The sequence below is a fragment of the Pseudoalteromonas porphyrae genome (assembly GCF_001298125.1).
Lineage (GTDB): Bacteria > Pseudomonadota > Gammaproteobacteria > Enterobacterales > Alteromonadaceae > Pseudoalteromonas > Pseudoalteromonas neustonica.
On record NZ_LHPH01000002.1, the window covers coordinates 1 to 57671 of the forward strand.

The following is a 57671-nucleotide window of genomic DNA, read 5'->3' on the forward strand; positions in this document are numbered from 1 at the left end:
ACACCGTCTTTATAAAGCGCAGGCTGCGTCTGCGTGATGGTATAACCACTGGCGTTTGAAGCAAATAAATTAGCGAACGTGTATTCACCCTGCGCATTCGTTTGCGTCGTTAACGAGATTCTTGAACCGAAGATATTTTTACCCGTTAAGGTAATATCGACATTCGCTAATAACGTGTCGTTACCTGCAATCGTGCCATCTTGGTTTTCATCAAAATACACACGCCCTGAAATAGTCGCTGTATCTGGGTTTTGCTCTGTGAAGTCAACAAGCTGATTGCTTGTAGAAAGCATAACAATAACCGTATCTGTTAAATCAGAGCCTGCTATAGCACCCGAGCTGTTACGCTCTACACCGTCTTTATAAAGCGCAGGTTGCGTCTGCGTTACTGTGTAACCATTGGTATCTGAGGCAAATAAATCAGCGAACGTGTATTCACCTTGCGCATTCGTTTGCGTTGTCAGATTAATGTCTGTCCCGAAGATATTTTTACCCGTTAAGGTAATATCGACATTCGCTAATAACGTGTCGTTATCTGTAATGGTGCCGTCTTGATTTTCATCGAAGTACACACGGCCTGACACGCTTGCTGTATCTGGGTTTTGCTCTGTGAAGTCAACAAACTCGTTGTTGGTGGTCAGCACAACAGTCACTATATCTGTTAGATCAGAGCCTGTAATAGCACCCGAGCTATTACGCTCGACACCGTCTTTATAAAGCGCAGGCTGCGTCTGCGTGATGGTATAACCACTGGCGTTTGAAGCAAATAAATTAGCGAACGTGTATTCACCCTGCGCATTCGTTTGCGTTGTCAGGTTAATGTCTGTCCCGAAGATATTTTTACCCGTTAAGGTAATATCGACATTCGCTAATAACGTGTCGTTATCTGCAAGTGTGCCGTCTTGGTTTGCATCAAAATACACACGCCCTGAAATAGTCGCTGTGTCTGGATTTTGCTCTGTGAAGTCAACAAGCTGGTTGTTTGTAGAAAGCGCAACGGTAACCGTATCTGTTACATCAGAGCCTGCAATCATGCCTGCACTATTACGCTCAACACCGTCTTTATAAAGCGCAGGTTGCGTCTGCGTTACTGTGTATCCATTGGCATCTGAGGCAAATAAATCAGCGAACGTGTATTCACCTTGCGCATTCGTTTGCGTCGTTAACGAGATTGTTGAACCGAAGATATCCTTACCCGTTAAGGTAATGTCTACATTGGCTAGTAACTTGTCATTATCTGTAATGGTGCCGTCTTGGTTTGCATCAAAATACACACGCCCAGACACGCTTGCTGTGTCTGGGTTTTGCTCTGTAAAATCATACGTTTTTGTAGTGCTATCTGTGATAATGATTTTGCTGATCTCATCCGTTGTATCAGAATCTTTGATCGCACCGTCACTATTTCTCTCTACACCATCTTTATACAAAGCAGGATGTACTTGCGTTAATGTGTAACCTGTTACGTCTGATGTAAGTACATTTTCAAAACGATAGTTACCTTGCGCATCTGTGGTGGTGGTTAGGGAAACACTCGCCCCTCTTGCATCTTTACCTGTGAGGTTGATAGCAACGTTTTTCAGCAATTTATCATTGGTATCGACTACACCATTTTGTTCAATATCAAGGTAAACCATTCCTTGAATAATCGCAGAAAGCAGCGTCGGAACCTCAGCAAAGTTTCTTTGTAAAAAACGTTGATTATTATTCAAACGCCCTAGAGTAATCATGTCTGTTGTGCGGCTATTTTCAAGTACCGCACCATCTTCACTTTCTAAGCCATCACTAAAATCAACGGGTTGAACTGGTTGCCTTAACGTGTAGATACCAGCACGTAAGCCATTAAATGAATAAAGACCTTGCTTATTACTTAGCGTGTTTAAAGAAACGTCTAAACCGGCTTCATCTGTACCAACTAATTCAAATTCAACACCTTCAAGACCTACTACCTCTGTAACCTCTTGCACGCCATTGTCATTTAAATCAGACCAAACAAGGCCAGCAACTTCACTCGAACCGATCTCAGCAAATAAGTGATTATCTGAGTTTCCTTGGCCTGAAATAGTAATACCTGCGATAATATCTGACTGCTCACTGTTAACAATCAACACACCTGCACGACTATCTTTACCATCTTTAAAGTTGATCAGTTCGCTTTGATCTACTTGCGATAACTGATAAACACCCGGTTCAAGATCAATGAAAGTAAACTCACCGCTGGCTGTCGTTTTTACTGTTTGAGTACCTATAATAGAGTTATCACTACGTACACCTGAAAGCGCAATAGTAATACCGCTAAGCCCTGCATCAGTTGCAGCTTGTTGAACACCATCGTTATTTAAGTCAAAAAACACTTTACCTGATAACGCTGAATCAACGGCTCTAACTGTCTCTGTATCTTCGTTATTAGTTTTATCAATATCAAAACCTTTTGTCTCAACCCAAGCATGGTTAGTTATTAGCTTAGAAGTCGGAATTTCAACTACTTTCACAGGGATTGTAACTCGCACAGAGTCACCCAAAGCAATTTCGTCAACTAGGCATATTACGCGTTGTTTAGATACTGATTCGCCGCTTTTTACAGCGTTATCAACCAAGCACAGACCATTTTCGACTGTTGGTGTACCGTTAACTTCTACCTCTGTTGGTAAAAAGTCATAAATAACATTTTCAGCACTGTCACCAGGACCCGCATTAAATACATCAATATAAAAATCAAATTCACTACCAAGCGCTACACTCGCTTGAGAAGCCGTTTTTGTTAACGCTAAATCAACGGCTACGCGAATTGATGTTTGCTCTCTCTCCTCGTTATTACCCAAGACAGGATCGCGCTCATTTGAATAAATAACTGCGTTTGTTGCACTTACTTCACCTGCTGTACTTGGACGAGATAAGACTTTAAAAAACAAATAACGGGTATATATGTTTTCTGTACTACCATTGGGGTTTTCTTTTAACTCAAGCGGCTCAAGATTATTATTTTCATTTTCTGGGCCATCACATTTTATTGTGTACTTTTGAGTAATAACCGCATTAATACTGTCACAACGTGCTGTTTGCGCCGTACATGATTTATCATTATCGCTATCACATAAAAATTGGATACGTCTATTCGCACCGGATGGAGTCATGTTAAAGTCATAACGCACACCGCTGGCTACTGACAAATCACCTTTATTATCAAATAAATACTCTAGATCAACCTTATAAACTACAACATTATCAAGTGATACGGGGAAATCACGAGGAGATGGCACCCATGCAATTGGATCTAGCACATCATTATTTTCTATTTTTAAATTTGCATCTCGTGCTTCAACAAGTAGTTCTGCTGTTTGGGTATTGTTAGATGAGTTAAGATCTTGCGCCATATTATCTGCATAAATGGTGCTAATACTTGGTAATCTCCAATCCTGTCCGCTAATATCACTTTTTGGTATAAAACGTAAAGTCACTGTTTGTACTTCATTACTTGCAAGTACACCTATTTCGCATCGTAACTGTAAGGTAACGCCATTAAAGACACACACATTACGCTGACCCAGGCGCGAAAAATTACTGCTTAAAAACTGTATTTTACGGCTAATATTTGGTTTAAATTGATGTTCTAAGATAACCCCATTGGCTTCACTCGACGCGGGATTATGGATCTCAATAGTCAATAATGATTCGTCACCTGTTAAAACTGGATTAGCAGCATAAGTTACTGCGTTAACCGCCACATCAAACCTAGGCTGTAAGGTCGTTGTTACCGCTGATTGGTTATTACTAGGATCTGTATCTGCAAACGAAGACGAGCTTACATTTACCCTGTTTGTAAGCTGATTATTAACCGTTGTAAATGGACGACTTGCTGTTATATCAAGCTCAACAAAATCACCTACTTGAAAAATTTCACCCGATGCCAATACGCATTTAATAGTGGATACCGTTTGCTCATATAAGCCACTATCGCTTCGTGAACAAGTAAATTGACTATTGCGATTACTAGTGATTGTAGTAGGGAAATCTATCGTGGTGGCAATTACACCTTTTCTCGCGATAAAAGTACCCGCAAAAGTATCAGTGATCACTAATGTATTAGCGCCATCGCCAATAATTGTGCTACCAGATAGATGTTCTGCTTTTATTGTATATGTAATTAAACGTTGATCGGCACTGAGTTGAGCTGCTTTTGTTACTTTTAAATCAGCACTTAACACTGAATTAATTGTCGCTGATGCCCGTGCAATACCAGGGAACCCACCCTCATCAATCAATGTTGCATTATTAGTTAACCCCCCTAAACCTACGGCACGAGTCGTTATAACCAACAAAGGTGCAACGCCAGATAGCCCCTCTACTGGATTGGGGGTATATAAACAACTTACCTTACCTCCAGTACCGTCACTCAACGCTTCAGAGAGTGAGCATTGCCAATCTGTACCATATTGATTATTAGCAATAAATAGCTCACCTTGAGGTAACACATCATCAACCCTGATAGTACCTCCCGTTGCTCTTTCGCCATTATTTGCAACGGTGAATTCATTCAATATTTCAGCATTTTGTGTCACTAACTGAGTATTATCTGTTAAGCGAGACTTTTTAACTTTCGTTAAACTTAATCTAACAGGATTACTAGGTTGAAACCCCCATCCTTCATATGTAAATGAATTTGCGTTAGTCAAACCATCATATGTGACTGATGCGGTATTCCTTGGCATTGCTTCACTGAATGGCGTTTTCGCTGGGATTATTACACTTATCGCATCCCTACTTGCCATGCTAGCGCTTTCACAAACAACTTGGGTATTCCCACTTACAGTACAGGACCAGTCTGAGGCGCTCGCACTCCCTCGGTTTACAGTAACAGGTCCAGCAATGGTGTAACCGTTTATTAATGTGTCAGAAATAACTACATTATTAGCCGCACCTAAACCTACATTACTTACGCTAATAATAAAGTTAAAGACTTTGCCCATCTCATTTTTATTATTCCAAGCTAAGTCTGACGTTTTTGTAATTCGAACATCGGCCTCAGAAGATAAAATTGTAAAACTAGCTGAATTAGATATTGGTGAACCTGTATCAAGGGTAAGTGTAGCGGTATTCGTATAAGGACCAGCCTGCTTTGCCTTTGTTTTTAGGGTGATTTTAACTTCTTGATCTTTCTTAAAAGATCCATTTACTGGTAAACACGTTACCGTTGGCGACTTAAAAGTACAGTTGAAGTCACTAGATACAGCACTGACAAAATCAAGGCCTGTTGGTAAGTCATCAGAGATTCGAGTAATTTGTACTTCATCACCATTGTTAATCGCGCTCAGATTAAAAGTGATCTCATCACCGATTTTAAATTGTGTAGCTCTTCCCTCTAGCGTTTTTGAAAAACTAACAAGATTAGTTTGATTACCTTGTTGCGCAGTAAACGTATGTGTAATCGTATTATTATTGGTATTTCTATCTATCGTAGATGATTCAACACTCAAAGTAGACTGATAAGCAGCAGCAATCGATGGAGTCGTTGCTGAAATAGTAAATGGAACGCTCGCATTACTCGCCAACTCACTTGTTGAACTACATCTCATTTCATTTTGGTTATTAAATGCAGAACAATTCCAATTAGGGATTTGTACAGCGGCAATATCTGTCACGCCAGCCGGTAGCCTAATAGTAAATGCAGGGTTAACCGCCTTATTTGGGCCATTATTAACAACGTTTACTCTGTAACTAAAACTATCACTGACAGTTAACCATCGCGATTCGTATCCGTCTTTATGGAATGACACAATTGACCCAGTCAAATCTGCATGCTCACTGACACTGGTATTGACTGCTCGCTGGTTATTTTCAGGCTTGATTTCTGCGGTCAAACTCTTAACGCTTGATGTAGCAGTTACCGTCCCGCTACCTACTCCTGAAAGTCGAGCATGAATTTCAAGATTTTGGCGTTCATTAGGCTCAAGCTCATCTTTTAAACAGCGAATCGTTTGCGTGCCAGAACACACCCAACCTTTTTGGGCATTAACAGACTGATTAACCCAACGTGCTGTACTAGGTAAAACATGGGTAAACTCAACCCCTTTAGCTATATCCGGGCCATTATTCTGTATCGTGATTTGGTATTTGTAGTTCTCATCCACATACACAGTGGTAGGTAACGAAACTAAATTTGTTATGGCAACATCTACACCTGCAACAATAGATGTATTTTGCGTTTCGCTGTTATTTAAGAGTTTGCCAGCATCTTCATTACTAGCTTCGATACGAACTTGAGAATCAACGATATTACCGGTCTGCGCTGATGTCTTTATCGTCAAAAGCAAGCTTTTACGTTTATCTGTAATCGATGTGCCATCAATAGTCGCCCAATTACAGATAACTTCTCTAGTCGTCAAAGTATAAGAACATGCAGTAACGTCATTTACACTAACAAATGTGGTGCTATTGGGTAGAGGGAATATTAATTTAACGTTAGTTGCAACGGTTTGCTCTGCATTTTCAAAGTCAACCTGATACCGTATATCAGCCCCCCTTGGGACTGTGGTATCAATATCTTTAAAAGTAGATATTTGTAAATCCGCAGAATATGCAAACATTGAATTAGCAAATATAAGAAATGCCAACGCCGAGTATATTATTTTTTGTAACGCTATTTTTAATAACACTAAAGCAACCTGTACCCTAAACAACCACAAAGGAAAGGTCGAAGATTGTACACATTAACGGAACTCAAATCCAGTTTAATACAACTTTATACGTAGTTTTCTAATAACGAACTTAGTTTTACTTTGTTTAGATTGATACAAATGAAATTACATAGTCGATTGTGATTACTTAGTGGACTAGTCTAAGGCTGGCAAATATTAATTTAACTATACTAAGAATCGAAAGGAGGGGTATATTTAGTATTTAACCTGAACTCTGGTTAAGATATTTATACCCAAATTACTTCAAGATGCAGAATTCAATATCTATAAAAAACAGTCTGAAACACCTCTAATGGAATAATCCAAAAACAGCCTTACGGTTGGATTTAGATGTAAATTTTATGGAACAAAAAAGCTTTGTAAATAACGTTATAACCAGCCTTTTTGTTTGGCTATACGCGCTGCATCTACTCGGTTTATGGCATTTAATTTAGCAATAGCGTCCGATAGGTAATTACGTACCGTGCCTTCACTTAAATATAATTTTTCGGCGATGTCACTTGTTTTCAACCCGTCTCCAGCAAGTTTTAATGCTTTTCGCTCCTTATCAGATAACGGATCACTGTCTTCAAGTGCATTTAAAGCAAGCTCAGAATCAATTACTTTTTGCCCTGCCATCACTTTTTTTAATGTGGCAATTAAGCTATCACTGGGTGCTTCTTTTAGTACAAATCCTTTAACACCAGCGGCCATAGAGCGGCGAATATACCCAGCGCGAGAAAACGTGGTCATAATCACCACTTTTATTTCAGGGCATTTATCACGTAACTGTTCAGCAAGTTCAATACCTGTCATTATTGGCATTTCAATATCACTGAGTACAATATCTGGTTTCAACTGAGGGATTTCTTGCATTGCAATTTGCCCATTCGCGGCTTGACCTATGACCTCAATGCTTATATCTAAGCTAAGTAATGCAGCGACAGCACCAAGAACCAGCCCTTGATCTTCAACTAAATAAACTTTAATCATAACGTCACCTCATACTCTCTAACCAAAGGTAGAATAATATTCAAACTAAAACATTCCCCAGTTTCTATATTAATTAAACCTCCAAGCTGTGATGCTCGCTCCTTAATACCATTGAGGCCATTGCCCTTGTTTACTTTTTCACACAGGTCATAATTTACAATATTAATTTCTAACTGCTCCTCGCTTTGCTTTATGTATATAGCACAACGTTTATTTTTACTATGGCGTAGGAGGTTGGTCACCGCTTCTTTGATTATCAAACTAGCAATACCCTCAACTTTAACTGGTAACTTATTTATATCTATATGTAAATCAACATCAAAACCTTGCTCATTTAAACGCTCCATCAATGTAGCTACCTGATTGCTTATATTTAGCTGCTTTAAATCACTCACCGCACTTCTTACATCACTTAATAATTGCCTTGCAAGCTCAGCAACTTGTTCAATTTCGCTATTTGCTTGGGGATACCGCTGAGCTTGATTGAGCTTACTGGCAAGTTCAGCTTTTAGCGCGATAGAAGATAGTGAATGACCTAAAATATCATGTAAATCTCGGGCAATTCGTTCTCGCTCAGCAATAGCGGCTAGCTGCTCTAACTGCTTCGCGCTTTCTTGTTCTCGCTGCTTGTAAGTACGCTCTTTTTGCCCTGCAAAACCAAAGGTAAATAACGCGACACTTAAAATAATTGCAACGCCTAGAAAATATTCAGGGCCATGTGAATCAATTACATAGGCACTGCATATAACACCAACAATGACAGATAAACCCGCAGCTAAGCGAGACGTTTTTGTAAAACAAAACCCGGCAATATAAGCTGTAAATCCAAAAAGTGTAGATGTGCCAGATGTAAAAAAACTGGCTCCGACACATACCGTAAGCATAGCGATAAACAAGGCAGTGACGTTAGTGTTCGCACAATTAATTGCCTTAATATACAAAACTATAAATGCGCAATAAAAAAGCAATGTTGCCGTAATATTCAATACACTTAATTGCTCAAAATTAAAAAATGTGGGTAATAGATAAAAACCTGTAAATAATAGTGGCCCCCAATTCCAAAACTGTTTGATTCTACTTTGCAAAGCCAAGCTTGTATGTGTACTCATAAATGTCCTTTATAATCCCTAAAACCGCACCACATAATATTACTTAACCTGAACTCGGGTTAAGATATTTACTAACGTATTGATTTAATATTATAAAAACTTACTCAACTCTCCAGCCGGAGATTTTCAGGGATAACAAGGCGAATTTACGCGTCAATAGCTGGTCTATTGCAAGTAAATTCAACGTAGTTAGCGTTGAAAATAGTCACTGGAGATAGATTTATTATCCCGAGTTTAGGTTACTTACAGGTTTTATACGGTGTGAATTTTTAACCCAATAATACCTATCAATATTAGCCCTATACATCCTAACTGAATCAACGATATTGACTCCTTTAGCCACAACACACTAACAATACTTACACCCACAGCACCTATTCCAACCCACATTGTATAACTTATGCCTAAGGGCAGTGACTTTAAAGCAAAGGACAAAAACGCAAAGCTTGCCCACATCGCTGCAAATGTAATAATACTGGGCCATAATTTGGTAAAACCGTTTGATTGTTTCATGGCTAAAGCCCAAACAACTTCGAAAAGACCAGCAATAAATAAACTAAACCATGCTGCATTATTCATAGACCCCCCTTGTATACATTACAAAAATCTGACGCTTTAACTATCGCTATTAATACACAGCGAATATAGTGTAAATTGTCATGAAATAACCTGACATTTGTCACTAAAACAAAAAAGGAGTTATATGCAGCCCCAACAACAAAGCTTGATCTATTTACATATTGCGGTTCTATTGTTTGGAGGCACTGCACTCTTTGCTCAACTTATCAACCTTAACGCATTAGACATTACGGTTTACCGCGCTGCGATTGCTGGCGTTGCCATTTTGTTATTATTGCTGTGGCAAAAAAAAGCCATCAAACTAAATGCAACTAAAGATTATGCTATTGCCCTTTTTTTAGGTGTTGCCGTCGGGCTACATTGGGTTACCTATTTTGCAGGAATGCAAATGGCAGGTATCGCGATAGGTATGATTGCATTTTTCACTTACCCAGTGATTACCGTCTTTATTGAACCTTTTTTCAATCAATGCAAACCAAAATTAACCGACCTACTCAGCGCCTGCGTAGTTATTTTTGGTATTTATTTACTTATTCCTGATGCTGATATGGGGGGGGATATAACACAAGGAGTCTTAACAGGTGTTGTATCTGCGTTTTTCTTTGCAATTAGAAATATCATACATAAGCGTTATTTTAGTCAATATGGCGGGCCACAAACCATGTTTTACCAAACATGTGTAGCGAGCATTTTATTGTGTGCTTTTATAGAAGTGCCAGTGATAGAAATACCATCTTATGATTTAGGGTTATTATTAGTAGCTGGGGTAATCTTTACAGCGACCCCACATTCATTATTTGCAGCCAGCCTGCAATACTTATCAGCTTCAACAGCAGGGCTGATCTCGTGCTTGCAGCCTTTATATGGCACATTTTTAGCTTTTCTATTATTACATGAACAACCTTCATTGCTGACCTTGCTCGGCGGAGCTTTAGTGATCAGCGCGGCGTTTTACGAAACATGGTCTGTTACACGGAAACACACATTATGATAAAAGTTTTTGCCCACCGTGGCGCCAGCGGGAGCTACCCTGAAAATACCAAAAGTGCTATTCAAGCAGCTGTTGAAATAGACGTCGATGGCATTGAAATTGATGTACAAAGTTGTCTTGATGACTATTTGATTATTCACGATACCTGGCTCGATCGAACCACTGACGGCAATGGTAAAGTAAATAAATTAACTCGCGAACAAATACAAAAATTTGATGCCGGTAACGGTCAACAGGTACCTACATTACAACAGGTAATTGATTGGGTTAACAATAAAACGCTACTCAATTTTGAGTTAAAACACACCTTTTCTCTCGATAAATTTGTTGATCTTATTGAAGGTAATATTGCCGCAAATAAACTGTCTCAAGACAATATATTAGTCTCTTCGTTTGATCATCATCAACTCATGTGGCTTAAACAAAAATTGCCTTGGATAAAAATAGGCGCTCTAACAGCCTCAATCCCTATTAATTACGCTGAATTTGCTCAGCGTTTGGGTGCATCAAGTATTCATATTGATAAAAATTTTATTAATCATACCTTTGTTGCAGATGCCAAGCAGCGAGGGCTGCTTGTTTACGCATATACTGTTGATAAGCAAGAAGATATAGAGCTTATGCTCGAATATGGCGTTGATGGCGTTTTTACTAACTACCCATGTAACACTAAAATGATTTTAAATTCCCTCTAAATTAGAGGTATTATGGACTGCTATTCGTCCTATATTCTTGAATTATAGCCGATTTGAACGATACTGAGTAAAACTCCATGCAACAGCCAAACGGACCATTGATGAGTGGGTATATGCGCATTTATAACTTTCTAGAACAAACTTTCTTTTTTACCTTAACACGTAAGATCATTGGTAACCTTAGTTTTGTCTTTGCTTTCCAAGCTATTACATTACTTTGGCTGTATAAAAGTCTTACTACGCAAGACGCAGATCAAGGAGCATTCTGGCTGCTTACCTGCGTTATTGTTGCCGGATTTACATTCACTATCTTTTATATGCGTTTTTTAATTGTTCGCCCTGTTACGGCCATGCGTGATACGTTAAAGCAAATAAACCGTCAAGATGCCAACTTAACTGAGCAGTTGCCACATTTTACATACGATGAATTTCGCGAAGTCAGTGAGCAATATAATATGTTTACGGCACACTTAAGTGAATTACTCGCAACCACCTACGAAAGCTCACAAGCGAGCGCGCAAAGTAACACGCAAGTAACTAAATCAATGCAACATACCGTACAGTTAAGCGAACAACAGATAGACTTTAGCCAAACAATTACCGCGGCAAGCAATCAGATAACAGATAGCTTACAAAGCATAGTGACAAACACTGACAGTGTTCATCAAGTAAATGCCGAACACTTGAATTTCGTTACCCACTCAGCTCAAGAACTCACTGAGCTTGTTACCCAAGTCAAAGCAATTAGCCATGTATTGGGCAGCTTTTCTAAAACCATTTCAGGATTAAAACAAAACAGCGATAATATTCGTAGTATATTAAAAATGGTCGAAGAGTTTTCAGATCAAACCAATTTACTGGCACTAAATGCCGCTATTGAAGCCGCTCGCGCAGGCGAAGCTGGCCGTGGTTTTGCAGTAGTAGCCGATGAAGTGAGAACTTTGTCTGTTAAAGTCAGTGATGCTACCCGTCAAATCAGCGATTTTATTAATCAAATGGATGCTTTAGTAGGCAAAACAAATAAAGAATCTGAGCAATTGGTTGGTTACTCTCATCATGCTGAAACAACAATAAGTAAAACGTCTCATGGATTTACTGACCGACTCGTTGAATTTGAACACAACCAGCAACAATTGCAGCAAATTGTCAGCGCCGTGCACTCACTGGAGCAAACACAAAACGAAACACACCAGTCAGTTGAGCAAATTGTTGAATTAGGCTCTCAAGCTAAAGCGCAAATTGATGTAGCTTTAGGTGATTGCAAATTATCACAACAACTGAGCGAACAAACTCAACACCAGCTAAAGCGCTTTGTTTAATCTGTCGTGATGTTCTCACACAAATGTGCTAAATTACGCGGCCATTTTACAACCATGACTATACTCACGTGACGAGCCAATCTCCAGATTACAATGAACTTGCACAGCAGATTAAGCTTTGGGGCCAAGAACTTGGTTTTAGCGAGGTCGGCATTACCGATGTAGACCTAAGCAAGCATGAGGCACAACTGCAACGCTGGCTTGACTTGGGTTATCACGGCGATATGGAGTATATGGCTGCCCATGGCATGAAGCGCGCGCGTCCTGCCGAGCTTGTTCCTGGTACACAGCGAGTCATTTCAGTAAAAATGAATTATTTACCTCCCGATGCCAGTTTTGCAAAAAACCTTAAAAATACCGATAAAGCATATATTAGCCGCTATGCACTTGGCCGTGATTATCATAAGTTAATGCGCAACCGCATTAAAAAATTGGGTCAAAAAATAGAGCAGCATATTGGTCAATTTGGTTACCGCCCTTTTGTTGATTCAGCCCCAGTATTGGAGCGCCAACTAGCTGAAAAAGCAGGGTTAGGTTGGCAAGGAAAGCACAGTTTGTTGATCAACAAGGAAGCTGGTTCGTGGTTTTTTTTAGGGGAGCTATTTGTTGATATTCCTTTACCCATAGACAAACCGAATGAGATCGAAGGCTGCGGAAAATGCGTGGCATGTATCACATTATGCCCAACAGGCGCCATTGTAGAGCCGTATGTTGTTGATGCACGTAAATGCATATCGTATTTAACAATTGAGCTACAAGGGCCTATCCCTGAGCAATATCGTCCACTGTTAGGTAATCGTATCTATGGGTGTGATGACTGTCAGCTGGTGTGTCCATGGAATCGCTATGGCCAAATTACCGATGAGGCCGACTTTCATCCTCGCACACAACTTAAAGACCAAGACTTAGTTAGCCTATTTAGCTGGGACGAAGTAACTTTTCTAAAAAACACAGAAGGCAGCCCAATTCGTCGTATTGGGCATGAACGTTGGCGTCGTAATATTGCCGTAGGGTTAGGTAATGCACAGTTTAACCAAGCGATAATCGACATACTCTTAATAACTCGCGAAACGTCCAGTGACTTGGTCAAAGAGCATATTGATTGGGCGCTTACACAACAAAAATCAAAACAAGATAAGCTATTAAGAAAAACAGCACGCCTTATACGTATTGTAGAAAAAGGCCTACCAAGAGATGCCTAGGCCAATATCAAAAAAGCAACGTGACACTCATAAATTAGCCACATTAGATTTAAGTTCTGTTTGTATTATCGAGTAACTGTGCTAAATCCTGCTCTATTTCTTGAAATGCAGCTTTAACATTTTTTACTGAGTCTTCTCGTGCAACTGAGTTCTGAATCGTGCGATCTACTTTTTGATAAATAAAGATCTCTTGATCCTCATCCAACCCCATTGTCGGGATACGCTCTTCAAGCTCTTCTTGCAAGCGTTTAAATACCGCTTCATTACTTAAGCGGTTTTCGTTCAGTAAATCCATTAAACCATGAAATTTACTATGTACCATATCCACAACTTCATTTAGTTTGGTTTCTTGTCGCTCTAATTTCTTACGTGTAAGAATCGCTTTTAGTTGTTGCTCAGTAACACTTACTAAAAAGCAAACATGATCTCGAATACGCCCATGCTTATCTTGATCATGATCCGGCATGTTTAATATTAATAAGCTTATAAACTCGTAATTAACTAATATCCTGTGGGAGAACTCATGTAAGCGCCCTTTACTTTTAAGCATATCGAATAGTTCAATAACAATAGGGGAGCAAACACCTCTTAAAGCAAAGTGCTGAGGGTCATCATTTATAAATCTAAATTCAATATTACTCTGTAAGTCAAATGAGCTTAAGCAACTAACCAAAGCCTGGGCGAGTATATCAACCTCATTGATCAGCGCAATATTCTCGATATAGTTAACTATCTGGCCCATTTCACTGCTATTAGCCATGGCATTAAAAGCTGTTGAAGTGGCCTCTTCGACTTGTTGTTCTAAGTTTTCTTTATCAATAATTATTTGGTTTAGATTTTTTAACTTTAACCGCAGTTCCTCATGCCCAAAAGGCTTAACTATATAATCTTCAGCCCCGACAGAGTAACCTTCCATTCGCTCCTCTACGGTGCCTCTAGCCGAGACAAACATGACAATTATATGTGCAGTATTCGGATTCTCCTTTAGCTTAGTACATACTTCATAGCCATTCATTTTTGGCATGCTAACATCGAGTAAGATCACTTGAGGGTCATAATCTTCGACCACACTCAAGCACTCTGGGCCGCTGCTTGCCATCTTTAAATCAAAGTCATTTTCCAACAACTCCTCAATAATCTCTAGATTAAATGGCTCATCATCAACAGCCAAAATTCTTGTTAATGGCATAGTGTGTCATCCTTCTCAAAACTGATATTAATAGTTTAGTCGCAAAAAAAGCACTTACCAGTAAGTAAAAGTAATTTATTTATTCTGCATCTCAGGAATACTAATATTTAAAGGCAGCGCGATTCGAATTGTTGTTCCATCCTGCTTATTTGAATGAGCAGATATAGTACCTTGATGCAACGACACAAACTCACGGCACAAAGCAAGTCCCAGCCCTGTTCCTCCAGCGCCATGATTCGTCTTACTACTTTGTACAAATTTTGCAAAAACATGCTCCAATTCATCTTCAGGTATGCCTATACCGCTATCCACAACATTAATAATAGCCTGATCATCTTGATTAATTAATGTTACTTCAATACTACTTTGAGGCTCACTAAACTTTAATGCATTGCCTAATATATTTCGCAATAGCTGATTTATTTGTTCTTCGTCACACTGTGCAATTACAGGTGTTTTTTGCGGGTAAAATAAGATTTCAATATCTTTTTCTAAGGCTGTACCTGAGACATCATCGATACTGGTTTTAATAATATTACTCAAATTATGAGGTCGGGGATTAAAGGGAAATTTACCAACATCTAATTTCGATAAATCGAGTAAATTATTTAGTAATGACAACAGCCTTTCACCACTGCGCTCTATGCGCGATAAATATTTTTGCAGCTTCTCTTTAGCGAAATCCCCTGAGGTGAGTTTATCTAGTCCAAAGCGCGAAAAACTTAAAATAGAATGCATCGGAGTACGTAATTCATGCGACATATTAGCAAGAAACTCTGATTTACTATGATTGGCTGCTTCTGCGACATTTTTTGCATGTTCTAATTGTGAGGTTCGTGCTCGCACTTCTTGCTCTAGCGTATCTTTAGCTTCAAGTAATAAGTCTTCTTTCTCTTTAAGGTGAGTAACATTTTTAAAGATCACAGCAAGCGCGATTTCACCATGATGATCAATTTCATTGAACGAACCTACTAAAGGAATTTTTCCTCCTTCTTTTTGCGGCAAACTCAAGTCACAACTAAACTGACGATTTTGATTTAAGGTAGCTATTTTAGTTTTAATACTTTTACTTGATGACTCGCCAAGCATTTCAAATAACGAACGGCCTTGAAAGTCTTTTAACTGCATTTTAAATAACTTAGAGCATGCATCGTTCGCTTCAATCACGCTCCCATCACGCTCAAACAACATAATCGCGTCAGGAGTGTGTTTATAAATCACTCGTAATAAACTATCTTTTTCGATCAATGCATCAACAGTGTCCTGCAAACGCTCAACTAATTCATTGTTATGGCGCTTTAATAGCTCTGTTTGCCATAATTTATGCAGTGATTGAAGTAACACATTTTCATTTATTGGTTTTACAAGTACATCTTCCACCCCACCTCGAATTGCTTCAATCATCGATACTTGATTGGGTTTTGAAGTAAATAATAAACAACGGCATTGAGGTTGAATTAATTTTAAATTAGAGAACACCTCTAGACCGGTTCCATCAAGCAAGCTGAAATCACTTAATAAAATATCAACTTCCTGCTGTTTAATTTTTAAAGCGGCACTGTGTAAACTATCCGCAGTGATCGTTGTAATATGAGCACCAATAAGACTTTTTTCAATTTTAGCTAACCGTTCAGGGTCATGATCAACTAATAAAACAGTGGGCAATAGCAATATGTTGTCGGAACCGAGATCTAAAACACTTTCAAGTAAAGTGCTGATCTCTTTGTTTGCAAAAAAAGGATAAATTACGATCGCATTTGGTACTAAATTATTGAGCTCGCTAAAAGCATTAAGTTGTTCCCCATACTCCGCTTTGGGCGCTAATAATACAACTTTATCTTGATGGAACTCTTTAACCAATGATTGAGCCGTTGCTATAGGTACCCCATGGGCTATCGTGACCAAATCATATTGATTGTAAGCGACCTCTTCACTTAACATCGAGAAATGAATTAATTCTATTTCACAACCTATGAGCTCCAACAATACTTTTACGCGCATTGCTAGCACACTACTACTATCTACGATTAATATTTTGCGCACTGTGCCTAGCACTCCCTTAAAAACGTTAGCGTTTTAAAAGAGTAGTTCAAATTTTTAGCATTAGTAACAAGCTAAAGAACTTTCCTCAAACTTAAATAGTATTAACCTAAATGCTTACCTAAAATGGTCAAGCTATAGTACTTGCTGTCCATGACCGCTACGTTTGGTAATTCTCCCCATTTTTGATAACCAAATTTATTAAATAGCTTTATGCTTGGTATGTTATGGCTAAAAATAAAAGCGAGTAATACTTCAATGTTTAAAAATTTTGCTTGCTGCTGTGCAAAGTGCAATAATTTTTTACCCAACCCCTGCCCTTGCGATAACGACGTTATATAAATGCTAATTTCAACAGTTCCATCATAAGCGGGGCGGCCATAAAACGATTTATAGCTCAGCCAAGCAAGTACTTTTCCGGCTTGCTCATATACATAAAGTGGTCGCTGCTGCGTATGACTTTCAAACCAAGTACGCTTTTGTTCAACACTGACGGTCTCGGTATCCGCGGTGACCATTCTGCTCGCTATGGTTTCATTATAAATTGCGACAATGGCTGGTAAATCATCAATGTTTGCTAAACGTGTCGTCATAATATTTTTAACTGTTGTTGATCAATTAATAGCATAGTAACGTATGAGCTAAGGAAATCACCAGAGAGGAAATCTAGGTATGTTAAAAAAAATTATGTTATGTGCGATGATATTCAGTAGCAACGTATATGCACAAGTTAAAGCTCCAGCAGCTGTTAATGCGCTAGTAACACAAGATTGTGATGACTTCACAAACGTAAGCTTACGAAAGCTTCGCTCTAAAGACAGCATCAATTTATGTCAATTTAAAAACAAACCTATGCTCATCGTTAATACAGCCAGTAATTGCGGGTTTACTTCACAATTTGAAGGCCTTGAAGCGCTAAACCAAAAGTATAAAGATCAAGGCTTAGTTATTATTGGATTCCCTTCAGATGATTTCTTTCAAGAAGAAGATGACGAAAAAGAAACAGCCAAAGTATGCTTTATAAATTATGGCGTAACTTTTACCATGCTTGCCACCAGCGAAGTACGCGGAAGTGACGCAAACCCAATTTTTAAACATTTAAATGCACAAACAAGCTCACCAAACTGGAACTTTTATAAATACCTTGTTTCTGCAGATCGTAAGCATGTAGAGCGTTTTAACAGTAAAACCAAGCCTAATTCTGACAAGCTAATTAAAGCAGTAGAAAAAGCAATTTCAGATATTTAAATTTATGCTGGTATAATCCGTTGGTAGTAGGCTAGAATACTATCAAAATTGATTAAAAAAACACCAACTTTAAACGGGAGATTTTATGGCAGTGGCAAGTGCACGACACATATTAGTAGATAGCGAAGCTCAGTGCTTAGATTTAAAAAGCAAAATTGAGCAAGGTGAAGATTTTGCAGAATTAGCTAAAGCACATTCAAACTGTCCATCAGGTCAAGATGGCGGTGCATTGGGTGAGTTTGGTCCTGGTATGATGGTACCTGAGTTTGATAAGGTGGTTTTTTCTGCACCTATTAATCAAGTACAAGGCCCTGTACAGACTCAATTTGGTTACCACCTTCTTGAAGTTACTAGCCGTACGGAATAAAGTAACCTGCAAAGTTAACAATAAATAAAGCCGCTTTTGCGGCTTTATTTATTTTTATGGAAGATTATCATGAAGCTAATCGGTTCGACCACCTCTCCATTTGCTCGACGTATTCGCATTTGGGCACTTAAAAATAATGCCGATATCCAGTTTGAAAACTTAGATATTTTTTCTCCAGCAGACCGACAAGTTATGATTAATAATAACCCGGCTCGTAAAATTCCTATTTTGGTTGATAACCAACACACAATCACTGACTCCAACACGATTATTCGGTACTTGCTTAATAAAAATAAATTGCCGAGCCTAAGCTGGCAGCATGAAAACTTGCTCACCACCATCAACGCATGTAATGATTCTCTCGTAGAGGTTTTGCTATGCCAGCGCTCAGGTTTTGATACTCATTCTGATAAATTATTTTTTAATCTGCAAAATGAACGCATTGTTGAAACATTAAGCTATTTAAATAACCATTTAACTGATAATGAATTTAATAGCTGTGAATACCTCAGCATCAGTTTATACTGCTTACTTGATTGGATTTACTTTCGCGAACTGATTGACCTAACTCCTTTTAATAAGTTAATTGAGTTTCATCAGGCATATAACCTGCAAGAAGTAGCAAAGCAAACCGATCCACGAATTTAACATTAAGGGTAAACACATGAGTGATATCGAGATTGAATCGGAACTAATCAGTTTTGTAGAGAAAGTACGCCAAAGTGAGCAATTATGGGCGCTAGGCGCTGACGACGGTGGTTTTGTTGTTTGTGATTCAAACCAATTTGAAAACGCCGATGTATTACTCCTGTGGGAAAGTGAAGCTGCAGCAAAAGCCCAATGTAAAGAAGAGTGGGCAGACTATAGCCCTGTTGAAATCAACCTTGATGAATTTTTAGACGAATGGGTTGAAGATCTAAAAAGCGATGATGCACTAGTTGGCCTAAACTGGAATGATGACCAAGTTTGCGTTGAAATAGAGCCAGTAGGTCTTGCCCGCGCATTAAGCGAATAAGCATTATTTAGCATTGCGTTACTGTGCTGGTTTATTTCCTAAACACTTGGGTATAAACTAGCGCAAGTCTTTACTTTCAAGGTACTTACGTTGAAATCCCATCTTGGTCGCCGCCCCTTTTCCACTATGGAGTTACACACCCTTTCCCATGGCTATATTTATGGGGATATTCGCTTACCTCGAGAGCAAGCTAAGCATTGGCACTTTTGGTTACCTTTGATTGCATATTACAGCGGCGCCTATAGCGATGAAATTGGCCATTTGCAGCTAAGTGATATTATTGTTCATCAGCATATTCTATGTTTTCATTTCCACACTCATGGAAAAATAAAAGCCCGTATTGTTCCCGTACACCAAGCACTATTTGATGCCGGTTTAGACGACTATATCACCTTGGTTAAACAGCAGGGGCATACTCGCTTACTATTTGACTTACCAGCAAAGTCAGGCCGATATAGCGAAAAAGTACGTATCTGGTTCTCTGGTGAAGGAGATCGCGCTGGCTACTTACAAAAGTGTGATATTCCCAGTATCGACCAACTCGGTATGAAAACAGCAATTAGTAGCCTACGCCTCAATTTTGAGCAGCAAATTCGCATTTACGCTATCCAAGCTGATAACAAAGCTGCATTTAATTATCTGCTCGGCTTTAATGAATATGAGCCTACTGATTTTGCAGATGTAGCAACCCTTAGTAATATCATCCAACAAATACGCGTAATCAACCCCCAAGCTCACTGGCAACGGTTCTTGCAGCGTCACACTATTTGATAAACCTTGTTACCAACTACTTCATTACTCACCGAGAAAAAGCTGTTAGGATGATTTGTACGCTACTAAAATTCTTTTTCTATATTTTTAGTACATAACTTCTAACAAGAAAAATCAGGATCCCCTTATGTTTATTAAAAGCCTACTGACGCTCAGTGTCGCTATTGCAGTGAGCTCAGCTCACGCTAATGAATATGTTATTGAAAAGCTGGCAAAACCAAGCTCTCAACACGTATCTTTAACCCTTGATCCAGCTCAAGATACTTTCAGTGGTATGACTGAAATTAGTCTTGAAGTTCTTAAGCCAACAAAATATATTGAGCTTAATGGAGTTGATTATGCAACTCAAATGGTCAAGCTGCTCGGCACAAAAAACTGTGATTTAAGCACTGAAATGCTAAAAACAGGTAAAGTTAAATTTAGCTGTGACGAGCAAATTCAACCTGGTAAATACACCTTAAAAATAGACTTTACTGCCCCTTATAATCGTCAAAGTGTCGGCTTATATAAAACATTAGATCAAGGGGTACCTTATCTATTTACACAATTTGAAATGAGCGATGCTCGCCGCGCCTTCCCTGTTTTTGATGAGCCAAGTTATAAGATCCCATTTCAATTAACGATTACAGCCCCGAGCTCACAAAAAGTCTATGCCAATACACCTGAGTTAAAAACCACTGTAAATGGTGATATGACGACCCACTTCTTTGATAAAACACCACCAATCCCTTCCTATTTAGTGGCAATGGCTGTTGGACCATTTGAAGAGCGTGAAGTCAAAGACATGCCAATACCTGGGCGTATTATTACTCCTCAAGGTAAAATTCATTTAGGTGAATATGCAGCACAAGCGATGCCTAAAGTGCTAGCGGCTCTTGAAGATTACTTTGGTATTCCTTACGTTTATAAAAAACTTGATTCAGTAGCTGTTCCAGAGTTTCCATTCGGCGCAATGGAAAATTCAGGCTTAGTAACATACCGTGAAGATATCTTGCTACTTGATTTAGCAACCGCTACTCGTAGTAAAAAACAACGTAACATCTCTATCATAGCGCACGAGCTTGCACACCAATGGTACGGTAATTTAGTGACCATGAAGTGGTGGAATGATTTATGGCTAAACGAAGCATTTGCAAGCTGGATGGCGGCTAAAATTACAACACAGCTAAACCCAGAATTTGAATCACACCTAGATCTACCGCAAAATAATGTAATGGCATTAGACGCTCGTTTAAGCACTAAACCAATCCGCAAACCAATTAAAACCGAAGCCGATATAATGGATGGTTTAGGCCTAGCTTACAGCAAAGGTAGCGCTGTTTTAGCTATGGTCGAGAATTGGATTGGTGAAGAAGCATTCCAACAGGGCATTCGTGCTTACCTGAAAGAGTTTTCCTATAAAAATGCAGAAGCGGCTGACTTATGGCAAGCCCTTGGTAAAGCCTCGAATAAAGACGTTGCAGGGGTTTTAAAATCGTTTATAGAGCAATCTTCTTTCCCACTCGTAAAAGTAAGCCAGCAAGGTAAAATGGTTACTATTAACCAAAGCCGCTTCACTAACGCAGGTGTTGATGCCCCCGCACAGCTTTGGAATGTACCTGTTGCAATAAAATATGGTGCTGGCGACCAAGTAAAAACTGCTAGCATACTTCTAACCAAAGAAAATCAAACCATTGAGCTTGAGTTTGAACCTGAATGGATTTATCCAGATCAAGGCGCTCTGGGTTACTACCGCTGGGTATTAGACGATAAACAGTTTGCAGCACTGATCAATAAAGCCGCCGATACATTGACTGTACGCGAACGTTTAGCGCTATTATCTGCCGTTGATGCACTGCTAGATGCCGGTGTTATTTCAGCTGCGCATTTAATGCAAACACTAGAGACCTTTATAAGTGACAAGCACCCACGTGTAGCAAATACCGCTTTGGCTTATCTAGCTTCGCAAAAGCGTACCTTTGAAGATGCAAGCAATCAGCACCTTTGGCCTGAATTTATCCGAAAGAGCATCACACCTGCAGCTAAGCAATATGGTTTAACAGCAAAAATAGGAGAAGATGCCGCAATTTCGCAATTACGCACACAGGTTGTTTCTCGTTTAGGGTTTGATGGCGAAGATCAAAGTGTGATCAATACAGCGAAAGCCCAAGCACGTGTTTATTTAAATAATCCAAGTAAAGTAGACCCATATTTAGCATCTACCTACTTAAATTTAGCTGCATTTCATGGCGACAAGAACTTACTTGACGCTTACATGAATACATTTAAAACCACTAAAGACCCACAAGTTCGCACTAAAATGCTCGCTGCTATGAGTTATTTTGGAAAACCTGAGCTACAAAAAGCAGTACTAGATTACAGCCTTACGGATGATGTGACCGCGTCAGATATGCGAACTATTTTATCTGGTCAAAAATATACACCAGAACGTGAAGCGCGATTGATCAAATGGGTTTATACCAATTACGATAGTGTGGCCGCTAATTTACCGCCATTCGCACTGCCGAACTTACCGTATTATACAACTGCCGGTTGTGATGCCAGCAGTTTAAAAACCACTCAAGCTTTCTTCACTGATAAAATATCTGAAGTGCCAGGTTATGCCCGCTCATTAAGCAAACTAGCAGAAGGCATTAACACGTGTATTGCATTAAAAGAACGTGAGTTAGCATCCATTAATAGCTTCTTAAAGCGTTAACCTTCGCTGTAAACTAAAAAACGGCAAGCCAGTAGTTTGCCGTTTTTTCATGGGTCTGAAGATAAACAACCTAAAACTACCATTCACCGAGTTTAATAACCGATAACACCTGCTTAGTACTATTTGGCAGCTGATAATCTAGATGAGTAAATTTAACTAAAACGTTATCACAACTGCCCGACATACTACCTTCAGTGCTTCTTTCACATACCTTCAATTGATAACTATGAGCGGGGAGTATTTTTTCAATACTATATGTGATCAGTGTTTCATCTCCACCAGGGTAAGGGTAGTTAGCTGCATTACAGCCACGTAAATTTGCAGACTCAATAAATACCGCTGCGGTTGTATTATCACCATTTAGGTTTGTCATTAATTGTGCAAAGCAACCTGCAGGTATCGGTTCATTGTTACTAACAAACTGATTGTGCTTTATTGCATAATCAGGCTCTGGTATATCACTTTTAACCTGCAAGCCGCAGCCCACTAAGCTAAATGTTGTAATTAAAGTGAATATTAATTTTTGCATAACCCAATCCATTAATTCTTACTAAATAATCATACCTGCGGTTACCTGACAACAAAGTGAACTACCTAACCATTCATAATTTTTAGCAATAATTCAATAAACTCTTTTGCCGATTTTTCAGTGCCTATTTTAAACGCAACACCATAATGTATTGGATTCGCACTTTTATAAATTCGAGTAGGAAAGCGGGTCATCTCATTATTATGAAAAACATCGCTGATCCGCGAAACCCCATCAAGTGCAGAAAAATCATCACTAAACACTTCAAAAGCTGGGCGAATGACAATTTTAGGTTGGCCGCCTTCAATATGTAAATAAATGGCTTCTTTTGAACTTGGTAGCATAAACTCGGTAATATTCTTTATTTTAAAATTGCTACGACACTTAAGTGCTATTAACTGCTCTGTTACTTGCTCTGCGCTGACTGGCATAATGATCCTTGTTAATTCATTACAATAACGTGATGGCTTACACTACAGTAAAACCATTTAAATAGGTTTAATTAACCACTGTTATGATTAATTAAACCAGCCTTTACTTTGTACAGACAAAAGCAAGTTGATTATTTAAGTAGCTCATACGAGTAATTTTCGTCTCGCAGTAAGGTGTTAAATCTAGCCATAGGGATACAACCTCAGGTTCACTCAGGTTGCGTTGATAAACGCGATTATCCACAGCATAAATTACAGTGTCTGCACCTTTAAATGCATAGTCTTGCACAGATTTCGGTAACCTAAATAAATCCGTTACTTGATTTTGTTTTGCATCAAAACTTGCCAGCCACTGCTGTTGCTGCTTTGTATAGTTAAAAGTATAAGCACCAAGCTGTTTATTGAACGTAAGCGTGCGGCCAATGTCACTCGCAACTACTTCTGGTTTCGCAGCAGCTACATGGGTGTACTGCAGTGTATGAGGTTTACCTAGAATAAACATCACCACGTCATTATTAATACCCCACGCATGATAACCAACGGGTTCTACCCACTCAAAAATACGCCTTGGCGCAACATTTTTATCAAACGGGTATTGCCATAACTTTTGCTTACCATTAGCTTCAACAACAATTGCAGAAAGAGCGCTGCCGTCAGGTGTTAAGGTAGGCGAATACTCGCTCACAGCAGTATTCGTTAAATTAGTTGTTTGCTGATCGGCGAAATTATAAAAAACGAGCTCTGTTTGGCTTTGCTCATTATTTTGCACTTCTTTAGTGAAATAAATACCACTTTTGGTAAGTAGGGGCTGATTATTGTAAACATCGCCATCAGTAATACGACTAACCTGTAAACCATACTCAGTATTAACATCAGCGAGTAAGATTTCGCTTTTTGGCATAGCCGCTAAACTCGAATACGACGTTATTGCTAAAGTGGCCATTAAGCCCAGCAAAGGTGAAATCAATTTCATATGAATCTCTCATTATTATTCTTCCTCTATAATAGCGCTAATTAAGTGCGCCTGTCACTTGACCTAGCCCCTAACTAACCCTTATAACTAGGGTGCTACTTAAAATGAGAACAACTATGTCAGCTAAACATCCTATTATTGCGATCACGGGTTCATCGGGTGCGGGTACTACCACCACTACAAATGCTATTAAGCATATATTTCGCAGTCTTAATATCGAGGCCGCGTTTATAGAAGGTGATAGCTTTCACCGCTATACACGCCCAGAAATGGATAAAAAAGTACGCGAAGCGCAACAAGAAGGTAAACACATTAGCTACTTTGGCCGTGAGGCAAATGACTTTGCGGCACTGGAAGGGTTATTTAGTAATTATGGGGATACTGGCGCCGGCAAGTTACGTCGCTACTTACACACATTTGATGAAGCTGTGCCATATAACCAACTACCCGGTACGTTTACTCCATGGCAAGAGCTTGAAAATAACACTGATATTTTATTTTACGAAGGGCTTCATGGTGGCGTAGTCGATCAAGATCATGATGTTGCTAAACACGTCGATTTATTGATTGGCATGGTGCCAATCATCAACCTTGAGTGGATCCAGAAATTAATTCGCGACACATCTGAACGAGGTCACTCTCGTGAAGCTGTGATGGGCTCAATAGTTCGCAGTATGGATGATTATATTAATCACATTACACCGCAGTTCTCGCGTACCCATATCAACTTTCAACGCGTACCAACGGTTGATACCTCAAATCCTTTTAGTGCAAAAGATATTCCATCCCTTGATGAAAGCTTTGTTGTTATTCGCTTTAGAGGTATTGACGATGTTGATTTTCCTTATTACTTACGCATGATTGAAGGCAGCTTTATGTCACGTATCAACACACTTGTAGTGCCCGGCGGTAAAATGGGTCTTGCGATGGAGTTAGTTTTAACCCCACTCATTAAAGATATTATCTTAAAAAAACGCGCCCTTGCCGAATTAGCTCCTGTTGACTTACCTATTTAAAAAAACCGCTTGCTGAAATAAATAGCTTATGTATACCCAAGCCACCTCAAGATACAAAATTCAGCGTTTCACAGGGGCTTAATATCAAGGCGTTACTTTGCAGCAATGGCAATCCCTTTTAAGAAGGAACAACGATGAGAGTAAGTTCCTGTGAAACGCCCAAAGGGTTGGTTTAAAAGCGATTTATACTGCGTTATTGATTTTAACAAGGGAACAACCATTATTTGCAATCAATGCCTTGTCTAAATCGCTTTTAATTCCAACGACGCTCGCATCTTGAGGTGGCTTGGGTATACACTACTGACTTCATCATAAAAGGAGAAGTCAGTATGACAGAGTCACTTCGCATTATTGTGGGATCAAAAAATCCAGTGAAGATAAGTGCGGCACGCAGTATCTTTCATCTCTTTTACCCTAACATAGCTATAGATTGCCAAGGTGTTAACGCTCCATCAGACGTACCGGATCAACCTATAGGTGAAGATGAAACCCGAATTGGCGCACAAAATCGCGTATTACATTGCCAACAGCACTATCAAGCCGATTTTTACGTAGCAATGGAAGGTGGTGCAGAGCAATTCAGCTACGGGCCTGCGACCTTTGCTTATGTTGTTATTGCTGATAACCAACAACGTGCAATAGGCCGCAGCAGTAATTTACCACTTCCGCAGAGTCTTTATAACGCATTACTGCAAGGTAAAGAGCTAGGTGATGTTATGGACAATGCGTTTAATACAACCAATATAAAACAACAAGGTGGGGCTATTGGCCTACTTACTAACCATCATGCCACACGTGAAAGCACATACACACAAGCCCTGACCCTCGCTATGGCACCTTTTTTACACCCGGATCTATACAGTAAGGAAGTTTAATGAAGTATACCCACGTTTTATTTGATGCAGATGAAACCCTATTCAGCTTTAATGCCTTTGCAGGTTTAAAAAGAATGCTCGCCACTTATGGCGTGGATTTTAATGAGGCCGACTACCAGCATTATCAAGTGACCAATAAATCATTATGGCTTGCCTACCAAGACAATAAAATTACTGCCAGTCATTTACAAGTAACACGCTTTAGTGAGTGGGCAACAAAACTCAACGTGCCAGCGCAGCAACTTAATGATAATTTTTTAACCGCGATGGCCGAGATCTGCCAACCACTTCCAGGTGCTGTCGAATTACTTAATAGATTAAAGCCTCATGCCAAACTTGGCATTATCACCAATGGTTTTACACAATTACAAGCCCGTCGCTTAGAACACACAGGCCTAAAAGACATGTTTGACTGGTTGGTTATATCAGAACAAGTAGGCATTGCAAAACCGGCCGTTGCAATTTTTGATCACACCTTTAACCTAATGGGTAATCCTAACAAAGAACATATTTTAATGGTCGGCGATACTGCAAACAGTGATATTTTGGGTGCACAAAATGCGGGGATTGATAGCTGCTGGTTGCAGCATCCAGGGGTTGTGTTGCCTGAAGGAATAAAACCAACTTATCACGTTACCGAGCTTGTACAGCTGCAAAATATTTTAGGCTTGTAAAAACTTAGTATTAAAGGCTAGGCAAAAAAAATGACGCTAAATAGCGTCATTTTTTATAACTGTTTTTTAAGCGCTACTATTAAGCTGTAGCTACTTCTAAGCCTGGTGCTGGCATAGTAACTGGGTTTTCAAACGTAGCCCATTCCCATGCTGACTCAGTCGCCATAATTTTACGAAGTAACTTGTTGTTTAAGTCATGACCTGACTTATAAGCGGTAATTTTGCCTAAGATGTTGTGGCCTGTCATAAACATGTCACCAACACAATCTAAAATTTTATGCTTAACAAACTCATCGCTATAACGCAGACCGTTAGGATTAAGTACTTTAAACTCATCCAAGACTACGGCGTTATCCATGCTACCACCTAGTGCTAGGTTATTTGCATGCATGTATTCTATATCTTTCATAAAGCCAAATGTACGTGCACGGCTAATTTCTTCAGTGAAGCTTTGCGTAGTAATATCTAAACCGATACGTTGGCGGCTTTCATTGATTGCCGGATGATCAAAAGCGATTTCAAAGTCGATATGAAAACCATCATATGGTTCTATCTCAGCCCATTTATCACCTTCTTCAATGCGTACTTTTTCTTTAATACGAATAAAGCGCTTAGCGGCATTTTGCTCTGCTATGCCGCCTTTTTGTAACAAGTAAATGAATGGTAATGCACTACCATCCATTATTGGTACTTCTGAGCTATCTAATTCAACAATTAGATTATCGATACCCATTGCCGCTACTGCTGCAATTAAGTGCTCAGTCGTTGATAAGCGAACACCATCTTTATTTGTTAAACAGGTACACAATTGCGTATCACCAACGGCTTCAGGTGTTGTTTCAAAATCAACAACCGGATCAAGGTCGACACGACGAAATACAATCCCAGTATTTGCGCTCGCAGGTCGGAGAGTTATTGTGACCTTCTCACCTTTATGAAGTCCAATTCCTATGGCTTTGACTATTTCTGCAATCGTACGCTGTTTAATCATAGGTTCGCTCACTTATAGTTACAGTTAGACGGCGGATTATATCACAGATACGACCAGCTGCCAAATTCGTTTATTTTTTAATCAGCACTTTTACATTTTGATTAGTCTGCTTGTTTTCTTAAAAAAGCAGGAATGTCAAAATAATCACCACCATCCGACTTGTCTGATTTTTTACTACCATTCTCAACAGTTTTACTTGCGCTTGTTTGTGGATTCATCGTCGAATCATGCTTTTCAGCTTTAGCTGCAGAGCTTGTTTCTTCACTGCTGCCTTGACTTGCAAAGCTTGGCACATACATGCCACTTGTTTGACTGCTTGAACCACTAACATCAGAACCTGACGCTTTCTTAAAGCCATTATCAACAATACCAAACTGTGGACGACGATCGCCGCCTAAACCCGTAGCAACAACTGTAACACGTAGTTCGTCTGTCATTTCAGGGTCGATTACCGCACCCACAACCACCGTTGCGTTTTCAGATGCTAATGCTTTAACGTGATTACCGACAATTTCAAACTCTTCAATCGCAATGTCCATACCTGCGGTGATATTAACCAAGATACCTTTAGCACCCGTTAAATCAACATCTTCAAGTAATGGGCTAGAAATAGCGGCTTCAGCAGCTTCTTGTGCACGATCAGGACCCGATGCAGACGCTGTGCCCATCATCGCAGTACCCATAGCAGACATAACTGTACGTACGTCGGCGAAATCCACGTTAATCAAACCAGAGCGTGTAATTAACTCCGCAATACCTTGAACCGCACCAAATAATACGTCATTTGCTTTAGCGAACGCATCTAGAAGTGTAGTCCCTTTACCTAAAACTTTAAGCAATTTATTGTTAGGAATTGTAATAAGTGAATCTACAATTTCTGACAATTCGTTAATACCTTGATCAGCGGCTGCTGCACGTTTCTTGCCTTCAAAATCAAACGGACGCGTTACAACTGCCACTGTTAAAATACCCAGTTCTTTCGCTATTTTTGCAACCACGGGTGCTGCGCCAGTACCTGTACCGCCACCCATACCAGCTGCAATAAATACCATATCTGCACCTTCAAGGCTGGCACGAATTGTATCTGCATCTTCCTCCGCAGATTGACGGCCAACATCAGGATTTGCCCCGGCACCTAGCCCAGATGTGATCTGAGTACCAAGTTGCACCGTAATATCAGCTGATGAATTACGTAATGCTTGCGCATCCGTATTTGCAGCGATAAAACGCACACCTTCAATTTGCTGTTTAACCATGTGCTCAACCGCGTTACCGCCGCCACCGCCCACGCCTATTACTTTTATGACAGCTTCTTCGCTATGTTGTTCCATAATATCAAACATGTTTACTCTCCGACTTGAGCATTAAAACTCGCCTTGAAACCACTTAGTTATGCGGCTCCACAAATTGTTATCACCTTCAGGTTTCGACTTTTGTGCATTCATCGATTGCATTGTGCGGCCGTACTGCAATAAACCAACCGCGGTTGCATATGAAGGGTCATCTACATAATCAGTCAAGCCAACTATCCCGATTGGCTTTCCTACTCTTACTGGCATTTGGAAGATATCTTCAGCTACTTCCATCGCGCCCGCCATTTTAGCACTACCGCCTGTAATGACGAGTCCTGCTGCAATTTGGTCTTCTAACCCTGAACGACGAATTTCTTCCATCGCCAGTTCAAATAATTCTCTAAAACGTGGCTCTACAACCTCAGATAAGGTATGACGCGACATTAAACGCGCTGGCCGACCACCTACACTCGGTACTTCAATCGTATCTTCACTGCTGGCCATTTGGCTGCTCGCACACGCATATTGTACCTTGAGTGATTCAGCATGCGAAATCGGTGTACGAAATATTTTTGCAATATCACCCGTTACTTGATTTCCCGCAACGGGGATAACTGCAGAGTGACGCAGCGCACCATTAATATAAATAGTGATGTCCATTGTGCCACCACCAATATCCAATACAGCAACGCCTAGCTCTTTTTCGTCATCGGTTAATACTGAGTAACATGACGCTAAAGCAGTAAAAATGAGTTGATCAACTTCAAGCCCACAACGCTCTACACATTTCTCAATATTCTTTGCCATGTCATTAGAGCAGGTAATGATGTGAGCACGAGCTTCCATTCGTACGCCGCTCATACCTAAAGGATTTTTTATCCCTTCTTGCATATCAATACTGTATTCTTGTGGTAATGCATGCAACATTTTGCGTTCAGCTGAAATTGGTACTGAACGTGCAATATGAATAACATTATCAATGTCTTCGTCTGTCACTTCGGTATTATTAATTGCAACAACACCATTTTCATTTTGACACTGAATATGCTTTCCTGAAATCCCCAAGTAAACTGAACTAATACGGCAATCAGCCATTAATTCTGCTTCATCGATAGCCCGACGTATTGATTCAGACACTAAATTGAGATCGTTAACACCGCCTTTATCCATACCATGAGATACTTGGCTGCCAACCCCAACAATGCTGAGTTTGTTATCTGCGGTGATTTCACCAACCGTGGCCACCACTTTTGAGGTGCCAACGTCTAATCCTATCACGAGGTTTCTTTCTGCTGACTTAGTCATGCCTTACTCTTATTTTGTATTTGCTCTTCTTCCAGGAGCTTCCAGCTCACAGCAAGACCGGTATCATACCGTAAATCCACAACATCTACTTGTGCATCTGCACGTTTTTCCATGCGTGGGTAAATATCTATAAACCGTTGTACCCGTTTAGCTTTTTCTTTGCGCCCTAAATTAAGACGGATACCGTTTTCAAGCCATAACTGCCATGAAAAACGCTCTGACAAAGCTAAACTTGTTAACTTAAAATTATTTAATGTGAGCATTTCATCAAACTGTTTAAAGGCAACCCATGCTTCAAACTCACTACCTTCGGGGCCATACAGTTGCGGTAACTCAACACTGAGCTTTGAACTTGCAGCCTGAAATACTTCACCTTTTTGGTTAATGAGTAAATCACTATTCCAAACAGCCACGGCTTGATGCTCAACTACATATACTTGCAGTGTATCTGGCCATTGCTTACGTACTGATGCGGTTGCGACCCAAGGTAACTCTTGCACCAAATACTGTACATGCTTAACATCTAAATCAAAAAAACTCGATAAGTCAGCTTTTTTTATTGCGCCAATAATAGCTTTTTCATCGGTATATTCGGGTTCGCCTAATACCGTTAAGTGCTTTATTTGCGCATCTTTATTTTCTACCAGCCACTGCCTTACGCCACTCGTTATTTGCACTAAGCCAAATACAACGATTAAAAAAAAGCTAACACCAAAAATTAGCGACCAATTTAGTTGCTGTTTTAATTGTTGCGCTTTTTCTAAAAAGGCATGCATATTAAAGCGTTTGCTCCAAAATGCGAACAACTAATTGCTCAAAGCTTGCGCCGTTTGCTTTAGCCGCCATTGGCACCAATGATTTCTCAGTCATTCCGGGCACTGTATTCACTTCTAATAGGTAAAAATTACCATCCGCATCTTGCATGGCATCAACACGCCCCCAGCCACTGGCGCCCACTAATTCAAATGCAGCAAGTGCCATTGCCTGTAAATGCTCAGTATCACTAGCAGATAAATCTGCCGGACAGTGATATTGCGTCGTATTTGATTGATACTTTGCTTGATAATCATAAAAGCCATTTGGTGTGGTCATTTCAATTACCGGCTGTACGTCATCACCCAATACTGTAATGGTAAATTCACGCCCTGTTATCCATTGCTCTACTAATACTTGGCTATCGAATTTAAATGCCTCAGCTAAAGCAGCATCCAGTTCTTGTGCATTGTTTGCTTGCGCCATACCAATACTAGAACCTTCATGTGATGGTTTAACCATTACTTTTTTTAGCTCATTCATTATCGCGGTTGTATCAAAGCCATGTTTGCTATCAACCACCGCGTAAGGTGCTGTGCTTAAGCCCGCTGATTTAAATAAGTGCTTACAGCGGATTTTATCCATTGCCAACGCTGATCCTAATACGTTACTGCCTGTATATGGCAACCCCATAAATTCAAGCGCGCCTTGAATAGTGCCGTCTTCACCACCGCGGCCATGTAGAGCAATAAATACACGTTCAATACCTAATTCTTTTAATTGCCACAAAGGCTGCTCTTTTGGGTCAAACGCAATAGCATCAACGCCCGCATTTTGTAATGCGTTCAATACAGCCTGCCCTGATTTTAGTGATACTTCGCGCTCTGCTGAGTGACCACCTAACAACACGGCAACTTTGCCAAATTGCGTATTTAATTGCGTCATACTTTTACCTGTTTCAATTGCTCTATCGACAACGATGTTGCTGCGAGTGTTTTTACTAATTGGCCAATATTACCAGCGCCTTGCGTCAATACTAAGTCATTATCTTGTAATATGTTTGCTAGTACACCCGCTAACTCCGAGCTGCTAGCAATATGCAATGGCTCTTTGCCTCTTTGGCGCAAACTACGACAAAGGCTTTTACTGTCAGCACCTATAATCGCCTCTTCGCCAGCGCTATATACATCTAAGAGTAGTAGCTGATCAACATCAGCCAATACTTTTACAAAGTCTTCATACAAATCACGCGTACGCGAAAAGCGATGTGGCTGATAAATCATGACTAGGCGTTTATCAGGCCAACCTTCTCGTACTGCGGCAATAGTGGCGGCCACTTCAGATGGATGATGACCATAATCGTCTACCAGCATCACATTACCACGCTCATTTTCAAACTCGCCATAGTGCTGAAAACGACGTCCGATGCCTTCAAACTGTTGTAAAGCTTCTAAAATTGCGTGATCGGCTATCTTTTGATCTTTTGATACTGCAATAGCGGCCGTTGCATTAAGTGCGTTATGTTTGCCTGGCATATTTAACTTCACGCTCAGCTCATCGCCTTGCTTATTACGCACTTTAAACTGACTTGTATTTGCTGTTTGGCTAAAGTCAGTCATACGGTAATCAGCATCAGCAGCCTCACCATAGGTGATCACAGGGCGACCAAAGCGCGGTATCAGCTCAGCAGCCACTTCAGAATCAATACAGACAACGGCAAGACCATAAAATGGTAAGTTATGAATGAAATCGACATAGGTGTCTTTCATTTTTTCCAAACTACCACCGTAGGTATCCATATGATCTTCTTCTATATTTGTGATCACTGAAACCATTGGCTGTAAATGTAAAAATGATGCGTCACTTTCATCCGCTTCAGCGATTAAAAAATCACTTTTACCCACTTTAGCATTGCTACCAGCACTGTTAAGCAAACCACCAATAATAAACGTTGGATCAAGCCCTGCTTGGCCATATATACTGGCGATTAAACTCGTTGTTGTCGTTTTACCATGCGTACCAGCGATGGCAATACCATGGCGAAAACGCATAAGCTCAGCGAGCATTTCAGCGCGACGTACAACAGGTATACGCGCCGCTTTGGCCGCTATTATTTCTGGGTTTGTTTCGTCAATCGCACTTGAAACAACAACCACATTGGCATCTTTTATATTATTCTCGTGATGACCTATAAATACTTCGGCGCCAACTTTAATTAAGCGCTCAGTCATCGCACTGTGCGCAATATCAGAGCCCGTAATTCGGTATCCTTCAAATGCAAGCACTTCAGCAATACCACCCATGCCCGCGCCACCAATACCTATAAAGTGAATAGTATCGATTCGTCTCATGGCTGGACGATTAGTTTTTTGAGCGACGTTTGTCGATTTATTAAATTCGTTCACACAGTTCTCTTTTTATTTGTTACTTGCTCACAATGTTTGGCAACCTGCGCCGTCGCATTTAGCACAGCAAGACCTTTAGCGCGGCTTGCCATTTCATTAATTAACTCAGGCTCATTTAAATACGGGCTCAATAACAAGGCAAGTGCCTGTTGATTAAACTGCCCCTGCGGCATGAGTAATGCCGCATTGCCTTCAACTAAAAATTTTGCATTTGCGGTTTGGTGATCATCCACCGCATGAGGATAAGGCACAAACACCGCCATTTTACCTGCGGCAGCTATCTCGCTTACAGTTAACGCACCAGCACGACAAATAACAATATCAGCCCAACTATAAGCAGCATCCATATCATCTATAAATTCAGCAACTTTAACTTGCTCGGTACTCATTTTTTGCTCTGTGTATGCTTCACTCACAGCGCCTAAATGCCCTTTCCCAGTTTGATGCCAAACATTTATTTCACATACACTAGTAAGCTGCGCAAACGTTGTTGGTAGTGTGATGTTAAGTACCTGAGCACCTAATGATCCCCCTACCACCAGCATATTGATTGGATTGCTAGCATTGCGAACTGGTACATGAGCAACGCTTTCGCGTACTGGGTTACCCACCACTTCACATGCACCTTTAGCAAACGCGCTCGGAAAGGCAGCCAACACCTTATTCGCAAATTTTGCTAGCCACTTATTACTCATTCCGGCCACCGCATTTTGCTCATGGATCACCAGCGGAATACCTAAACTTTTTGCCGCAATACCGGTCGGTCCTGTTACATACCCCCCCATTGCTAACACAACATCTGGGCGCTGTTTTTTCAGCACTTTGCGCGCTTGTAAAATGGCATTAATAACCATAAAAGGCGCTTTAATTAACCGTGCGAAGCCATTGCCACGTACGCCTTTGACATTTATAAAATCAATATCAATATTGTGCTTAGGGACTACTTGCGCTTCCATACGATCAGCGGTACCAATCCAGCTTACTTGCCAGCCTTGCTGTTTAAGGTAATCAGCCACAGCAATCCCTGGGAATATATGCCCTCCCGTACCACCAGCAACGACTACTAATTTTTTACTCATCGTTTACCTCCTCGGGATGTTGCTTGTTTGGTTGCCATTTTTGTTTCAAAATCTACTCGCAATAAAATTCCCGCTGCGATTGTCATAATTAATAAACTAGAGCCGCCATAAGAAACAAACGGTAAGGTGAGTCCTTTGGTTGGTAAAATACCCGCACTTGCGCCGACATTAACCATGGTTTGAAACGCAAACCAAATACCAATCGCAAACGCAAAGTAGCCTTCGTATTCTTTGCCACATTTTAATGCTTGTTGACCAATTAATAATGCCCTAAATACTAAGGTGCCGAACACCAATAAAATACTTAATACACCAACAAAACCGAGCTCTTCGCCAATCACTGCAAAAATAAAGTCATTATGTGCCTCAGGTAAATACTGCAACTTTTGAACGCTATTACCTAACCCTTGACCAAACCAACCACCTTGACCATATGCCATTAGCGATTGCACCAACTGATAGCCTTTACCAAACGGATCGTCCCATGGTTCTAAAAAGCCAACCACTCGCGCCATCCTATATGGCTCTACAATGATCAACAGCACGACTAAACCAATACCAGTTAAAATCAGTGCGAAAAACTGCCATAGCTTAGCGCCAGCTAAAAATAATAAGCCAACGGTGGTAACAAACATCACTACCACAGTCCCGAGATCTGGCTGTAATAAAATTAATGCGGCATAAACAGCAAACACTGCAATAGGTTTAGCAAAGCCTTTGATGTTCTCTTGTACTTCAGCGCGTTTACGCACTAAATAACCCGCTATATAGCTAAAAAAGTACAACTTTGCAGCTTCAGCAACTTGAAAACCCACTGGCCCAATAGGGATCCATCGTTTGGCACCATTTACTTCGCGCCCAACAATCAGCACCACAATCAATAACACCATACCCAATAATAGTAAGTATGGGTTAGAGCGTTTCCACCATGTCATAGGCACACAACACGTAATCCAAAAGAGCGCTAGACCCATAGCTAAAAACATACTATGGCGAATAATAATATGATACGGATTGTCAAATAGTCGCTCAGCGGCAGGCATTGAAGCACTTGTAACCATGACAAAGCCCAAACCAATTAACATAATTACACAATACAACAGTGGAGCATCATACAACTGTGCTGATTGCTTGGGAGTTAATGCATCACGAATATCAGCAAATGTTGTCATAGCGACACCCGCTTTACACATTCGCTAAAATGATCGCCGCGTTGCATGTAATTATTGTACATATCAATGCTGGCACAGGCTGGAGCAAGTAACACAATGTCTTGGGCAACAGCAAGTTGCTTAGCAAGCTCAACTGCTTGTTCCATATTTTGCGTTAAATGGCTTTTGTTTGTTAGCGCTGCTAGCGCATTGGCATCTTTACCAAAACAAATAAGCGCTTTTACTTGCGCTTGTAAATACGGTTTTAAGCTATTGAGATCTGCGCCTTTAGCATCCCCTCCAGCAATCACAATTAGCTGCTTAGCTTGATCTGATAAACTATCTATTGCTGCGATAGTTGCACCGACGTTCGTTGCTTTAGAGTCATTAAAATATTTAACTCCTGCAAGTTCTGCTACAAATTGGCAGCGATGAGCCAAGCCATTAAATTGGCTAAAAGCTTCATGGTAGGCAGTTTTACTAATCGAAAATGGGCTTAATAATGCCATTACTGATAAAGCATTTAAGTGATTATGACGCCCAACTACCTTTAAACTATCTACAGGTAATAACGCTTGCTGCATTGCACTAAACTGGGCGCAACCGTCTTTGTAGGTAATCGAGTAATCAGCATCACTAATACCAAAACTCAACTGTGGTTGCTGTGTGGTATGTGTTGCACTATCAGCGGCATTTACCACTGCAAGCTCTGTATGTCGGTAAATTGTTAGTTTTGAGTCAATATAAGCGTGATAATCAGCATAACGATCTAGGTGATCTTCAGATATATTCAGTACTGTTGCACTCGTTGATTTTAAACTGTGTGTAGTGTCTAGTTGAAAACTCGAGAGCTCTAATACATACACATCAAAGTCAGCACTGAGTAAATCCAGTACGGCAGTTCCAATATTTCCACCTAAACCAACTTTGTACCCTGCAGCTTTAAGCACTTCATAAGCCAAGGTAACAACGGTTGATTTACCATTAGAGCCTGTCACCGCTACAACGGGTTTTGTATTTAAGCGGGCAAACAGTTCAACATCACCAATCACTTCTACGCCCGCAGCCATTGCGGCGACAACTGCGGGTGTCGTCAAACTCAAACCAGGGCTAATGATGATTATATCAGTGCTGTTTAGATTTGCAGTTGCCAAGTCATCAAAGTGAGTTTCTAAATTAGGCGCATGCTGTTTAAGCCAATCAGCGCCAGGTGGACAACTGCGACTATCAACAATATAAGGAGTAAAAGCATGAGACATTAAAAAACGCACAATGCCCAGACCGGTAACACCGAGTCCGAGCACTGTTATATGTTTGTTTTTTATCTCGTTTAAATACGTCATTTACCTAATCTTTAATGTAACTAGACCCGCTAACACGAGCACGATCGAAATAATCCAAAAACGTACGATAACACGAGGCTCTGGCCACCCTTTTAATTCATAGTGATGATGGATTGGCGCCATTCTAAAAATCCGCTGGCCACGTAACTTATAGGAACCAACTTGCAAAATAACCGACAAGGCTTCCATTACAAATACTCCGCCCATTATCACTAATACCAATTCTTGACGGACTAATACCGCAATAATTCCCAGCGCTCCACCTAAAGCAAGAGATCCTACATCACCCATAAATACTTGCGCTGGATAAGTGTTAAACCATAAAAAACCAAGCCCTGCCCCGACGATCGCAGTACATACCACAACTAACTCACTGGCTAATGGTAAGTGTGGAATGTGTAAATAAGCTGAGAAGTTTACGTTACCGGTTAAATAAGCAATGATTGCCAATGCCGCAGCCACTAAAATTGTTGGTACAATCGCTAAACCATCTAAACCATCGGTAAGGTTTACCGCATTAGATGTTCCAACAACGACAAAATACGTCATTACGATGTAAAACAAACCCAGTTGCGGTAATACATCTTTAAAAAATGGCACAACTAACGATGTTTCATTTGCATGATTTGCTGTAAAAAACAAAGCGCAAGCAACAACCAATGCAATTACTGACTGCCAAAAGTATTTCCATCTGGCAATCAAGCCTTTTGGATCTTTGCGGATCACTTTACGATAATCATCAACAAAACCCACCAGACCCAACGAACCAATCACAAATAATGTAGCCCACACATACTTATTGGCTAAATCTGCCCATAATAATGTACTGGTAAAAATAGACGCTAAAATTAATAGGCCACCCATTGTAGGTGTGCCCTTTTTAGATAAATGCGACTCTGGGCCGTCATTTCTGACAACTTGGCCTATTTGCATTCTTTGCAAAGCGCGGATCAGTTTAGGACCAAAATATAATGAGATTAATAACGCCGTTAAAATACCAAATACAGCGCGTACAGTAAGGTATGAAAATACATTAAATGCACTGTAATATTGAGTTAAATACTCTGCCAGCCAAACTAACATTCAGATACTCCATTGTGGCCACTTTGCTGGCTATTAACTAAATCTTGTACAAGTAATTCCATTCGAGAACTGCGCGATCCTTTTACGACTATGGTGGTTTTTTGTGATGTGTTAGCTAAGCCAGCTTGCAATTGTAGTAGGAGTTGATCACGGCTTGAAAAATGACGATTCGGTTTTTCAAATTCATCACTCGCATATTTGCTCAGTACACCAAGAGTATAGAGTTCATCAATACCTTTTTGCTTAGCATACTCGCCGACTTGTTGATGATACATACGAGCGTCTTCACCAAGCTCACCCATATCACCAAATGCTAAAATACGTTGACCTTGTATATCGCTCAATAAATCGATTGCTGCTTTTACCGATTGCACATTCGCATTGTACGTGTCATCAATGACGGTTAATGTATCGCTAACTTTTATGATATTGACACGCCCTTTAACTTCTCCCATTGAGCCAAGCGCAGCTGCAATATTTTCAAAGCTAACTCCAAACTCACTGGTAAGTGCTGTAGCAATCAATGCGTTTGCAACGTTATGTCGCCCAGGTAAAGCAAGCCTTACTGGTACTCGTTTTTCTTTAGTGCAAATAAAGAAAGAGGCGTGAGCCTGCTCATCTAAGCTGATATCCTCAGCCCAGATATCCAGCTTTTCACTGCTTGAAAAGCACTTAATATTGCGTCCTTGTAATTTATTAAGCCAACGGTCACTAAATTCACTGTCGCAATTAACAATGGCTACGCCGTGCTCTTTCAAACCATCGTAAATTTCACCTTTGGCAGTGGCAACGCCCTCCAATGAACCAAACCCTTCAATATGTGCAGCAGCCACATTACACACCACAGCCACATCCGGTTTAGTCATCGCCGCAGTATAGGCAATCTCACCGATGTGATTGGCGCCAAGCTCAATAACGGCGTATTGATGATGAGGCTCCAAACGTAATAAAGTCAGAGGTACGCCAATATCGTTGTTAAAATTACCTTTTGTTGCAAGCACGTCACCATGAGAGGCTAAAATAGCAGCACACATTTCTTTTACAGTAGTTTTGCCAACACTGCCTGTAATTGCAATTGTTTTTGGTGCAACGCTAGCCATTATCGCTGAGCCAATTTCACCCAAAGCAATTCGTGTATCTGCCACTACAAACTGAGGCAAATCACATTCAATAGCATGATCGACAATAGCTGCGATAGCGCCTTTTTCTTTTGCTTGCTGAATAAATTTATGGCCATCGAAATTAGGCCCTTTTAATGCTAAAAACACCTCACCATCACATACTGTGCGGGTATCCGTGTTAATATTTATAATCGTTTGATTACCACCTTGGTAATCGGTTGCCAGCACATTTGCTAGCCAATCAAAATCCATAGGGATCATAACTGCGATCCTCTTCGTTGTTGTTCTTTTAGATGTTGTTGTACAAACTTACGATCACAAAAATCAAGGCGCTGAGTACCGACAATTTGATAGTCTTCATGCCCCTTACCTGCAATCAAGATCACTTCACTTGGCTGTGCATTATCAATCGCATAAGCAATAGCTGCCGCGCGATCAGCTTCTAAATGAATAGCCTTGCCCTGTGTAAACCCTACTGCTACATCGTTAATGATCTGCCACGGATCTTCGCTGCGTGGGTTATCACTGGTCACAATAACCTTATTAGCATGTTGCTCTGCCGCGTGGGCCATCATAGGGCGCTTACCTTTATCTCGGTCACCACCACAACCAAAAACGCAGCTCACACCACCCGGAACATGTTGTTGTAATGCTTGTAGTGCAAGAGCTAATGCATCTGGTGTATGTGCATAATCAACAATACAGGTTGGTTGGTTAGGTGCACTAAACGCCTGCATACGCCCAGCAACAGGCTGTAAACTTACACACCCAGCAGCAAGTCTATCCAGCGGATACCCTAAACCTAGCAGCGTCGCAATCGCGGCCGCTAAATTATATAAGTTAAATTCACCAAAGAGCGGGCTATTAATTGAGATATCCCCCCAACTTGTTGTTAATGTAGCTGAAATACCTTCTTTATGGTAACTAACATCAGTAAAGTACACATATTTAGCACCTGTAGGAACAAGCCCTTTTCGCCCATAACATACTAGGTTGGTAAAATCGTATTCCTTTAGCCAATGTTGAACCTGACTATCATCTTGATTGAGTACCACTAACTGCGCGTTAAAATCACGTAAAAGCATTAGCTTTGCAGCAGCGTAGCTTGCCATATCACCATGGTAATCTAAGTGATCACGTGACAAATTAGTAAATACCGCAGCTTTAAATGTTGTTTTTGCAACACGCTGCTGTACTAAACCATGCGATGATACTTCCATGGCAACTAACGTGTTTTTCTGTGTAATAAGTTCAGATAAAATTCTCTGTAAATCAACACACGATGGCGTGGTATTAATCAGTGGCGTTAGCTGTTCAGGTTGGCCATAACCCAAAGTGCCGATAATCGCCGACGCGGTATCGCAATAATTAGCTAAGTGAGCAATCATTGCTGTAGTCGTCGACTTCCCGTTTGTACCTGTTACACCAATTAACTCAAGCTGCTTACTTGGCCGCTGGTAAAAATGACTCGCTAATGCTGGTAATTTTTTATCTAAATCAGAGACCAAGTACAACGGCTCAAAGTCACTCTCAAATTCACACAAGCGATCCGCTATAACTGCTGCCGCACCATTTTCAATTGCTTTTTGTATAAACTGACCACCATCTAATTCATGGCCTTTAATTGCAACAAATACATCACCTGGCTTTACATCTCGGCTGTCCAAGCGTAACTCGTTCACTAATAAGCTACTGGCCGCTATCTCTAAGTGCTTTAAAATTGTTTGTAAATCACGCATCATCATCTTTGCCTTTGACGTAAGCAACCGAGCCTTTATCGGGAGCCACGTTTAAAATTCTTAACGCGTTAGAGATAATTTCTGCAAATGCAGGGCCTGCTGTCGCACCACCATAATAAACATCTCCACCGGGCTCATTGATCATTACCACCACAGCTAAACGCGGATTACTCGCCGGTGCTATGCCTGCAAAATAGCCAACATATTCGTCACCATAACCACCTGCAGCGGCTTTTTTAGAAGTACCCGTTTTACCCGCTGCACGATAACCATCTACTTTAATACGGCTGGCGGTTCCGCCCTCTTCAAAAACGCTTTCCATCATATTCACAACGGCTTCAACATCTTGTTGTTGAAATACACGCTCACCCTCAGGAACTGAGTCTTGCTTTAAAACCGTGAGCGGTCGATTCACACCACCAGCACCTAACATTGCATAAAAGCGTGCCATTTGAGCCGTACTAACAGCAATATTATAACCAAATGATAATGCTGCAATTTCATGATCAGACCAGCGACGATTTGGATAAAATAAACCGCTGCTTTCACCAACCATCCCAGTGCCCGAATCAGTCCCAAAACCCACTTTTTGATATAAACCAACAAAGTAGTCTTTAGGTAGTTCTTGGCTAATTTTTGTCACGCCCATATTACTGGAGTACTTTAAGACCTCTCGCAGGCTCATTTCGCCATGATTACGGGTATCTGTAACTAAGCTACCTCCCAATCGCATCCAACCTGGAAAAGTATCAACTTTATCACCAGCTTGAATTGTGCCGTAGTCTAATCCAGCCAAAATGGCTAGAGGCTTAACGGTTGAGCCTGGTTCGAACAAATCTGTAATAGCACGATTACGGCGTTTATGAGGGGCGGCATCATTAAGGTTGTTTGGGTTAAAAGACGGGCTGTTAACCATCGCTAATACTTCGCCGGTTTTAACATCTACCACCATCGCTGAGCCTGAGCTCGCTTTGTATGTCAATACCGCTGACTTAAGGGCTTTGTAGGCAATAGCTTGAATACGCTGATCAATACTTAATTGGATATTTTCAGGCTCAACGCGCTCACGCTCATCAAGCACTTCTACTTCACGTCCTTGAGCATCTTTACGAATAGTCCGGCGGCCTTCTTCGCCAGTCAGCGCATTTTCATAAAGTTTTTCAATACCTTCAATGCCTTTACCATCAATGTTAGTAAAGCCTAAAACATGGGCGGTTACTTCACCTGCAGGGTAATAGCGTTTTGATTCATCTAATAAATGAATACCTGGCAAGCGTAAGTCACCAATGTAATTTGCAACCGCTGGCGTTACTTGGCGTTTTAAATAAACAAAACGCCGAGTTGCATCATCACGTAATCGGCTTGTTATTTTTTTCGGCTCAATACGTAAAACATCTGCAAGCTCACGCCATCGTAAATCGTTTTTATAATAAAGCGCGACTCGCTGTTGTAGTAACGGTTTGTTCTTAGCAAGAGCTTTGTGATCTTCACCCTCTTTTTTAGCTTGTTTAAGTACTTTTGCAACCAAAGATTTATGTAATGCTTTAGGATCTGCGTATACACTCACAACAGGTACACTCACAGCAAGTTCTTTACCATGGCGGTCAAAAATCATGCCTCGCTGTACATGTAACTTCTCAACACGCACAGTTCGTTTGTTGCTCTCAGAGCGAGCTTTGTCTGGCTCAATAACTTGTAGATACGCAGCACGAGAAACTAAGGTTACAAATACCAACAGCACCACAGAGCACACCAGCATAAAACGCCATGTGCTCAATGTATTCGCTGGTTTTTTTCCTCTATTTCTCATGGCAGTATAATCACCTGTTCATCTTGGCTGGTTGGCCGTTTCATTTCTAATTGCATTGTGGCAATTTCTTCAATGCGCACATGCTGTGAATAAAACTCTTCTTCAACTAATAGATAACGCCACTCTAAATCAAGCTCATCTCGTTCCTGCAAGAGCTGATCTTGTTTAATCAGTTCTTGGCGTGCTAAATAAGTGCTTTGTACGACGCTCAAACTTGAAGCGAATATCAAAACCAACAAGGCCGAGGTTAGCTTATTCGCTCCTAGGCCTTTGATTATTTCTAAAAATAAGTTGGGTTGTCGATGATTCGCTTTAGCCTTCATCCCAATCTCTGTGCCACCCTAAGTACTGAGCTGCGTGAGCGTGTATTACGTTCAACTTCAGCCGCACTTGGTTTTATCGCTTTACCTACTGCTTTTAACGTCAGGTTTTTATTTATTTGTGCGTCTGTTAAAGGCAGACCTCTAGGTAATGCTTCTCCCTTACTCTGTTTTCTAATAAATTGTTTTACAATACGATCTTCTAAAGAATGAAATGAAATAACCACTAAACGTCCACCCGGTTTAAGCACTTTAACCGCAGACTGTAATGCTGTTTGAATTTCTTCCAATTCACTATTGATGTAAATTCGAATTGCTTGGAAAGTACGCGTAGCGGGATGTTTAAACTTATCTTTTACAGGCACTGCCTCATCAACTAAATCAGCTAACTGCTTAGTCGTCGTAATCGGTGTGTGTTCACGTGTTTCAAGTATTTTGTGTGCTATGCGTTTACCAAATTTCTCTTCGCCCAGCTTTTTTATCACATGAGTAATGTCGTCTAATTCAGCCTCAGCTAACCACTGTGCTGCGCTGCGACCTGAGGTAGGATCCATTCGCATATCTAAAGGACCATCTTTCATAAAGCTAAAGCCACGCTCAGCATCATCAAGTTGCGGAGATGACACGCCGATGTCTAATAAAATACCATCAACTTTACCAATGAGATCGTTTTGCTCCGCTACTTCGTATAACTTAGAGAATCGGGTGTGAGCAATGGCAAAGCGCTTATCATCTGCAAATTTTTCTGCTGATTTGATCGCTTGTGGATCTTGATCAATTGCCTGCAGTCGGCCAGTCTCACCAAGGCGCGCCAAGATTTGTCCAGAATGTCCGCCGCGGCCAAATGTACCATCCATATAAATACCGTCTGGCTTAATTGCTAGACCCTCGATGGTTTCGTCCATTAATACGGAAATGTGTTCAAATTGCGCTGTCATTAGCTATTTTTTGCCTTTTTTATTGTGTGATCAGAGCGAGAAATTATCTAAATCAGGGGTTGATTCAAAATCACCGAGTCGCTCTATTTCGGTGTCTTGGCGCATTTGCTCATGCCAACGCTCTTCATCCCAGATCTCAAATTTATTCATCAAACCGACCAACATGATTTTTTTGCCTAAATCTGCATGAGACCGTAACGACGGTGCCAATAGTATTCGGCCATTTTTATCTAGTTGGTACTCAGTTGCATTACCTAACAACATTCGTTGCATGCGTCGTGCACGTGGATTCATATTGGAAATTTTAGCTAATCGATCTTCGATATCTTGCCACTGTGCTAATGGATACAACCATAAGCAGGGCTCATTCAATGCCACAGTACAGATCACAGTCCCCTGATCTTCAGACAATAACGAGTCTCGGTATTTAGTAGGTACCGCAAATCGTCCTTTGTCATCCAAACTCAGTGAACTCGCACCGCGAAACATATAAAACCTATTCTAATAATTTATAATTAACCGATTTCGATTACTTTGATCCAATTTGATCCACTAAAAACCACTTTTTACCACAGTGCTCCAGTTTAGGGCTTGACAAGGAGTTTTGTCAAGTCAGCAAAATCCTATAATTGACTGTTAAAGCCAGAAAAAATAAGGGCTCGCGCAAAGCTACTGAATTACGTGGGAAAATGTGGAGAACAATAAAAAAATAAATTTGATCATCAAATTCAGTAAACTTTTCACCGCTGATGCAGACTGAATAATCTATGAATAATTACAAATATTTCCCTTCTTAATTCCTCATGCTTTAATTGTTTCGATTAAAGTTTAAACAAATCAACATTATTCTCTCACTGAAGTTGTGAATGTCTGCATTTGTAATCACTTTGTAAAATTTACCATTACAGTGAAACTGTTACTCACTCATAATTTTAAATATTATGTATTTGTCTGAACGAAAATCGTAATGCACTGATTTTAAATAATAATATAAAAATAATATGGCTGGTCTAAAGCTTGCTTATTCTAAAGCACGATTAATTTATTAAGGAATAATGATGACTACATCAGCAACTAACTCAACAACGGCAACCAATAGTAAAGCAACTGTAAACTCAGCAGTGCCTGAAGCACCATTAACAGAGAAAGCAACGTCAGCAGCTCATCAAGCTGTTGATACATTGTCTTCAAAAGCAGCTACTGCAGAATTAAACATTCGCAAAGGCGCATCTACTTCAGCAGAAACTTTATCTGAAAAGCAAAAACTAGCGCAAGATAAGATCACTGAATACAGTGGTAAAACACGCAAGTTAGCGTCTGAAAACCCGTTAGCGACAGCAGGTATTGCATTTGCTGCTGGTATGTTAGTAACCGCGCTAATTCGTCGTAAGTAGCCGTTATGGACCAAGATACCGATACGGTAAATAAGCAGCATCGTGCCACTGATCCAGCCGCTAAAAGCGCAGATCAGTGGCAAGATCACCTTGTTAAACTTTCGCAGTATGGTGAGCAAATTTATCAGGACTATCGCGAACAAGCTGGTACGTGCAAAGAGCTAGCAAGTGCAGAATGGCGACTATCTACACGCTCATTAGCGTTGACCATTATTTTATTGGTTAGCTTTGCTGGAGGCTTAGTATTACTGTGGGCTGGTTTATTAGCAACAATCGGGCTCGCTATTTTTGCATTCAGTCAATCTATTTGGCTCAGCGCGGCTTGTTTAATTGTTTTACAGTTACTGTGTTTAGCATGGCTGTGGAAAAATATTGGCTACATTAGTGAAAAAATTGGATTTGACAAAACAGCACGTAGTATCAAACAGCTGCTTAACATCAATAAGTAATAAATTTCTTGGAGCTTGTTATGATCATTGATTACTTCATTCAAAAGCCGAACCGTAAAGTCACCCATTTAAGTCAAAAAATGGATGCTCTCGATGGCTTAAAAAAGCAACATCAGCAAGCATTTAACTACCGACTAAAGCGATTTTTAGTAAGTAATGTAGGTATTGGAAGTGCATTTACAGCAGGTGCTGGGTATCAAGCCCTTAAATCTAGTGAGAAGCATAAAAGTACCGCTAGCAAAATAAGTAAATTAACGTGGCTACTGCGTTTACTATAATAAAGTACGCGCCATCAAAATACCTTATTGAATTTCATTCAATGATATTACTTAATTATAAAATGGGTAATAACACATCAACTATACGATTATTTAAATTCAACAATAACTTATCATTATTTAAAGGGCTTTGATGCACCAAAATTAGTAACATTGTATTATATAAAGTAACATCAATCATTCGTTTTAAATGAATATTCACTTAACCTTATATAATACGTGGTTATTTTTTACATTATTGGCTACAATTTTGAATTGAGTGCAAAGTTAGAAGAGTATCATCATTTTTTCGTCGTCATTAAAACATCGCCTTTACCGTTTGTTTATGTTGTTAAGCTTGCCTGGTATTGTCGTGATGCTGTTTAGCCTTTGGCATGCAAAGGAAACTGCACTACAGGAGAGTCGCTTTCAGGCATTAGCTATTGCTGAACAACTTGCCACCCAACAGACTGAGATACTTAACGAAATTGAAATATTCACAACACAATTAGCCAGCTTAAAAGATTTTAGCTCACCGCTTATATCCGAATGCCCGTATTACTTAACAAAAGTCCAAGCACTTAAGCCTGAAATTGCGAATATTGGTATTACTAACTTAAAAGGTGATCCACAATGTTTATTAAAAGGCGTTAAGGAAGAGATCAACATTGCTGATCGTGAATACTTTCAAAATGCGCTAGAAACTAAAAATTTTGCGATTGGTTTTTTTCAAAAAGATCGTAGCTTAGATACATTAACTGTAAACTTTGCTTACCCACTTTTAGATGATAAACAAACACCATATGGCGCTGTTGTTACAGTAATAACATTAGATTGGTGGAGCCAAAAACTCGCAAACTTCCACTTACCACCCAATGCAATTGCAGTCATCACGGATAGCCATGGCCGAATTATTGCCAATTATCCCAATGATCCTAGTTTATTTGGCGCAAATGTTAGTCATTATGGTTTTAGTATTGAGCAACCAGCAGTAAACAACATTGTTGATTTTAAAGGTGTAAACCATGTTTTACATAGTCAAGTAATGTACCAAGATGAAGTGAAAAACACCTTAAATGTGTATGTTGCGATCCCCTTTAACAATGCAATAAAAGAAGCCAATCATCTATTTTTAAATACTATTTTTGCTTTTATTTTCATGATTTTTATATTGTGCATATTTGCCCATATACGATTAAAGCAATCAGTATTAACACCCATTGCCCGCCTAACTACGGCGATTAAAGAACTGGCATCTGGACAATTACCAAAGCAATTTAGCCTAAACAGCCCTGAGCTAAACACGTTATACACACACTTTGAAGAAATGGCACAAACGCGCCTAAACGCAGAAGCTAATGTAAAACGCCAGCATGATGAACTAAGTAGCTTATTAAACGCTTTGCCCGACATTTATATTAGGGTAAACGTTCATGGTGAAGTTCTTAATTTAGGTGGCCAAATATCACAGCTCAACACCCCAGTTTTTACTCGTTCTAAACTGCATTTACGCGATATTTTAGACGAAGAAAAAAGTAAGCAATTACTTAAAAATTTACCTGCAAAAAATGAAACCACCTATTTTGAGTTAACCGAAAATAACACCACTGCAGAGCATATTTTTGCGGTGCGTATTAGCGCAAAACAAAACAGCAATGAATACACTATAGTTTTACAAGATATTAGTGAACAAAAACAAGCTGCAAAAGCCTCTCACCTCGCCTCACTTGTTTATTCAAACAGCAGTGAAGGCATGGCGATCACTGATCCAAACGGCATGATTTTAGATGTAAATCCCGCTTTTTGTAAGGTAACCGAGTACAGTAAAGAAGAAGTACTGGGCAAAACCACCGCAATCTTAAGTTCAGGAAAGCATACAAAAGCGTTTTATCAAGCAATGTGGCAGGAAATACAAGAAACAGGACGCTGGCAAGGTGAAGTAGTTAATCGACGTAAACATGGCGAACTGTTCACCGAATGGCTTACTATCGATACCGTATACGATGAATATCACCAACCCCAGCGCCGTGTTGCTATTTTTACTGATCTTACCGAGAAAAAAGCTGCGGATGATTTAATTTGGCACCAAACTCACTTTGATCATTTAACCAACCTGCCAAATAGAATTGAGTTAAAAGAACGACTAAATTTACGCCTCAGTACACATTGCAATCCCACAGAGCCGCTAGTGTTAATGTTACTAGATCTCGATCACTTTAAAGATATAAATGATACTTTAGGCCATTACTATGGTGATGAGTTACTTAAGCTCATTGCTACTCGGCTACAATATGCGATAGCTGATCTTGACTTTATTGCCCGCATTGGTGGTGATGAGTTTGTTATGGTGCATACCAAATTAGTAAGCGATGCTCATATTAAAAAGGTCGCCAATGATGTGCTCAAAGCGATGTCAAAACCATTCCATTTAGAGAATGAAGAAGTGTATATAGCAGCCAGTATCGGTATTGCAATTGCTCCAACTGATGGTGACACTTCTGAACTGCTGTTAAAAGCAGCCGATCAAGCTATGTATCAAGCCAAGCAAAATGGCCGAAACTGCTTTGCGTTTTTTAACTTAAATTTACGTGAGCAAGCACAAGCTAGAATGAATTTACTAAAAAACATTCGCAGAGGCATTGAGAAGCAACAATTTGATCTTTATTATCAACCTATTGTTGATCTTGATTCTGGGACGATCCACAAAGCTGAAGCCTTGATCCGCTGGTTGCACCCAAGACAAGGAATTATTAGCCCCGCACAATTTATACCTCTTGCTGAAGAGTCTCGCTATATTAATCCTCTGGGACAATTTGTTTTCACCAGAGCATTACAAACACTCAATATATTACGCGAAAAAATAGACCCTAATTTTCAGCTAAGTATCAACGTCTCACCCGTACAGTTTAGCTGCCTTGATAGTGGTATTGATCAATGGCCTGCGCTACTTGAAGCAGCCAATTTACCACCTAGCGCCATTGTGGCAGAGATCACCGAAGGACTAATGATCACGCCAGAGCATTTAACCCAACAAAGGCTCAAATCGCTAGTGCGTTCAGGTATGGAGCTTGCCTTAGATGATTTTGGTACTGGTTACTCATCCCTTGCTTATTTACAGCAAATGGACGCCGATTACCTAAAAATAGACAAATGCTTTGTTGATAACATTCATGCTAATAACCAAGAACTCGCGCTATGTAAGGCCATAATAACTATGGCGCACCAGTTTGGTTTAAAAGTGATCGCTGAAGGGATTGAAACAACCGAACAACGCCACCTATTAATGGAACTTGGCTGCGACTATGGCCAAGGGTACTTATTTTCAAAACCATTACCTGAGCCAGAATTTATCGCCCTACTCAATAATTCAAAAACAAATGATTAGGGCGTGTTGACCTTTCGTGATTGATTTTGCAGCAGTATGTTTGGTATTTAGGCAAGGCAGAGCCTATGTCGTGTGGTTGTTCCCCATAAATAGGTGATAACGCAGTATAAATACCAAACATGCGCTACCCAAAGGGTTCTTCCTAGGGGCGATTGACTCTTTGTTACTCGGTTTTTACTTAGCCCGCTAGGTTACAAACCTCGCGCCGCGATTAAATCGCCCCTAGGTTGAACAAATTTCAATCCACAAAGGTCAACACGCCCTAATCAACCCTATTTTTCTTTTGTAAGGTGGTTAGTCTGTCAGCCACAAAAGCGCCCCGTTCACCCACATCTTTAGCGGGGCCAATAGTGCTATCAAACATTGTTTGCTGCTCTGCGCATGCATTGATAGCTGCACCAAAAATGATAATATAAGCACTGATGTACAACCACATTAGCATGATCACAACGCCCCCCAATGAACCATAAGTTTCGTTATACGAAGCAAATTTAGCAACATAAAACGAAAATCCCAACGAAGCCACTATCCACAACACCATCGCAATTAAAGAACCCGGTGTTACCCAGCGCCATTTAGCCGCTTTTCTATGGGGCGCATAACGATACAAGCATGCCAATGCAAAATTAAAAACAAGCGCCAATAATGGCCATGAGACTAATTGAATGACAATATCGACCTGTTGAGTTAACCCAACCAAATTAAGTGCTATAGGTAAAATACCGATAATGAGCAGCGCGATGACTGCAACCATAATCGCACCCACCGAAAATATAAACCGTACAATCAATGCTTGAAAAAACGCCCGTTTATTATGCTCATGGTAAGTAATATTACATGCCGTAATTAATGCTTGGCAGCCTTTACTGCTACTCCATATAGCAAGTAACAAAGTACCTATGGCGCTTATACTTAAAGTGGTATGCGACTTTTGACTCACAGCAGTCACTTGTTCAAGCACAATGTCACGACTACTAGGCGGTAACAATGTGATAAATTGGCTTAAATGTGCTGATATTTCAGCTGGTGATGAAAAATAAGCATAAACAGATACCAACGCAGCAATCGCAGGAAAAATAGCCAATAACGCATAAAATGCGACCCCCGCAGCCACAAACGATAAATTATCTTGTGACAAACTAACATAAACTCGCTTAGTAATGTCCCACCAACCAAGTATAGGTATAGAGGTAGGTGTACGAGCTTGATGACCTCTTTTATTTTTCGCAGTATGCATTTTATACCTCATCACATTTTAAACTGTGGTTAAAGTTAATACGTTTAACCTGCAACAAACTTGCCATTAAATTATGGTCTATTATTTGCACTTACACATCAACAATCAGACCTGCCACCGCAAGGGATTTGTATCAATGAATAATTTTTTTATATTTATAAATCAGTTTGTTAAGTTAATAGAGAAGGACTCAACCAAGCTGAAAGTAGAGCAGCCTTGGCAGTTCACAGCCCAAGGGTTCAGCGAGCAAATAACGCACTTTTTACAGACTACGGCGCAAATGTTACCCGCACTCATATTGGGTATACTTGCGATCGTAAGCTGTTATTTTTTAGCAAAGCCCTTATCTTACTTATTACTTAAGCCTTTAGGGTACGTAAGTGAAAGCCGCTTGTTGCATGTAGTCACAAGACGGTTCATTAGTACTTTAATCATATTATTTGGCATTTATTTATTTTTAAGGCTCGCTGGTTTAACTCAATTTGCCGTCGCGGTAATGAGCGGAACAGGCCTTCTCGGTTTAATTTTAGGGTTTGCATTTAGGGATATCGCCGAAAACTTTATTTCAAGCATGTTACTAAGCGTACAACGCCCTTTTAAAATAGACGACGTTATTGAGGTAGACGGTCGCCTAGGTGTTGTAAAAAAAGTAACTGCGCGTGCAACAACCCTTGTTGATTTTGATGGTAACCATATACAAATACCTAACGCGAGCGTTTATAAAAATGTTATTAAAAACTTAACAGCAAACCCCAAAATGCGAGGTCATTTCTCAATAGGAATTGGCTACGATAATGATATTCGCACCGCACAAAGCCTTGCTATTAGCACAATATCAGAGCAAACCGCAGTGCTTAGCGATCCACCCCCTCAAGTATTAGTTGATAACTTAGGCTCAGCCACCATCAACTTTACCGTGTACTTTTGGGTCAATAGCGAACAACATAGTGTTGTAAAAGTAGCTTCACAACTCATGCGAGAATTAATCAATAACTTTACTCAACATCAAATAAGCATGCCTGACGATGCCAGAGAACGCGTACTGCTTAATAGCCAAGGTGAAGATATTTACCCCCCAGCAATAGCACCTAAAACAGCGGCAACAGAAACCACAAACACGAAACCCCACATTAAAAAACGTGCAACAACACAGCATGAACACGGTATTGACGATGTAAGCAGTGATACTGATGATATTCGCGAACAAGCCGATGAATCTCGTGATCCCGAACAAGGTAATAATATTATTTAAATTTTAAAGGGTTAAAAAATAGCGGTACTTCACTATAAAACAGCAGACACAAAAAATGGACGTAGGTTATTTACTTTCAAAACCAATAGCGGAACAGGCGTTTTTGGCACTTGCAAAAAGCGCGCAATCCTTGAATAAAAAGCCGTTGAATACGAATTGAATGGACGCAAAAATTAGATTCAGGTTGTGTAATAAATAACGAACTGATAACTCATTTTAATATAACTATTAACTGTGATTTCAAAATTACCTCGTTGGGTAGAGGCTGGATCTTTTTTACTTGCTCTGGTTGCAGGGCTTGTCAATTCGATTGGGTTATTAGGCTTCAAACATCAATCAATTTCGCACCTATCTGGCACCGCAACTCAACTTGGCACCAGCTTTATTATCACTAATGTGGCTGACACCTTACATTTAATTTTTATTTTGCTTAGCTTTATTATCGGTGCAGCACTATCAGGCGCATTTTTACCAAGTGGCGCACTTAAACTCAGCCATAACTACAGCAGCTTACTATTATTTGAAGCACTATTACTGGCCGGTTCAGTGTATTTCCTATCTGATAGTTCAATGATCGGCCACTACCTAGCATCAGCAGCATGTGGGTTACAAAATGCATTAGCCACAACTTATAGCGGCGCAGTTATTCGTACCACTCATGTTACCGGCATCTTTACTGATCTAGGGTTAATGCTTGGTGCAAAATTAAGAGGCGAATCATTTGATAGCCGAAAAGCACGATTATTCCTACTGATCATCTCAGGGTTTATTTTCGGCGGCACGTTAGGAGCCTATTCATTCCACTTTTATAAATTTAACGCACTCTTTATCCCAGCGACCATCTGCCTAGTATTAGCCGTCAGCTACTCAGTGTTTAAAGCTATCAATAGTAAAAAACTTAAGTCATGTGCAGAAAGTAAATTAACGTTAATATGTATTAACGTTAGCCGCGTGACCAAATTGCCTTTTAAAGCTCACTTCTTTTGTCACCTGCCTAGAAACTCTCTTTCACTCTTATCGCTTATGGCTTATGGCTTATGGCTAAAATCTGATAGCAAATTTCAAGCACAAAAAAGCCCGCAGCGTTAACTGCGGGCTTTTTTGTTGAATGAGTGAGTCAGCCTATAAGCCGGGTTTTGTCCTTTCCGAAGAAAGTGATAATCATTCGTCTAGGCCATAAATCGCTCTATGGCTCAAGCAACCTACCCGGTTCTCACGTGGGCCACGCGTTCATTATTTAAAATGATAGAACCCTATTTGGTCTTGCTCCGGGTGGAGTTTACCTTGCAACCAACTATTACTAGTGGCCCGGTGCGCTCTTACCGCACCCTTTCACCCTTACCAATCCGAAGATTGGCGGTCTCCTCTCTGCTGCACTTGTCGTGGGCTCGCGCCCCCCAGCCGTTAGCTGGCACCCTGCCCTATGGAGCCCGGACTTTCCTCCCCCTGATCATTTTCGTCACAGGCAGCGATCATCTTGGCTGACTCGGCGCGCATTATACCTGAGCTAAGCGGTATGTGCAGTAAGATTTATTCTTTTTCGTCGATAATTGTTTTATATAAGGCGTTTTTCTTCATACCGAAGTAATCAGCCACAATACCGCAGGCTTTTTTCATTGGCATTTCATTCTCAAGGAGCGCCAGCATTTTACGCGCCTCAGGTGGTACATCATCAACAAGCTTTGCTTTACCTGGCAACATGAGTACTATTTCACCGCGCTGCTTGGTTGGATCGTCAGTTAAAAACTGTTTAAGCTCGCTTACTGTGCCATTAAAAAAGGTTTCAAATGTTTTGGTTAGCTCTTTAGCAAATACAACCTGCTGATCGCTGCCAAGCGCAGCTTCTAAATCGTCAAGGCTGGCCATTATACGATGCGTGCTTTCGTACATGATGCTGGTGATGTTGGAATTAACCGCATCAATGAAAAAATCTTGTCGTGCTTTACTTTTAGCGGGTGTAAAGCCAATAAACTGAAAACGATCAGTTGGTAAGCCTGAACAACATACGGCCGTAATTGCAGCACACGCACCTGGAATTGGCGTAACATGCGCACCTTGCTCTCGGCATAAGTTAACCACGGCATAACCTGGATCACTAATCAGCGGTGTGCCGGCATCCGATACCAACGCAATATTTAAACCTTGATTTAGTTGATCAATAATTTGTTGCGCTTTTTGCTTTTCGTTATGGTCATGCAAAGCAAACGTTTTTGCTTTAATCCCAAAATGACTGAGCAACTTGCCGGTGTGGCGAGTGTCTTCAGCAGCGATTAAGTCAACTTGCGATAATGTCGCGATTGCGCGCTGACTTAAATCGTCAAAATTGCCGATTGGGGTGGCTACAATGTAAAGAGTGCCGATTTTCTGTGAATTCTCCTCATTTAACATTGAGGTCTCCTGCGTCAGTCAGTAATATAAGCAAATCGCGTTAACGTATTGGGAAATCATTGTGCGACTTAAACTTGTTAGTCTATTAATCATATTGTCAGGGTTATCGGCCTGTAGTACAACCGAAAAACCGACTAAAACCACTGAAAACCTCAGTTCAGCTAATAGCACCACACAAATTCAAGCGACTGATGCACAATCTATGTACCAAATTGCTTTGAATCGCCAAGGTGCTGATAAAATTCAGCTACTCTACAGTGCTCGTGACGCAGCAATAACTGAACAAAGCTGGCCACTATTGGAACAAGTGTGTATCGAACTTGAGCGTACTCCGAGTGTTGATCAGGTACAAAACAAGCTTTACATCGCATTTGCACAAAAGCAGCAAAACAAGAACACTTTGGCGCTTGAAATCCTCGCCAGTTTAGATTCACAACTAACGCAGCCCGAACACTTTGCATGGCACCAGTATCTAACAGCCAGTATTTACGCATCACAAAATTTACCTAAAGACGCGATGCCTTACTTTTTTAGGGCGTCAGAGACTGCAAGTAAAAATAACTTAACCATACCGCAGTTAAACAAAGGATTATGGGAAAACTTAAAACAGCTTTCATCTTACGCGCTTGAACGCTTTAACCGCGGCTCTGTTGTTCAACAAGGTTGGGTTAATTTAGCTTTATATCATTTAGTGTATTTAGGCGCGCCTGTTGAATTGGATCAGGCAATTAATAATTGGCAGCGACGCTATCCAACTCACCCTGCGATAGATGTATTGCCTAAGAAAGCGGCCGCACTTATAGCTATTGCCCCCTTAGATATTGAACGTTTAGTAGTGCTAATTCCTCAGTCAGGTGCAAATGAACGATTAGGTGATGCATTAAAAGCAGGTATTTTAGGTGCGCTAGATAGCTCACCGATTCAAGAGACTATTTTTATTGATGAAATGCTTAGCCCCTCAGAAATAACAGCTAAGCTTAGCGAGATTAAACCAAACTTTGTGATTGGCCCATTACTCAAAGGTAACATTGATAAACTTGTCGCTAATCAAGCTCTGCAAAGCTATCCAACTTTACATTTAAATTCATTTGATGGCGAACGCACATCAACTCAGCATTATTTCTTTGCACTTAATCCTGAGCATGAAGTTCAGCAAGCACTGGAACACTTTTTAGCAATGGGTTACCAAAAACCGATGTTGCTTGCGCCAAATAACGGTGCTGGTCAACGGTTAGTTGAGTACTTTAATATTCAGTGGCAACGCTATAGTGAAACAAAACCAGAAGTCGGTTTATACGATGATAAAAAGGACATGCCTACAACGATAACCAGCTTACTCGAAGTGGATAAATCGAAGGAGCGAATCAGCACAGTAAAATCATTATTTAAACAAGAAGTTGAAAGCGAAACTCGATCTCGTCGTGATATTGATGTTATTTATATCCTAGGTGATGCCATGGAAACCCGTTTGCTCAAACCTTATTTAGATGTAAATGTAAGTACCTTTGCTGAACGGATCCCACTTTACGCAAGTTCAAAAAGTCATAGTAAACAAATTGATAAAACTGATAAAGGCGACCTAGATGGTTTGTACTTTACTGAGTTACCGTGGATGCTAAGTGACCAGATATCAAAGCAAGCCTTACGTCAGCAATATAATACTTTATGGCCTGATCAAGCTGATATAAGCCAACGATTATTTGCGATGGCCTATGACTCCGTAGCAATACTTAGTGATATTACACAGTTGAGTATGATCCCTGGTAAGCAGTTCGGTGGTTTAACAGGCCAATTAAGCATTACTAGCGATGGCCAAATTAACCGTCATTTGAATTGGGCTCAATACAAAAACAAGCAAATTAGCGCCGTGCAGCTTAAAACACATGCACCGATCCCATTATTTATGCAAACAGCAAGTGACCAAATGGGGAGTGAGTAGCTATAATCCTGATTTGAGGCCAGCAAAATAAGGATGTTGTGATGTCTTGGTTTAAACAACTATGGCAAAATAGCCGTGAAAAAGGTCAGTATTACGAGTTACAAGCGCAAAAGTATTTAGAAGAACAAGGTTTAATAGCCATTGAGCGCAACTATAACTGCCCCTACGGCGAACTAGATGTGATAATGCGTGATGGTGATACATTAGTATTTGTTGAAGTGAAGTTTCGCAGTAGCCACATAAAAGGCGGCGCGCTGCATGCACTTGGTAAACAAAAACAGCAACGTTTAAAACGTACAATTTATCATTATTTAGCATTTAAAAAACTGAGTAATCAAGCGCTCAGAATTGACTTTGTCGCAATAACCGGCGAAGTGCCGCAACAACTTAATTGGATAAAAAACGTATTTTAATATGCAAGATACAATAAAAGAAATTTTTACAGAAAGTATTCAAGTGCAGATTGCTGCAGGTGAAGTTTTGCCTAGTGCGTTAGAAAGCGCCGCATTCACAATTGCGCAAAGCTTAATCAATGGTAATAAATTGATTTTTTGCGGCACAGCAAGCTGTCATATGCTGGCTCAACACATGGCTGGTGTGTTGATTAATTTTTATGAAACAGAACGCCCGTGCTTACCTGCAATTGCGTTATCGC

At 40.3% G+C, this 57671-nt stretch carries 49 protein-coding genes, 1 other RNA gene and 1 pseudogene (1 of these 51 running past the window's edge); 22 read left to right on the top strand and 29 right to left on the bottom strand.

The window, feature by feature from the left end:
• The 4 genes from ADS77_RS01860 to ADS77_RS01875 form a co-directional block, all read right to left on the bottom strand.
• On the bottom strand, window positions 1-6581 hold a 6581-nt coding region (locus ADS77_RS01860; protein WP_200909635.1), incomplete at its 3' end, for an SdrD B-like domain-containing protein.
• Between the two features lie 480 nt (window positions 6582-7061).
• On the bottom strand, window positions 7062-7664 hold the full coding sequence (locus tag ADS77_RS01865; protein ID WP_054452699.1) for a DNA-binding response regulator: 603 nt from the start codon (window positions 7662-7664) through the stop codon (window positions 7062-7064).
• Window positions 7661-8773 carry a sensor histidine kinase gene (locus ADS77_RS01870; RefSeq protein ID WP_054452700.1) on the bottom strand — a complete coding sequence of 371 codons (1113 nt, stop codon included), beginning with the start codon at window positions 8771-8773 and terminating at the stop codon, window positions 7661-7663. The genes ADS77_RS01865 and ADS77_RS01870 overlap by 4 nt, the downstream gene beginning before the upstream one ends.
• A gap of 252 nt (window positions 8774-9025) precedes the next feature.
• The gene (locus tag ADS77_RS01875; protein ID WP_054206614.1) at window positions 9026-9352 is read right to left on the bottom strand and encodes a DMT family transporter; all 327 of its coding nucleotides are present in this window, start codon (window positions 9350-9352) and stop codon (window positions 9026-9028) included.
• 124 nt (window positions 9353-9476) lie between these two features.
• Here ADS77_RS01875 and ADS77_RS01880 point away from each other — a divergent pair, with 124 nt between their 5' ends.
• From ADS77_RS01880 to queG, 4 genes are all read left to right on the top strand, one after another.
• On the top strand, window positions 9477-10343 hold the full coding sequence (locus ADS77_RS01880; protein ID WP_054206615.1) for a DMT family transporter: 867 nt from the start codon (window positions 9477-9479) through the stop codon (window positions 10341-10343).
• A complete protein-coding gene (locus tag ADS77_RS01885) occupies window positions 10343-11038 on the top strand; it encodes a glycerophosphodiester phosphodiesterase (RefSeq protein WP_054206656.1) in 696 nt (231 codons plus the stop codon). The genes ADS77_RS01880 and ADS77_RS01885 overlap by 1 nt, the downstream gene beginning before the upstream one ends.
• 101 nt (window positions 11039-11139) lie before the next feature.
• The gene (locus ADS77_RS01890; protein ID WP_054206616.1) at window positions 11140-12357 is read left to right on the top strand and encodes a methyl-accepting chemotaxis protein; all 1218 of its coding nucleotides are present in this window, start codon (window positions 11140-11142) and stop codon (window positions 12355-12357) included.
• Window positions 12358-12425: 68 nt separating this feature from the next.
• Window positions 12426-13559 (top strand): tRNA epoxyqueuosine(34) reductase QueG, encoded by a 1134-nt coding sequence (gene queG / locus ADS77_RS01895; RefSeq protein WP_054206617.1) that lies wholly within the window; start codon window positions 12426-12428, stop codon window positions 13557-13559.
• Between the two features lie 49 nt (window positions 13560-13608).
• On the opposite strand, the gene ADS77_RS01900 is transcribed toward queG, so the two are convergent.
• The 3 genes from ADS77_RS01900 to ADS77_RS01910 all read right to left on the bottom strand — a co-directional run bounded on the left by ADS77_RS01900 (window position 13609) and on the right by ADS77_RS01910 (window position 17381).
• Window positions 13609-14748: a PleD family two-component system response regulator gene (locus ADS77_RS01900; protein WP_054452703.1), complete on the bottom strand. Its 1140-nt coding sequence runs from the start codon at window positions 14746-14748 to the stop codon at window positions 13609-13611.
• A gap of 75 nt (window positions 14749-14823) precedes the next feature.
• On the bottom strand, window positions 14824-16749 hold the full coding sequence (locus ADS77_RS01905) for an ATP-binding protein (RefSeq protein WP_054452927.1): 1926 nt from the start codon (window positions 16747-16749) through the stop codon (window positions 14824-14826).
• Between the two features lie 143 nt (window positions 16750-16892).
• Window positions 16893-17381, bottom strand: coding sequence for a GNAT family N-acetyltransferase (locus ADS77_RS01910; RefSeq protein WP_054206619.1), 489 nt, complete (start codon window positions 17379-17381; stop codon window positions 16893-16895).
• Window positions 17382-17460: 79 nt separating this feature from the next.
• Here ADS77_RS01910 and ADS77_RS01915 point away from each other — a divergent pair, with 79 nt between their 5' ends.
• The 6 genes from ADS77_RS01915 (at window position 17461) to ADS77_RS01940 (ending at window position 22887) form a co-directional block, all read left to right on the top strand.
• A complete protein-coding gene (locus tag ADS77_RS01915) occupies window positions 17461-18036 on the top strand; it encodes a glutathione peroxidase (protein ID WP_054206620.1) in 576 nt (191 codons plus the stop codon).
• 85 nt (window positions 18037-18121) lie between these two features.
• Complete coding sequence (locus tag ADS77_RS01920) at window positions 18122-18403, top strand: peptidylprolyl isomerase (protein WP_054206621.1); 282 nt, start codon at window positions 18122-18124, stop codon at window positions 18401-18403.
• Window positions 18404-18472: 69 nt separating this feature from the next.
• On the top strand, window positions 18473-19051 hold the full coding sequence (locus ADS77_RS01925) for a glutathione S-transferase family protein (protein WP_054452705.1): 579 nt from the start codon (window positions 18473-18475) through the stop codon (window positions 19049-19051).
• 16 nt (window positions 19052-19067) lie between these two features.
• Entirely contained in the window at window positions 19068-19418 is a 351-nt protein-coding gene (locus tag ADS77_RS01930) for a DUF2750 domain-containing protein (RefSeq protein WP_054206623.1), read from the top strand.
• A 90-nt stretch (window positions 19419-19508) separates the two neighbouring features.
• Window positions 19509-20189 (top strand): hypothetical protein, encoded by a 681-nt coding sequence (locus ADS77_RS01935; RefSeq protein WP_054206624.1) that lies wholly within the window; start codon window positions 19509-19511, stop codon window positions 20187-20189.
• A gap of 127 nt (window positions 20190-20316) precedes the next feature.
• Window positions 20317-22887 (top strand): M1 family metallopeptidase, encoded by a 2571-nt coding sequence (locus ADS77_RS01940; protein WP_054452707.1) that lies wholly within the window; start codon window positions 20317-20319, stop codon window positions 22885-22887.
• A 76-nt stretch (window positions 22888-22963) separates the two neighbouring features.
• Here ADS77_RS01940 and ADS77_RS01945 read toward each other — a convergent pair whose 3' ends face one another.
• From ADS77_RS01945 to ADS77_RS01955, 3 genes are all read right to left on the bottom strand, one after another.
• Window positions 22964-23416 carry a hypothetical protein gene (locus ADS77_RS01945; protein WP_152960580.1) on the bottom strand — a complete coding sequence of 151 codons (453 nt, stop codon included), beginning with the start codon at window positions 23414-23416 and terminating at the stop codon, window positions 22964-22966.
• 65 nt (window positions 23417-23481) lie between these two features.
• Window positions 23482-23847 carry a hypothetical protein gene (locus tag ADS77_RS01950; protein WP_054206627.1) on the bottom strand — a complete coding sequence of 122 codons (366 nt, stop codon included), beginning with the start codon at window positions 23845-23847 and terminating at the stop codon, window positions 23482-23484.
• Window positions 23848-23950: 103 nt separating this feature from the next.
• Complete coding sequence (locus tag ADS77_RS01955) at window positions 23951-24820, bottom strand: hypothetical protein (RefSeq protein ID WP_054206628.1); 870 nt, start codon at window positions 24818-24820, stop codon at window positions 23951-23953.
• Between the two features lie 116 nt (window positions 24821-24936).
• Between ADS77_RS01955 and ADS77_RS01960 the strand changes: the two genes are divergently transcribed.
• From ADS77_RS01960 to yjjG, 3 genes are all read left to right on the top strand, one after another.
• The gene (locus tag ADS77_RS01960; RefSeq protein ID WP_054206629.1) at window positions 24937-25836 is read left to right on the top strand and encodes a phosphoribulokinase; all 900 of its coding nucleotides are present in this window, start codon (window positions 24937-24939) and stop codon (window positions 25834-25836) included.
• Window positions 25837-26165: 329 nt separating this feature from the next.
• Window positions 26166-26711: an inosine/xanthosine triphosphatase gene (yjjX, locus tag ADS77_RS01965; RefSeq protein WP_054452713.1), complete on the top strand. Its 546-nt coding sequence runs from the start codon at window positions 26166-26168 to the stop codon at window positions 26709-26711.
• Window positions 26711-27385, top strand: coding sequence for a pyrimidine 5'-nucleotidase (gene yjjG / locus ADS77_RS01970; RefSeq protein WP_054206631.1), 675 nt, complete (start codon window positions 26711-26713; stop codon window positions 27383-27385). Before yjjX ends, yjjG begins: the two co-directional genes overlap by 1 nt.
• 79 nt (window positions 27386-27464) lie before the next feature.
• On the opposite strand, the gene lpxC is transcribed toward yjjG, so the two are convergent.
• The 16 genes from lpxC to mraZ all read right to left on the bottom strand — a co-directional run bounded on the left by lpxC (window position 27465) and on the right by mraZ (window position 45204).
• The gene (gene lpxC, locus ADS77_RS01975; RefSeq protein WP_054206632.1) at window positions 27465-28376 is read right to left on the bottom strand and encodes a UDP-3-O-acyl-N-acetylglucosamine deacetylase; all 912 of its coding nucleotides are present in this window, start codon (window positions 28374-28376) and stop codon (window positions 27465-27467) included.
• 101 nt (window positions 28377-28477) lie between these two features.
• Window positions 28478-29719, bottom strand: coding sequence for a cell division protein FtsZ (gene ftsZ / locus ADS77_RS01980; protein ID WP_054206633.1), 1242 nt, complete (start codon window positions 29717-29719; stop codon window positions 28478-28480).
• A 21-nt stretch (window positions 29720-29740) separates the two neighbouring features.
• Window positions 29741-30973 carry a cell division protein FtsA gene (gene ftsA / locus ADS77_RS01985; RefSeq protein ID WP_054206634.1) on the bottom strand — a complete coding sequence of 411 codons (1233 nt, stop codon included), beginning with the start codon at window positions 30971-30973 and terminating at the stop codon, window positions 29741-29743.
• Window positions 30970-31749 carry a cell division protein FtsQ/DivIB gene (locus tag ADS77_RS01990; protein ID WP_054206635.1) on the bottom strand — a complete coding sequence of 260 codons (780 nt, stop codon included), beginning with the start codon at window positions 31747-31749 and terminating at the stop codon, window positions 30970-30972. Before ADS77_RS01990 ends, ftsA begins: the two co-directional genes overlap by 4 nt.
• 1 nt (window position 31750) lies before the next feature.
• Window positions 31751-32671: a D-alanine--D-alanine ligase gene (locus tag ADS77_RS01995; RefSeq protein WP_054206636.1), complete on the bottom strand. Its 921-nt coding sequence runs from the start codon at window positions 32669-32671 to the stop codon at window positions 31751-31753.
• Window positions 32668-34077: a UDP-N-acetylmuramate--L-alanine ligase gene (gene murC / locus ADS77_RS02000; RefSeq protein WP_054452929.1), complete on the bottom strand. Its 1410-nt coding sequence runs from the start codon at window positions 34075-34077 to the stop codon at window positions 32668-32670. The genes ADS77_RS01995 and murC overlap by 4 nt, the downstream gene beginning before the upstream one ends.
• A gap of 50 nt (window positions 34078-34127) precedes the next feature.
• Window positions 34128-35210 carry an undecaprenyldiphospho-muramoylpentapeptide beta-N-acetylglucosaminyltransferase gene (gene murG, locus ADS77_RS02005; protein WP_054452715.1) on the bottom strand — a complete coding sequence of 361 codons (1083 nt, stop codon included), beginning with the start codon at window positions 35208-35210 and terminating at the stop codon, window positions 34128-34130.
• Window positions 35207-36382 (bottom strand): cell division protein FtsW, encoded by a 1176-nt coding sequence (gene ftsW / locus ADS77_RS02010; RefSeq protein ID WP_054206638.1) that lies wholly within the window; start codon window positions 36380-36382, stop codon window positions 35207-35209. The genes murG and ftsW overlap by 4 nt, the downstream gene beginning before the upstream one ends.
• A complete protein-coding gene (murD, locus tag ADS77_RS02015) occupies window positions 36379-37704 on the bottom strand; it encodes a UDP-N-acetylmuramoyl-L-alanine--D-glutamate ligase (protein WP_054452718.1) in 1326 nt (441 codons plus the stop codon). Before murD ends, ftsW begins: the two co-directional genes overlap by 4 nt.
• Window positions 37705-38787 (bottom strand): phospho-N-acetylmuramoyl-pentapeptide-transferase, encoded by a 1083-nt coding sequence (mraY, locus tag ADS77_RS02020; RefSeq protein ID WP_054206640.1) that lies wholly within the window; start codon window positions 38785-38787, stop codon window positions 37705-37707.
• Entirely contained in the window at window positions 38781-40169 is a 1389-nt protein-coding gene (murF, locus tag ADS77_RS02025) for a UDP-N-acetylmuramoyl-tripeptide--D-alanyl-D-alanine ligase (protein WP_054452719.1), read from the bottom strand. The genes mraY and murF overlap by 7 nt, the downstream gene beginning before the upstream one ends.
• The gene (murE, locus tag ADS77_RS02030) at window positions 40166-41647 is read right to left on the bottom strand and encodes a UDP-N-acetylmuramoyl-L-alanyl-D-glutamate--2,6-diaminopimelate ligase (protein WP_054452931.1); all 1482 of its coding nucleotides are present in this window, start codon (window positions 41645-41647) and stop codon (window positions 40166-40168) included. The genes murF and murE overlap by 4 nt, the downstream gene beginning before the upstream one ends.
• Window positions 41640-43457: a penicillin-binding transpeptidase domain-containing protein gene (locus ADS77_RS02035; RefSeq protein ID WP_054206642.1), complete on the bottom strand. Its 1818-nt coding sequence runs from the start codon at window positions 43455-43457 to the stop codon at window positions 41640-41642. Before ADS77_RS02035 ends, murE begins: the two co-directional genes overlap by 8 nt.
• Window positions 43454-43780 carry a cell division protein FtsL gene (ftsL, locus tag ADS77_RS02040; protein ID WP_054206643.1) on the bottom strand — a complete coding sequence of 109 codons (327 nt, stop codon included), beginning with the start codon at window positions 43778-43780 and terminating at the stop codon, window positions 43454-43456. Before ftsL ends, ADS77_RS02035 begins: the two co-directional genes overlap by 4 nt.
• Entirely contained in the window at window positions 43777-44715 is a 939-nt protein-coding gene (rsmH, locus tag ADS77_RS02045; RefSeq protein WP_054206644.1) for a 16S rRNA (cytosine(1402)-N(4))-methyltransferase RsmH, read from the bottom strand. Before rsmH ends, ftsL begins: the two co-directional genes overlap by 4 nt.
• A gap of 30 nt (window positions 44716-44745) precedes the next feature.
• Entirely contained in the window at window positions 44746-45204 is a 459-nt protein-coding gene (mraZ, locus tag ADS77_RS02050) for a division/cell wall cluster transcriptional repressor MraZ (RefSeq protein WP_054206645.1), read from the bottom strand.
• Window positions 45205-45770: 566 nt separating this feature from the next.
• On the opposite strand from mraZ, the gene ADS77_RS02055 reads away from it, so the two are divergent.
• The 4 genes from ADS77_RS02055 (at window position 45771) to ADS77_RS02070 (ending at window position 50200) form a co-directional block, all read left to right on the top strand.
• Window positions 45771-46109, top strand: a complete 339-nt coding sequence (locus ADS77_RS02055; RefSeq protein WP_054452720.1) for a hypothetical protein — start codon at window positions 45771-45773, stop codon at window positions 46107-46109.
• A 5-nt stretch (window positions 46110-46114) separates the two neighbouring features.
• Complete coding sequence (locus ADS77_RS02060) at window positions 46115-46558, top strand: phage holin family protein (RefSeq protein WP_054452721.1); 444 nt, start codon at window positions 46115-46117, stop codon at window positions 46556-46558.
• A 20-nt stretch (window positions 46559-46578) separates the two neighbouring features.
• Entirely contained in the window at window positions 46579-46836 is a 258-nt protein-coding gene (locus ADS77_RS02065) for a hypothetical protein (protein ID WP_054206648.1), read from the top strand.
• Between the two features lie 325 nt (window positions 46837-47161).
• A complete protein-coding gene (locus tag ADS77_RS02070) occupies window positions 47162-50200 on the top strand; it encodes an EAL domain-containing protein (RefSeq protein ID WP_200909636.1) in 3039 nt (1012 codons plus the stop codon).
• Between the two features lie 262 nt (window positions 50201-50462).
• Here ADS77_RS02070 and ADS77_RS02075 read toward each other — a convergent pair whose 3' ends face one another.
• Window positions 50463-51437 carry a YihY/virulence factor BrkB family protein gene (locus ADS77_RS02075; protein ID WP_054206650.1) on the bottom strand — a complete coding sequence of 325 codons (975 nt, stop codon included), beginning with the start codon at window positions 51435-51437 and terminating at the stop codon, window positions 50463-50465.
• A 136-nt stretch (window positions 51438-51573) separates the two neighbouring features.
• Between ADS77_RS02075 and ADS77_RS02080 the strand changes: the two genes are divergently transcribed.
• Window positions 51574-52689 (top strand): mechanosensitive ion channel family protein, encoded by a 1116-nt coding sequence (locus ADS77_RS02080; RefSeq protein ID WP_082355582.1) that lies wholly within the window; start codon window positions 51574-51576, stop codon window positions 52687-52689.
• A gap of 234 nt (window positions 52690-52923) precedes the next feature.
• Window positions 52924-53571, top strand: a pseudogene (locus ADS77_RS02085) (YoaK family protein); the annotation flags it as partial.
• A gap of 227 nt (window positions 53572-53798) precedes the next feature.
• Here the strand turns inward: ADS77_RS02085 and rnpB are convergent.
• Together rnpB and rsmI are read right to left on the bottom strand one after the other, a co-directional pair.
• An RNA gene (rnpB, locus tag ADS77_RS03235) (RNase P RNA component class A) lies at window positions 53799-54178 on the bottom strand.
• A 41-nt stretch (window positions 54179-54219) separates the two neighbouring features.
• Window positions 54220-55077, bottom strand: coding sequence for a 16S rRNA (cytidine(1402)-2'-O)-methyltransferase (gene rsmI / locus ADS77_RS02090; RefSeq protein WP_054204386.1), 858 nt, complete (start codon window positions 55075-55077; stop codon window positions 54220-54222).
• Between the two features lie 61 nt (window positions 55078-55138).
• On the opposite strand from rsmI, the gene ADS77_RS02095 reads away from it, so the two are divergent.
• The 3 genes in view from ADS77_RS02095 to ADS77_RS02105 are tightly spaced (at most 41 nt apart) and all read left to right on the top strand, a layout consistent with a single transcriptional unit that may run on beyond the window.
• Window positions 55139-57016 (top strand): penicillin-binding protein activator, encoded by a 1878-nt coding sequence (locus ADS77_RS02095; protein ID WP_054452727.1) that lies wholly within the window; start codon window positions 55139-55141, stop codon window positions 57014-57016.
• Window positions 57017-57057: 41 nt separating this feature from the next.
• A complete protein-coding gene (locus ADS77_RS02100; protein ID WP_054204388.1) occupies window positions 57058-57429 on the top strand; it encodes a YraN family protein in 372 nt (123 codons plus the stop codon).
• A gap of 1 nt (window position 57430) precedes the next feature.
• A protein-coding gene (locus tag ADS77_RS02105) for an SIS domain-containing protein (RefSeq protein ID WP_054204389.1) crosses the window boundary here: on the top strand, window positions 57431-57671 show its 5' portion. It continues 347 nt past the right edge of the window; the window shows 241 of its 588 coding nt (coding positions 1-241); it begins with the start codon at window positions 57431-57433; its stop codon lies off the right edge, out of view.

Bases quoted from the DNA above. Each gene is read 5' to 3' on its own strand.
- ADS77_RS01880 (WP_054206615.1), top strand. From the start codon at position 9,477: ATGCAGCCCCAACAACAAAGCTTGATCTATTTACATATTGCGGTTCTA.
- ADS77_RS01890 (WP_054206616.1), top strand. From the start codon at position 11,140: ATGAGTGGGTATATGCGCATTTATAACTTTCTAGAACAAACTTTCTTT.
- murC (WP_054452929.1), bottom strand. From the start codon at position 34,077: ATGAGACGAATCGATACTATTCACTTTATAGGTATTGGTGGCGCGGGC.
- ADS77_RS02070 (WP_200909636.1), top strand. From the start codon at position 47,162: ATGTTGTTAAGCTTGCCTGGTATTGTCGTGATGCTGTTTAGCCTTTGG.
- mraZ (WP_054206645.1), bottom strand. From the start codon at position 45,204: ATGTTTCGCGGTGCGAGTTCACTGAGTTTGGATGACAAAGGACGATTT.
- murG (WP_054452715.1), bottom strand. From the start codon at position 35,210: ATGAGTAAAAAATTAGTAGTCGTTGCTGGTGGTACGGGAGGGCATATA.
- murF (WP_054452719.1), bottom strand. From the start codon at position 40,169: ATGATCCCTATGGATTTTGATTGGCTAGCAAATGTGCTGGCAACCGAT.
- rsmI (WP_054204386.1), bottom strand. From the start codon at position 55,077: ATGTTAAATGAGGAGAATTCACAGAAAATCGGCACTCTTTACATTGTA.
- ftsA (WP_054206634.1), bottom strand. From the start codon at position 30,973: ATGACTAAGTCAGCAGAAAGAAACCTCGTGATAGGATTAGACGTTGGC.
- ADS77_RS01865 (WP_054452699.1), bottom strand. From the start codon at position 7,664: ATGATTAAAGTTTATTTAGTTGAAGATCAAGGGCTGGTTCTTGGTGCT.
- ADS77_RS01995 (WP_054206636.1), bottom strand. From the start codon at position 32,671: ATGACGCAATTAAATACGCAATTTGGCAAAGTTGCCGTGTTGTTAGGT.
- ADS77_RS01900 (WP_054452703.1), bottom strand. From the start codon at position 14,748: ATGCCATTAACAAGAATTTTGGCTGTTGATGATGAGCCATTTAATCTA.
- ADS77_RS02055 (WP_054452720.1), top strand. From the start codon at position 45,771: ATGATGACTACATCAGCAACTAACTCAACAACGGCAACCAATAGTAAA.
- ADS77_RS01955 (WP_054206628.1), bottom strand. From the start codon at position 24,820: ATGAAATTGATTTCACCTTTGCTGGGCTTAATGGCCACTTTAGCAATA.
- ADS77_RS01960 (WP_054206629.1), top strand. From the start codon at position 24,937: ATGTCAGCTAAACATCCTATTATTGCGATCACGGGTTCATCGGGTGCG.
- ADS77_RS02035 (WP_054206642.1), bottom strand. From the start codon at position 43,457: ATGAGAAATAGAGGAAAAAAACCAGCGAATACATTGAGCACATGGCGT.
- ftsW (WP_054206638.1), bottom strand. From the start codon at position 36,382: ATGACAACATTTGCTGATATTCGTGATGCATTAACTCCCAAGCAATCA.
- murD (WP_054452718.1), bottom strand. From the start codon at position 37,704: ATGACGTATTTAAACGAGATAAAAAACAAACATATAACAGTGCTCGGA.
- ADS77_RS01870 (WP_054452700.1), bottom strand. From the start codon at position 8,773: ATGAGTACACATACAAGCTTGGCTTTGCAAAGTAGAATCAAACAGTTT.
- ADS77_RS01930 (WP_054206623.1), top strand. From the start codon at position 19,068: ATGAGTGATATCGAGATTGAATCGGAACTAATCAGTTTTGTAGAGAAA.
- ADS77_RS01945 (WP_152960580.1), bottom strand. From the start codon at position 23,416: ATGCAAAAATTAATATTCACTTTAATTACAACATTTAGCTTAGTGGGC.
- ADS77_RS01940 (WP_054452707.1), top strand. From the start codon at position 20,317: ATGTTTATTAAAAGCCTACTGACGCTCAGTGTCGCTATTGCAGTGAGC.
- ADS77_RS01910 (WP_054206619.1), bottom strand. From the start codon at position 17,381: ATGACGACACGTTTAGCAAACATTGATGATTTACCAGCCATTGTCGCA.
- lpxC (WP_054206632.1), bottom strand. From the start codon at position 28,376: ATGATTAAACAGCGTACGATTGCAGAAATAGTCAAAGCCATAGGAATT.
- ADS77_RS01925 (WP_054452705.1), top strand. From the start codon at position 18,473: ATGAAGCTAATCGGTTCGACCACCTCTCCATTTGCTCGACGTATTCGC.
- ADS77_RS02060 (WP_054452721.1), top strand. From the start codon at position 46,115: ATGGACCAAGATACCGATACGGTAAATAAGCAGCATCGTGCCACTGAT.
- ADS77_RS02080 (WP_082355582.1), top strand. From the start codon at position 51,574: ATGAATAATTTTTTTATATTTATAAATCAGTTTGTTAAGTTAATAGAG.
- ftsZ (WP_054206633.1), bottom strand. From the start codon at position 29,719: ATGTTTGATATTATGGAACAACATAGCGAAGAAGCTGTCATAAAAGTA.
- ADS77_RS01875 (WP_054206614.1), bottom strand. From the start codon at position 9,352: ATGAATAATGCAGCATGGTTTAGTTTATTTATTGCTGGTCTTTTCGAA.
- mraY (WP_054206640.1), bottom strand. From the start codon at position 38,787: ATGTTAGTTTGGCTGGCAGAGTATTTAACTCAATATTACAGTGCATTT.
- ADS77_RS01950 (WP_054206627.1), bottom strand. From the start codon at position 23,847: ATGCCAGTCAGCGCAGAGCAAGTAACAGAGCAGTTAATAGCACTTAAG.
- yjjG (WP_054206631.1), top strand. From the start codon at position 26,711: ATGAAGTATACCCACGTTTTATTTGATGCAGATGAAACCCTATTCAGC.
- ftsL (WP_054206643.1), bottom strand. From the start codon at position 43,780: ATGAAGGCTAAAGCGAATCATCGACAACCCAACTTATTTTTAGAAATA.
- rsmH (WP_054206644.1), bottom strand. From the start codon at position 44,715: ATGACAGCGCAATTTGAACACATTTCCGTATTAATGGACGAAACCATC.
- ADS77_RS02065 (WP_054206648.1), top strand. From the start codon at position 46,579: ATGATCATTGATTACTTCATTCAAAAGCCGAACCGTAAAGTCACCCAT.
- ADS77_RS01920 (WP_054206621.1), top strand. From the start codon at position 18,122: ATGGCAGTGGCAAGTGCACGACACATATTAGTAGATAGCGAAGCTCAG.
- yjjX (WP_054452713.1), top strand. From the start codon at position 26,166: ATGACAGAGTCACTTCGCATTATTGTGGGATCAAAAAATCCAGTGAAG.
- murE (WP_054452931.1), bottom strand. From the start codon at position 41,647: ATGCGTGATTTACAAACAATTTTAAAGCACTTAGAGATAGCGGCCAGT.
- ADS77_RS02075 (WP_054206650.1), bottom strand. From the start codon at position 51,437: ATGCATACTGCGAAAAATAAAAGAGGTCATCAAGCTCGTACACCTACC.
- ADS77_RS01905 (WP_054452927.1), bottom strand. From the start codon at position 16,749: ATGCGCGTAAAAGTATTGTTGGAGCTCATAGGTTGTGAAATAGAATTA.
- ADS77_RS02100 (WP_054204388.1), top strand. From the start codon at position 57,058: ATGTCTTGGTTTAAACAACTATGGCAAAATAGCCGTGAAAAAGGTCAG.
- ADS77_RS01915 (WP_054206620.1), top strand. From the start codon at position 17,461: ATGTTAAAAAAAATTATGTTATGTGCGATGATATTCAGTAGCAACGTA.
- ADS77_RS01990 (WP_054206635.1), bottom strand. From the start codon at position 31,749: ATGCATGCCTTTTTAGAAAAAGCGCAACAATTAAAACAGCAACTAAAT.